We start from the raw sequence: 56,866 nt of genomic DNA, 5'->3' as shown, positions 1-56,866 counted from the left end.
GCCGCCGATCCTCAAGCGGCCACTTCCCCAACACCCGCGTCACCGTCCAGAACTCCGGATGCGACGCGCTCGCCGCCGGCACGACGAGCGACCACCACTGCAAGAACGACTCCTCATCGTTCGCGATCGCGTCGAACGACGCGAGGATCGGCGCGACCGCGCGCAGTGCGTGGTCGTACGCCTCGTCGCTCTCAGCGCCAGGGCGAAGCTGTCCGGCGCTTATCGTGTGGAGCAGGTCGACTTGCGCGTCGATGATGTCGGCAGGTACTGGCGCCGGGATCCCTTCGGGCGCCGCCCCCGACACCATCGGCCGATCGTATACAGCAGCCTTCCGCGGATCCGCCAGGCTGCGCAGCATTGCCACGAGGTCGGGGATCAGCTCGATCCGACTGCGAAGCCTGCCGAAGCACCGATCGCACACCATCGCGCCGTCGCGGGCCGACACGGGCGCGCACCCCGCGCACTCTCCCGTGCCGCTGTAGGGACTGTCTGAATAATGGTGTGTGAGGGTCCGGCCTGATCCGAAAGGAGATGGCCGTGGCTGACACGACCACTGTCGTTGTTGACGACGAGATGATTGATCCCGTGACCGGGGAGATCATCGATCAGAAAGAACTCGCAGAACGCTTGCTCGCGCAGGCGAAGGAGCAGGGCGTGAGCCTGACGGGGCCGGGCGGCCTGCTCAGCCAGCTCACGAAGAACGTCCTCGAGACCGCGCTGAATGCCGAGTTGACCGAGCACCTCGGCCACGAGCACGGCGGGACCCCAATCGGCGAGAACATGCGTAACGGGACGCGGGTCAAGACGGTGCTGACAGAGATCGGCCCCGTCGAGATCGAAGTCCCGCGAGATCGAGACGGGTCGTTCGAGCCGGTGATCGTCCCCAAGCGGAAACGCCGACTGGACGGCATCGATCAGATCGTTCTGTCCCTTTCCGCTCGGGGGTTGACGACCGGTGAGATCGCTGCGCATTTCGACGAGGTCTATGGGGCGAAGGTCTCCAAGGACACGATCAGCCGGATCACCGAGAAGGTCGCCGGGGAACTCGCCGAATGGTCGAGCAGGCCGTTGGATGCGCTCTACCCGGTGATCTTCGTCGACGCGATCGTGGTGAAGGTCCGTGACGGGCAGGTGAGGAACACCCCGTTCTATGTCGTGATGGGCGTCACCGTGAACGGGGAACGCGACATCCTCGGCATCTGGGCCGGTGACGGTCAGGAGGGTGCGAGGTTCTGGCTGCAGGTGTTCACCGAGCTGAAGAACCGGGGTGTCGAGGACGTGCTCATCGCGGTCTGCGACGGGCTGAAGGGTCTCCCGGAGGCGATCAACACCACTTGGGAGCAAACGGTCGTCCAGCAGTGCATCGTCCATCTGATCCGCAACAGCTTCCGCTACGCCGGGCGGCAACACCGCGACGCGATCGTCCGTTCCCTCAAACCCGTCTACACGGCCCCGTCGGAGCAGGCGGCGAAGGATCGGTTCGAGGAGTTCGCCGCCGAGTGGGGTGGACGGTATCCGGCGATCGTGCAGCTCTGGAAGAACAGCTGGGCGGAGTTCGTGCCGTTCCTTGAGTATGACGTCGAGATCCGGCGGGTGATCTGCACGACCAACGCGATCGAGTCAATCAACGCTCGCTATCGGCGCGCCGTGAGAGCTCGGGGGCACTTTCCCAACGAGGCCGCCGCGCTGAAATGTCTCTACCTCGTGACGCGGTCGCTTGACCCGACTGGCGGCGGAAGGGCACGCTGGGTGATGAGGTGGAAGCCCGCGCTGAACGCGTTCGCGATCACCTTCGCCGGACGGTTCGAGAAAACCACTCACGAATGAAAACCGCCGGATCCCACACACCGTTTATCGGACAGACCCCAAGGCGAGTGCGCTCGAGGAGGATTCGCGAGAGCTCGGGTGGCGCGATCCGCGCGCCGCCGAGCGCACCTGGGGCGACTGGTGCGAGGAATGGCTGCGCGGGCACTACGTCGAGCGCTCCACCCACACGCGCACGATGAGCATGATCCGCAGCCGGATCATGCCGAAGTGGGGCAACACGCCTCTCATCGAGATCGACCGGCACCAGCTGCGCATCTGGGCGCTCGAGATGCAGGACGACGGGCTCGCCGCGACTTCCGCGAAGCGCGTCATCGCGGCGTTCTCCACCTCGCTCTCCGCAGCGGTCGACGCCGGCGTGATCGCGGCGAACCCGGCCTTTCGCCTGAACCTCCGCATCCCCGACAATCTCTCGGAGCGGACGCTCAGCGGCGAGGAGCAGCACCGCCTGTTCGCGGCGTTCGAACCACAGCACGAGGATGCGACGGACGAGGAGTGGGCGATCGTGCGCAGGGATCAGGCGCTCGTCGCCGTGCTGCTCGGTGCTGGGCCGCGCTGGGGTGAGGCCGTAGCGCTCGGACCGGAGCACATCCACCGGGCCGAGGAGTCGATCAGGTGGCGGCGCGCGTGGGATGCGCAGAACCGGATCTTGAAGCCGTACACCAAGGGCAAGAAGCGGCGCACGACGCCGATCGCCGAATGGCTGCTCGGCATCATCGACCCCGTGCTGAGCACGACTGCGCAGGGTGAGTTCCTCTTCACCTCGAGTAGCGGTCAGCCGCTCGACTACTCGAACTGGCGACGCCGCAGCTGGGAACCCGCAGTCGAGAGGGCACGGCTGAACGACGGCTACTCCGAAGACGACAAGGCCACCATCCACACGCTGCGCCACACCTACGCGACCGCGCTGCTCGACGCGGGGTTCACGATCGCCGAGGTCGCGACCCTGCTGGGGCACGCCTCGCTGAGCACCGCCGAACGCTATGCGCACCGCCGCTCGAAGGTGCGGCAGGAGGCTGCCAACGCGGTCTCCGACCCGCGGATCAGGCCGGCGATACCGACGCCGCCGAGCCCCGAGGTGCCCGACAATGTGATCCGGTTTCCGGGCGTCAGCTAGTTGGTCTGCCCCACGTCTGCCCCACGTGACCTTCTCATCGGAGAACTCAGGTCAGCCGAACACGCCCACCCCAGAAACACAAAAAGCGGGGCCGATCAGTGATTTCTCACTGATCGGCCCCGCTTGCGTCGTGGTGGATCTGAGGGGAATCGAACCCCTGACCTTCTCATTGCGAAGGAGCCGCATGCAGACCTCCACCACCGCAGCAGACCTCGCCATCGTCGGGGCGCGCCTGCGCACCAACACCGGCGCCCACTCGGACGCCACCGCGATCCTCGTCCGAGACGGCCGCATCGCCGCTCTCGGCGGCGACGACTCGATCCGTGACGCCGCCGCCGAGGCCGGCATCGAGGTGCGCGACGTCGCGGGCGCCACCGTCACCCCCGGTCTCTTCGACGGGCACACCCACCCCCACTGGGCCGCAGACCTCACCGCAGGCATCGACCTCGGCGGGCTCGGCACGGTCGACGAACTGCGCGCCGCGATCGCGGCCGAGCACGAGCGGCTGCCCGAGGGCGCCTGGCTGCGCGGCTGGAACCTCGAGTACGAGCCGTTCGAGCACGGCGCCGGCGAACCGGGCGGCATGCGCGGCGAACTGCTCGAGGACGCCGCCCCCGGCCGCCCCGTCGCGCTCATCTGCTACGACCTGCACACCGCCCTCGCCACCGCCCCCGCGCTCGCCGCCGCCGGCATCACCGGCGCCCGCGACTTCGACGACGCCAGCGAGATCGTGGTCGACGCCGACGGCACGCCCACCGGCGAGCTGCGCGAGCCCACCGCCTACAACCTGCTCTTCGACGCCGCGCCCAAGCCGTCGCACGACGACGAGCGCGATGCGCTGCGCGACATGTTCCGGCGGCTCGCCACGGCCGGCCTCACCGGCGGAGCCATCATGGACGGCAAGGATCGCACCGTCGAACTGCTCGCCGAGCTCGAGGCGCGGGGCGAGCTCGACCACCGCGTCACCGTGCACCACTGGCACGCCGTCGGCGACACCGACGACGACGTGGCCCGCGTCATCGCCGCGAAGGACCGCCGCGGCCGTCTCTGGCAGACCGGCGCCATCAAGCTCTTCAGCGACGGCGTGATCGACACCGGCACCGCCTGGCTGCACGCCCCCGACACCTGCGGCGACGGGCGCGCGCCGTTCTGGCCCTCGTGGGAGCGCTACGCCGAAGTGGTGCGGGCCTATCACGACGCCGGCATGCTGATCGCCACGCACGCCGTCGGCGACTACGCCGTGAGCCGCGTGCTCGACGTCTACGCCTCGCTGCCTCCGCGCGAGGGACTGCCCTTCCACTCCGTCGAGCACCTCGAAGTGCTCGCCGACACCGACATCGAGCAGCTGCGCGAGCTCGCGAACGGCGACGGCCCCGCCTCGGGCGTGACCGCCTCGATGCAGCCGCTGCACATGCAGTGGCGCGCCGCCGACCACAGCGACGGGTGGGCCGCCCGGCTCGGCGAGGGCCGGGACGAGACCGGATACCGGGTGCGCGACGTGCTCGACGCGGGCGTCACCCTCGTGCTCGGCTCGGACTGGCCCGTCGCGCAGTACGACCCGCGGCTCGGCATGGCGTGGGCGCGCGGCCGGCACACGCCCGGCGACGCCTCGGCGCACGTCTTCGAGCCCGCGCAGCGGCTGAGCGGCGAGGAGGCGCTGCTCGCCTACACCCTGTGGCCCGCCCGGGCGCGCGGGCACGAGGATCGCGGCGTGCTCGCCCCGGGGGCGGTCGCCGACCTGACGGTCTGGGGCGCCGACCCGGTCGCGGCGACCCCCGACGAGCTGCCCGAGGTGCCGATCCGCCTCACCGTCGTCGAGGGGCGCGTCGTCTTCGAGGGGTGACCGCTTCCGGCTGACCCGGTGCCGCGGAGTCACCGGAGCTTCGGACCTCACCCGTGTTTCGGATCGATTCCCACGTCTCGGTCCGAAACACGGGTGAGCCCCGAGACACGGGAGCGGCCGCGACGGCGCCGGGCGCTGCCCTCGCGCTCGACGTCCTCGCGCTCAGCTGCGCTCGAGGGCTTCGGCGACGCGTCGGGCTTCGCGCAGGCCGCTCTCGATCGCACCGTCGATGAAGCCGCCCCAGAGATTCGCATTGTCGGTCGTGGCGAAGTGCACGACGCCGGCGGGCTGCTGCAGCTCCTCGAGGTCGCGGGTGAGCTGACCGGGGCGGTGGGTCATCCAGGTGTTGCGGGCGAGCGGGTCGGTCATCCAGTCGTGAGCGGTGGCCTCGGTGACCTCGATGCTGGGCCGGAAGGCGTCGACGGCCGCCTGCACACCCGCGAGGTCGTCGACGTCGATGCGGCCGTGCTCGGGGCCGAACCCGACGAGGATCGTGTAGTCGCCGCGCTCGTCGCTGCAGTAGAACTCGGCCTTGAGCACCGACAGCGGGTGGTGCTGGCTGGCGTAGGCGAAGAATCTCGGCAGGTGCCCCTCGGCGCGGATCCACACCTTCGTGCCCTGCGAGGCGACGGTCTCGGCGCTCTGGCGCTGCCAGGCGTCGGGCAGGGGCGGATCGAAGCGGATACCCGTGACGGCGTTGACCGGCAGGGTGCTCACGACGCGGCGTGCGCGGATCCGCGTGCCGTCCCCGGTCTCGACGACCGCGTGCGCGTCGGATCCCGCATCCTCCTGCGTCACCGACACGACCGTCGTGTTCAGTCGGATCTCGCCCGGCACGTCGGCCGCGATGCGGTCCGTGAAGCCGCGCATCCCGTCGACCACCCGGAAGGTGGCCGACGCCTCGTGCATGAGCTGCCAGTGGCCGCCGGTGGCGGACACCCAGCGCAGCGCGCTCGACAGGCCGACCTGGTCGAGGGGCGCGTTCACGTGCCCCACCCACACCGACTCGTTCGCGGCGCGCGCCTCGGGGTCGAGGTCGAGCGCGTCGAAGCGGTCCTGGATGCTCAGCGCGTCGAGCTCCTGGATGCGCCCCGTCGTGGGCTCGGTGCCGCGAGGCATCGCCTCGCGCACGTCGTCGATCACCAGCTGCTGGCCCTCGTCGATGAGCGCCATGAACTCGGCGAGGTCGCCCTTGCGCGGCGTGCCGTCGGCGCCGTGCCAGTACGCCTCCTCGGCGGCCGGGCTGCGCACGATCTCGCGGCCGTAGCGGGTGGCCTCGGCCCACACGTGCGGCTGCACCCAGTGGATCCAGTTCGCACCCATCTCGAGGTCGTGGCCGAGGCGGTGGTCGGTCCAGGTGCGGCCGCCGATGCGGTCCCGCGCCTCGAGCGTCACCACCTCGAACCCTGCCCGGCCGAGTTCGCGCGAGGCCACGAGGCCCGCGAACCCGGCGCCGATGACCACGACGTCGACCGACTGCATATTCTCTCCTTCGAGTGGCGGCTCTGCCTGCAACGCTGTTCAGCCTATCCGGCGGGCGGGGGCGCCGGCGGCAGACGTTCCCAACGAAAACGGGGCGCGGATCGTACGAACGTATGCGATCCGGGCCCCGCCTCTCGTGCGGCGAGTCCGACCCCGCTCGGGCGAAGCGGCCGAGAACCATCTGAACGGGCCGGGACCCGTTGCACGACGTGCGCGCCCTCGAAGCCAAGCCGAGCCCCTCGAGCCGGGAGGCGACGAGCGCGGCCTACAGTCGCGCGACGACGCGGGAGAGCAGCTCGGCGAGACGCGGCTCGGCGGCCCTGCCCTCGGCGAGCACCTCCTCGTGGCTCAGCGGATCGCCCATGCCCGCGGCCGGGTTGGTGATGAGCGAGAGCCCGAGCACCTCCATGCCGGCCTGCCGCGCCGCGATCGCCTCGAGCGCGGTCGACATGCCCACGATCTGCCCGCCGATCATCCGCAGGTAGTGGATCTCGGCCGGGGTCTCGTAGTGCGGCCCGGGCAGCTGCACGTAGACGCCCTGTTGCAGCGCCGGCTCGACCTCGCGGGCGAGATCGCGCAGCCGAGACGCGTAGAGGTCGGTGAGATCGATGAAGTCGGCGCCCTCGACGGGCGACGCGGCGGTGAGGTTGAGGTGATCCGAGATGAGCACCGGCTCGCCCGCCCCGAATGCGGGATCGATGCCGCCCGCCCCGTTCGTGAGGATCATGGTCGCCGCACCGGCCGCCGCCGCGGTGCGCACGCCGTGCACGACGGCGCGCACGCCGCGACCCTCGTAGAAGTGGGTGCGCGCCCCGATCACGAGCGCGTGCTTGCCGCTCGCGAGGCGGATCGAGCGCAGCGTGCCCGAGTGCCCGGGCACCCCCGAGACGTGGAAGCCGGGCACCTGCTCGGCCGGGATCACGGCGACGGTCTCGCCGATCACATCGGCGGCCTTGCCCCAGCCGCTGCCGAGGGTGAGGCCGATGTCGTGCCGATCGACGCCGGTCAGCCGGGTGATGGCGGCGGCGGCCTCGGCCGCGAGCGCCGCGGGGCCGTCGATGGATGCTGCGTGATCCTGCGCGTGGTTCATGCCCACCAGCCTATTCGGCGCGCAGCACTCGGTAACCGCGTCGCGGGTCGTAGCCGTGGATCTCGCGGGTGTCGAGCACGGCCATGAAGTCGAGCACCTCCGCGGTGATGATCTGGCCGGGCACGAGCACGGGGAAGCCGGGCGGGTAGGGCGTGACGAATCCCGCCGACACGGGCTGCTCGCCGCGGTCGACGCGCTCGCGCAGCTCGCCGGGCGGCACGTGCTCGATGTGCCGTCGCTGCTGCCCGCGGAAGAACGCGGTGCGCACGTCGCCGTCGGGCAGCCCCGGGGCGTCGTAACCCGGGGCGAAGGCGCTGAAGTCGGGCAGCGGCGGCATCGGGGCCTCGGCGGCGAGAGCGGCCTGGGCGAGCTCGGGATCGAGCTGCGCCCGATCCTCTTCGAAACGCTCCGCGAGCTTCACGAGCACCTCGATGAGGTAGGCGATCGCGCTGCGGGTGGTGCCGATGTTCGTCATGAAGAGCACCGTGTTGCGGCTGGTCTTGTTGACCTGGATGCCGTAGCGGTTCATGAGGTGCTCGTGCTTGAAGGTGTCGCCGTCGACGCCCGTGCGGGTGATCTCGACGGTCACGCGCGACGGGTCGATCACGAACTCGTCGGCCGCCCACGCCTGCCACATCGAGGCGAGGCCGTCGCGCAGCGGCATGGGACGCCGAGTCTCCCGGTGCCCCGCGGGGATCAGCTCGTTCGCGGTGAGCACGCGGTAGGTGCGGCGCAGCAGCGGGTGCCTCGCGATCGACTGCGACAGGCTGGTGGCGAGATCGAGCTGGCGCTGCACCAGGTTGAAGCCCTCGAGCTCGACCTGCCGGCGCCCCAGGTCGAGGGAGGCGAGGATCTGGTAGTTGGGCGAGGTCGACGTGTGCGTCATGAACGCCTCGTGGAAGGGCTCCTCGGCCTCGCGCACCCAGTCCTGATCGTAGACGTGGATCATCGATCCCTGCCGCAGCGCGGTGAGCGTCTTGTGGGTGGAGTGGGTGGCGTAGACGCGGATGCGGGCGTCGGGGCTCGGGATCAGGCGTTCCTCGAGCCACACCTCGTCGGCGGCCGGCGTGCCGTCGGCGTCGTAGAGCCGCTGCTGCTGAGCGCGGTGGGCGGCCGCGTGCGCGGAGGTCCTGAGCCGCTCCTCGAGGTTCTTCGCCGACGCCATCGCGGTGCGCCGCCGGGTCACGGGGTGGAAGGCGGCGAACGCGAACCAGGCCTCGTCCCACAGGAACACGAGGTCGGGTTTGATCGCCAGGCACTCGGCCATGACCCGCTCGGGGTCGTAGACGATGCCGTCGAAGGTGCAGTTGGTGAGCGTCACCATGCGCACCTCGTCGAGTCGGCCGGCGGCGCGGTAGTCGAGCAGCAGCTGCTTGATGCGGTCGAGCGGCACGGCGCCGTAGAAGGCGAAGTCGTTGAGCGGGTACGCCTCGAGGTAGGCGGCGCGGCCGCCGGTCAGCATCATGGCGTGGTGGTGCGACTTGTGGCAGTTGCGGTCGACGAGCACGACGTCGCCGGGGCCGACGAGCGCCTGGTGCACGATCTTGTTGGCGGTGGAGGTGCCGTTCGTGACGAAGAAGGAGTGCTTCGCGCCGAAGGCGCGCGCGGCGAGATCCTGCGCCTTCTTGATCGCACCCGTGGGAGCGAGCAGCGAGTCGAGCCCGCCCGAGGTGGCGCTCGTCTCGGCGAGCAGCAGGTTGAGGCCGTAGAAGTCGACGAGGTCGCGGATCCACTTCGAGTTGACCACGGAGCCGCCGCGGGCGATCGGCAGGGCGTGGAAGACGCCGACGGGGCGGCGGGCGTGATCCTGGATGGCCGAGAAGAAGGGGGTGTCGTAGAGGTGGGAGACGCGGCGCAGCAGCGAGAGGTGCAGCTCGAGCTGATCCTCGCGTCGGAACACCCGCCGGAAGCGGCGCGTGAGCGCTCCCGCGAGATCCTCGATGTGCGCGCCCGCCATGAGGTACAGGTCGAGTTCGGGGCGGATCGCGGCGAGGGTGTCGGCGAGGCCGAGCACGCGCTGCACCGACGCGAGCGAGGAGCGTTCGGAGGTGTGACCGGTGCTCACCTGGGAGCGGGCCAGGCGGATCGTCTCGACCAGGTCGCGGCTCAGTCGCTGCCGGGTGCGGTCGCTGAAGCCGGGGCGCACCACGCAGGCGAGGATGTTGGGGTTCGTGAGCACCGCCGCGACGGCGTCGTCGGCCGAAGGCACCACGACGAACTCGTAGACGAACGCGTCGGCGGCGCCGCGCAGGCGCAGCGCCTCGGAGCGCATCGCGTCGCGGTCGGCGGGGGTGGTCTCGTCGACCACGAGCACCTCGAAGTGCGGGCGGGGGTCGGCGTCGGCGGCCAGCTCGGCCCGCTCCTGCTCGTCGAGGTGCTCGTCGCGCGGCTCGTCGGGCACGGTGTCGCCCCGCAGCCGGTTGACGACGCGGCCGATGCGATCCAGGGCGATCCGGTAGTCGCCGGCCTCGAGCAGCTCGCCGATGCCGCGCACGTAGCGCTGCCCGAAGCCCGCCCAGTACATCTCCATCGTCTCGAGCGCCCGGAGGTTGCGGTGGATCTCGCTGTCGCTCGCGAGCGCCTCGGCGTCCTCGCCGTCCAGCGCGAGCCGCTTCACCGCGAAGCGCAGGGACTCCCACGCATCGCTGCGCAGCCGCCAGGTGCTCGACGGCATGCCGGGGTCGCGTTCGAGGGCGGAGGATCCGGCGCTGCGCGGCAGCCGCGAGACGCCCGAGGGAGCGCGACCGGACGACTCATCGAGGGGGATCCCGTGCTCGAACCTCGTCATGTGCAGTCGTCCTTCCCAAACCTCGTCGTTCCAGCGGTGCCCAGTCGCCGCGCTTCAACGATCCTAGAGCGTTGCGAATGCCCGAGAACGTACTCGGCGGCGAACAGCAGAGGAAGCGTGCGTTCGCAACGGTTTCCCCGGTTTTCCGACTGATTCCGTCACTATTCCGCAGGTGGTGGGAGAGGCCGTCGCGGTGGATGCCGAAGCCCCGCGGAGGCGGCCCTGACGGCTCCGACGGCGACGCGGGCGCCGGCTGCAGAGCCTAGGATGGAGGCATGGCGAAAGCGTATGAACGGAAGCATCGGATCGCCGTGCTCGGCGGCGGCCCCGGCGGATACGAGGCGGCGCTCGCGGGCGCCCAGCTCGGCGCCGAGGTCACCCTGATCGAGCGCGCCGGCGTGGGCGGGGCGGCGGTGCTCACCGACGTCGTGCCCTCGAAGAGCCTCATCGCGACCGCCGGCGGCGTGCAGGCCGTGCGCGACTCCGGCCGACTGGGCGTGCAGGCCTTCGTGCCCGGCGGCGACGGCAAGCCCGTGCGCCCCGAGATCGCCGTCAATCTCGCCGCTGTCAACAAGCGCCTGCTCGCCATGGCCGGGGCGCAGTCCGTCGACATGCTGCACAGCCTCGAGAGCGCCGGCGTGCGCGTCGTGCAGGGCGAGGGCCGCCTCGACGGCCCGGGGGCCGTGCTCGTCTCGACCGCCGCGGGCGACGGCGGCACCGACTTCGACCGCGTCGAGGCCGACACCATCGTCGTCGCCGTCGGATCCAGCCCCCGCGAACTCGACTCCGCGAAACCCGACGGCGAGCGCATCCTCACCTGGAAGCAGCTCTACGACCTGCCCGCCATCCCCGAGCACCTCGTGGTGGTGGGGTCGGGCGTCACCGGCGCCGAGTTCGCCAACGCCTACCGCACGCTCGGCGCAGAGGTCACCCTCGTCTCGAGCCGCGAGCAGGTGCTGCCCGGCGAGGACCCCGACGCCGCCGCGGTGATCGAGCGCGAGTTCAAGCGCCTCGGCATGAACGTCATGTCGAAGTCGCGCGCCGACTCGGTCGTGCGCACCGACGCCGGCGTGCTCGTCACCCTCTCGGACGGGCGCACCATCGAGGGCTCGCACTGCCTCATGGCGGTCGGCTCGATCCCGAACACTCGCGGCCTCGGCCTCGAAGAGGCGGGCGTGCAGCTCACCGAGAGCGGGCACATCCGGGTCAACAAGGTGGCGCGCACGGGCGTGCCCTCGGTCTACGCCGCTGGCGACTGCACCGACTTCTTCCCGCTGGCGTCGGTCGCGTCCATGCAGGGCCGCACCGCGATCATGCACGCCCTCGGCGACTTCGTGCGGCCGATCGATCTGCGCAACGTCGCCGCCAACGTGTTCACCTACCCCGAGATCGCGACGGTGGGCTGGAACGAGCGCACCCTCGCCGAGTCCGAGGGGCTCGCCCAGCACGTCACCCACACCGTGCCGCTCAACGTGAACCCCCGAGCGAAGATGATCGGCTTCACCGACGGCTTCGTGAAACTCTTCGCGTGGAAGGCCTCCGGCACCGTGATCGGCGGGGTCATCGTCGCCCACCGCGCCAGCGAGCTCATCTTCTCCCTCGCGCTCGCCGTCGAGCATCGCCTCACCGTTGATCAGGTCGCCTCGGCGTTCGCCGTCTACCCGTCGATGACCGGCGCCATCACCGACGCCGCCCGGGCCCTGCACCGCCACTGAGCCCGGCCCGCCCCTCCCGCCGGCGACGGCCGCGTCCGTCGCCGCGTACTCCCCTCGCCTCGACCCCCAGGAGCTCACCGTGTCCCGCGAAATCCCAGAGATCACCCGCCGCGGAGCGATCGGCGGCGTGCTCGGAGCCGTCGGGGTCGGGGCGCTCGCCTCCCTGACGGGGTGCTCGCCGTCGAAGCCCGATCCCGTGCCCTCCGACGACGCCGAACCCGACGTGACCGTGCACGCCGTCGACAACCGCTTCGAGCCCGCCGAGGTCGAGATCGCTCCGGGTTCGGCCGTGCGCTGGGTGTTCGAGGGCACCGCCGAGCACGACGTGGTCGCCGCCGACGGCAGTTTCGTGAGCGAGCTCATGCACGAGGGCAGCTACACTCACGTCTTCGACGAGGCGGGCGACTTCGAATACGACTGCTCCGTGCACCCCGAGATGACCGGCGTGGTGCGGGTGCGATAACCCACGCCCGGGCTGCGAAGCCAGCCGCGCAGCGGGCGAGGGTCGGGATCGAGCCCGACCGGCCCCGCCGCTACGCCCGCTGGAACGTCGCCAGCGTCTCGAAGTGGTGCGTGTGCGGGAAGATGTCGAACGCGCGCAGACCCGTGAGCTCGTACCCCGACTCGCGCAGCGTCTTCGTGTCGCGGGCGAGCGCGACCGGGTCGCAGGCCACGTACACGATGTTCGCCGGGGCGAGTTCGGCGATCTGACCCGTCACACCGCCGCCCGCGCCCGAGCGGGGCGGATCCAGCACCACCGTGCCGCGGCGCAGTCGATCCCGCACCGGCGCCGAGGCCTGCAGCAGCTCGGCCAGGTGCCGGTCCACGCGAGCCGTGAGGGCGAGCGCGCCCACCAGCTCCGAAAGGTTCTCGGCCGCGTCGTCGGTCGCGCCGGCGTCAGCCTCGACCGTGGTCACCTTGAGCGCGGGCCCGGCGGCCTCCGCCATCGCGGCGGCCAGCAGGCCGGCGCCGCCGTAGAGATCGAGGTTGCCCGCCGCAGGATCGAAGCGGCCGTCGTCGATCAGATCGAGGATCGCGTCGCGCACCGCGGTGAACAGCACTGCCGGCGCCTGGCGATGCACCTGCCAGAAGCCGCCGGCGCGCACCAGGAAGCCGCGATCCTCGACCAGCTCCCGGATCGTGTCGTTCTCACCTGCCCGCGTCTTCTCTTCGGTGAGTCCGAGCAGCATGCGGGGGTCGTCGGCGGCCGGGTCGATGAGGTCGACCGTCGCGGCACCCGGCATCGACTCGCCGAGAGGCGCGATCTGCGCGATACCCTCGGTGGCGAGCGGCAGCGACTCGACCGGGATCACACGACGGCTGCGCGCCGCGTAGGGCCCGACGGCGCCGGTCTCGGCGTCGACGTGCAGCCGCACGCGCGTACGGTAGCCGAGGCCGCCCGTCTGCTCGTCGCCGGGCGCCGGCTCGACCAGTTCGGCCAGCGCCTCGGCGAGATCCGCGCCCTCCTCGGCGGCGAGCTCGACGTCGCCGAAGCGCCGCATCGCGTCGGTCAGCACCTCGGCCTTGAGCGCGCGCTGGCGCTCCGGCGAGATGTGGCCGAACTCGGCACCGCCCGCACGATCCTCGGGGTCGCGATCGAGCGCGGCCTCGGCCCAGACGTGGTCGCGGCGATCCTCTGACGCGTCGAGCACCTCGACCGTCGTCGCGCGGGCGAACGACTTCTTCTTCGCGTCGGTCACCCGGGCGCGCACCCGCTCGCCCGGGATCGCGTCGGCGACGAACACCACGCGCCCCTCGTGCCGGGCGACGCTCACCCCGCCGTGGGCGATGCCGGTGACGTCGAGCTCGATCGTCTCGCCGATCTCGAGCGGCGTGTGTGCGGAGTGTGCGCGTGAAGACATGAGCACCATTCTCCCATCTCGGGGAGGGGCTGTCTGCGCGGTCCGCGCGTCGAAGCGGCCGCCTCGGCCGCGGTTCCGGGTTCTCGGGGATTGCCGGAGGTCCTGGAATGGGGGAAGGCCCGCCGGGGGCGGGCCTTCAGGAGTGGAGGGACCGACGGGAATCGAACCCCGGCCGCGCGCTCAATGCAAAGCGAAGCTTTGCGCGCGCACGCCGCTGCGGCCGCCTCGGCCGCGGTTCCGGGTTCTCGGGGATTGCCGGAGGTCCTGGAATGGGGGAAGGCCCGCCGGGGGCGGGCCTTCAGGAGTGGAGGGACCGACGGGAATCGAACCCGCGTTCTCAGCTTGGGAAGCTGATGTCTTACCATTAGACGACGATCCCAGGGCGATGGCGCCGCACCAACTATAGCAGGGCGCGGGGCGCTCGCCGGGCGCCCTATTCGGCGGCCTCGGCCTCGGGTGCGGCCTGGCAGATGGCGGCCTGCGCGAGCAGGCCGGCCTGGTCGGCGGCGGTCCACGGAAGCTCCGGTCCGGCGCCCGCCTCGGACGAGAGCGCGGCGAGTTCGAACGCGAGCGTCTTCACGAAACCGGCGCCTGCCGACGAGTTGTTGAGGGCGACGACCACGGAGAACCCGGACTCGGGATCGTGGTAAGCGGCGGTCAGCGTGCCGGTGATGGCCCCGCTGCGGCCGTAGAGCGGGCCCACCTTGTCCATGCCGAACGCCCACTGGGGGCCGGCCTCGTCGGGCTCGCCGGTCGGGGTGCCCTCGGCGTCGCGCTCGGGGTTCTGCAGTGGAGCGGTCTGCGTGACCTGCTGCGCGGCCTCGCCCCCGAAGGCGCCGTCGAGGTAGTGCTCGTAGAAGTTCTTGAGGTCGGTCACGGTGGTGACCGTGCCGCCGGCCCCGCCGAGCATGGAGGGCGACACCTCGGGCTTCTCGACGGCTCCGGCCTCGCAGACGGGTGCGCCCCCGTTGGAGGGGTAGGCGAGTCCCGCCAGCGTGTCGCCGCCGATGGTGGTGCTCGTGAGCGCGGGGTAGTAGCTGGAGCCCATGCCCGCCGGCTCGAAGACGCGGCTCTTCAGCAGTTCGGAGATGTCGTCTCCGGTCTTGACGTGCAGCGCGCGGGAGAGGATGAGCGCGTTGGTGTCGGAGACGTTCACGTCGAGCCCGGGCCACGGGAGCGGCGAGTCCGTGAGGCCCTGGGCGATGAGCTCCTGCTCGGGCCAGGGGCGGGTGGGGTTATTGACGAAGATGTCGGCGAGGCCGGCCTTGTAGTCGGCGATCCCGGAGGTCATCTCGCAGAGCTGGCCGTAGGTGACCTCGTCGAGGCCCGACTGGCGGGTCAGATCTTTCTCGACGAGGCGGCCGAGCTTCACCGTGCCGTCTTCGACGAGGTCGAGCAGCAGCGCGCACATGACCGGCTGCGTGGCCTGGGCGCCGCGGATCAGGGTCTTGCCGTCGACGCCGTCGCCGTAGCCCCGCACGTACGCGTTCTCACCGGACCACACCCCCACGACGGCTTCGGTCGATCCGCTCTGCTGCATCGCGGTCGCGATCGCCTCGTCGATGCCGGCCGAGAGGCCCTGATCGAGGGTGGCGACGTCTCCCGAGGGGGAGGCGGCGGATCCGCCGGTGCACGCGGTGAGGCCGAGGGCGGCTGTCGCGATGAGCGCGATGGCCGCGAAGCGGGAGCGCTGTGCAAGTCTCGGGATCAAACTCGACCGCCAATCTCGGCTGAAACACGATAAAGAACAAATGAGATTCTAGTGCGGGAGTCTGGGAGTGCGGTTCCCGGGGCTCCCCAGGTAAGGCTTACCTGAGTAAGATGGGACGGTGATGAGCTTTGCAGATGACGTGATCGCCGCAGTGACCGGTCACATGAATGGCGACCACCCGGAAGACAATCTGCTGATCGCCCGCGCGTTCGGCTACCCCGACGCGGTGTCGAGCCGCATGGTCGGGGTGACGGGCGAGGCCGGCGTGTGGCTCGTGGCCGACGCGTCGGGCGAGCGCGAGGTGTCGGTCCCGTGGCCGGGAGGCGCGATCTCGGAGCGCCCCGAGATCCGCCGCGAGGTCGTCGCGCTCTACCGGTCGGCCTGCGAGAAGCTCGGGGTGCCCGCCCGCGAGGAGCACGGCAGCGCCTCGCCGCACGGGGCCCACCATCACGGGGGCGCGCAGCGCGGGCGCCACGCGGCGGGCGACGCCGAGTCGGGCGAGAAGCCGTTCTCGACGGTGGTGCGCGAGAGCTCGTGGTCGGATCACTCCGACAGCGAGGGCGCCACCTTCATGGAGGACATCATGCGCGGCAAGGGCTCGCTGCAGGACTACATCGATCTCGTGGCGCAGCACTTCTACATGTACGAGGCGCTCGAGGAGAGCTCCGATCGGTTCGCGGCGGATCCCGCCTTCGCCCCCTTCCACTCGCGGGGGCTCGTGCGCATGCCGGCGATCGAGGCCGATCTCGCGCACCTGATCGGCGACGATTGGCGCGAGCGCATCGAGGCGGTGCCCGCCACCGCGGCGTACGCCGCGCGCATCCGCGAGATCGCCGAGGAGGGCTGGGTCGCCGGCCTCGTCGCCCATCACTACACGCGCTACCTCGGCGACCTGTCCGGCGGCCAGATGATCGCGAAGCGGGTCGCGAAGCAGCACGGCCTGGATCGTGAGGGGATCGCCTTCTACGACTTCTCGGAGCTGGGCTCGCTCGTCGATTTCAAGAACGAGTACCGGGTCGCGCTCGACGCGCTCGGGGCCGGCCTCGATGACGAGGAGCGCGCGCGCATGCTCGACGAGGTGCGGGCCGCATACGCGTTCAACACGGCCGTGTTCATCGACCTCGGCAAGGCGCGCGACGCCGTCGCGGCGTAGCCGGGAGCGGAGGCCGCGGCCGGGCTGCGCGAGCCGACCGCGGCGAGCACGGGCCCGTCGAACGGGGTCAGGCCTTCTCGAGGCTGCGGCGCTCGGCGAAGAACCTGACGACGTTGGGGTCGACGATCACGTCGCGCGGCTGCAGCGGGCGCCGCAGGAAGAGCCCGTCGAGCGAGCGCACGCGGCTGAGCGCCACATAGGTCTGGCCGGCGCTGAAGGCGCGGGGGCCGAGGTCGATCACGGCGGCGTCGTAGGTGTGGCCCTGCGATTTGTGCACCGTCACGGCCCAGGCGAGGCGCAGCGGGAACTGCTCGAACTCGGCCACGACCTCTTTCTCGAGCTTCTTGGTCTCGGCGTCGTAGCGGTAGCGGTAGCGCTCCCAGACGGTGGGCTCGACCTCGAACTCCTCGCGGTCGACCTCGACCCACACGGTGCCGTCGATGCGGGAGACCGTGCCGATGGTGCCGTTCACCCAGCGACCGTCGGAGTCGTTGCGCAGGAACATCACCTGGGCGCCCGGTTTGAGTTCGAGCACCTCGTCGGCGGGGTAGGTGTTCTCCCTGAACTCGCCGTTGACCTCGGCGACGGCGCGCAGCGATGAGCCGCGGATCTCGGCGAGCCGCTCGGCGTTGATGCGGTTGACGGTGGCGTTGGTCGTGGCGAGCGTGATGACGTCGCGGGGCGCGGGGCGCGCGCCCGCCGCGTTGAGCTCGGCCGCCTGATCCTCTTCGACGACGCCGTGGCGCACCGCTCCGAGGATCTGCTTGAAGCGGTCGTCGCGCTGCCGGTGCACCTCGTTGAGCTCGATCACCGACATGGGCGTGGTGGCCCAGACCTTCGCGTCGAAGAACCACAGCGAGCGGTAGGTGTCGGCGAAGTAGGCGCGCTCGTGGGGGTCTCGGGGCGGCACGGGCGGCAGCTGGAAGGGGTCGCCGAACATGATGATCTGGGCTCCGCCGAACGGGTCGTGGCGCTTGCCCCTGGCGAGACGCAGCGAGCGGTCGATCGCGTCCATGAGGTCGGCCGAGACCATCGAGATCTCGTCGATGACGAGCGTGTCGATGGAGGCGAGCATCTTCTTGAGCTCGGCGGGCTGGTCGAGGTCGTGATCGGCGATGATGCCGGTGGGGAGGCGCAGCAGCGAGTGGATGGTCTGGCCGCCCACATTGAGGGCGGCGACGCCGGTGGGGGCGCAGACCGCGATGATCTTGCTGGTGTTCCACGACAGGTGGCCCAGGATCGTCGACTTGCCGGTACCCGCCCGCCCGGTCACGAAGACGTGCTCGCGGGTGTGCTCGATGCGCTCGTATACGGCGAGCTGCTCGGGGGAGAGGTCGGGGCGTGCCACCGATCCAGGCTACCCCGGCGCCGGCCCGTCGGGGTGCGCCGGAAGGCGTGGCGCTGCAGGGGGTGTCGCGAGGGTGCGGGCGGGAGGCGCCGTTTCGGTAACGATCAGAAAAGTTACATTTGCTTACACCGTGAGCATGTGTCAAGATCATCTGGTCAGAGGGTGAGCGCATGCTCACCTCGTGAATTATCGCTCACAGTGCTGTGGAGGTGACAGTGTCGGACACGCTGACCCAACGTCCCGTAGTCGTCGAGGTCGACGACCTGTGGAAGTCGTTCGGTGGGAACCCCGTGCTGCGCGGCGTCAACATCGACGTGCACCAGGGCGAGATCCACGCCCTCGTCGGCGGCAACGGCGCGGGCAAGTCGACGTTGATGAAGGCCATCACCGGCCTCATCGAGCCCGACGCCGGTCGCATCGCCATCGGCGGCAACGAGGTGAAGAACCTCTCGCCGAAGGCGGCCCACGCCAACTCGGTCTACATGGTGCCGCAGGAGCCGAAGCTCTTCCCGAACCTCTCCGTCTACGAGAACGTCGTGCTCGCCCTCGGCTCGCGCAAGGTGAGCCGCGACGAGGTCTCCGAGGTGATCGGATCGCTCGGCCATCCCATCGACCTCGAGCAGCCCGCGAGCGAGCTGTCGATCTCCGACCAGCAGCTCATCGAGCTGGTGCGCGGCATCCTGCGCGAGGCCCGGCTGCTCATCGTCGACGAGCCGACGGCGGCGCTCACCGCCCGCGAGGTCGACCGCCTCTTCGCCCAGCTGCGGCAGCTCGCCGCGAGCGGCGTCGGCATCTTCTACGTGAGCCACCGCATGTCCGAGATCTTCGAGCTCTGCGACCGTGTGACCGTGCTGCGCGACGGCAACATGGTGCTGCAGTCGCACACCTCCGAGGTCGACGTCGACGCGCTCGTGCAGGCCATGGTCCCCGATGCGCAGCTGCAGCAGCGCCGCAACAGCGGCGCCGCCTTCGATCGCGGCGACACACCGGTGATGACGGTCGAGTCGATGAGCGGGCAGGGCTTCGTCGATGTCTCGTTCGAGGTGTACCCCGGCGAGGTGCTCGGGATCGCGGGCGTGGTCGGCAGCGGGCGCACCGAGCTGGCCGAGACCCTGTACGGACTGCGCCCGGGTGCCGGCGCGGTGCACCTGAACGGCGCGGCCTTCGAGCGCCCGACGCCGCGCAAAGCGCTCGAGCGGGGTCTCGCCTACGTGCCCGAGGATCGCCACGCGCACGGCATCTTCCTCATCGCCTCGGTGGTCGAGAACACGACCGCCTCGGTGCTGAAGCGCGTGAGCACCGCCGGCATCCTCAGCACCCGCAAGGAGAACGAGCTCACCGACCGCTTCGCGAACGACCTCTCGCTGCAGGCCGGCAGCCGCAGGCGGCGGCTCGCCAACCTGTCCGGCGGCAACCAGCAGAAGGTGTCGCTCGCGAAGGCGCTCGCCTCGAACCCATCGGTCATCATCCTCGACGAGCCCTCTCGCGGCGTCGACGTCGCGGCCCGCGAGGACCTCTACCGCCTCATCGATCGCATGGCGCTCGAGGGCCTCGCGGTCGTGCTCATCTCCTCGGACTTCGAGGAGGTCGTCGACCTGAGCCACCGCGTGCTCGTGATGCGCGACGGCCGCATCCGCGGCGAGCTCGCCGGCGACGACATCTCGCTGAGGTCGGTGCGCGACGCCTCGTTCGGTTCGGTCAGAGAGGGCAACCAGTCATGAAGTCCCTGTTGAAGCATCGCGAGATCATCACGATCGGGGGAGTGGTGCTGCTCGTCGCGATCGTCGGCGCGTTCCACTCCAGCTTCCTCGATCCCGCCAACCTCGTCCGGGTGCTGAACTCGACCGTGATCCTCGCCCTGCTCGGGGCCGGCAGCGCGATCGTCATCATCACCCGCAACATCGACGTCTCGGTCGGGTCGACGCTCGCGCTCTCGGGCATCGTCGGCGCGATGCTCATGCGCGACGGCGCCCCCATCTGGGTCGCGGTGCTCGCGGTGCTCGGCCTCGGCGCGGTGCTCGGTGCGATCAACGGCATCGGCGTCACCTACGGCCACGCGCCCTCCATCGTGATGACGCTCGGCACCCTCGCGGCCTACCGGGGCATCTCCTTCCTGATCACCGGAGGCCACTCGATCGAGAGCCTGCCCGCGGCCTACCGGCGGGTGGGGCGCATCGAGATACTGGGCGTGCCGATCCTCATCTGGATCGCGGTCGCGGTGATCGCCGCGCTCGCCCTGCTCATGGCCCGCACCAAGTTCGGACGCAGCTTCTACGCGACCGGCGACAACGCCGAGGGCGCGTACCTCGTCGGCATCTCCACCAACACCATCGTGATCCTCGCCTACACGATCTCGGGCCTGCTGGCCGGCGCCGCGGCCCTCGTGTTCCTGGCCCAGGTGGGCTCGATCGGCAACCAGGCCGGTCAGGGCATCGAGATGCGGGCCATCGCGGCCGCCGTGATCGGCGGCGTCTCGCTCACGGGCGGCGTGGGCACCGTGGTCGGCGCCGTCTTCGGTGCGATCTTCATCAGCACGGCCACGAGCTCGCTGAGCTTCCTCGGGATCCCCGGCTCCTGGTCCGACACGGTCATCGGTGCGATCCTGCTGGCCGCGCTCTTCGCGGACTCCCGCGTGCGCGCCCTCGTCTCGAAGCGGCGGCTCGCCGCCCGCTACAGCGCCCTCGCCGATGAGACGGCCGAGGGGCATCCGAAGCTCGAAAGTGAGGTGCGCTCATGAACGCGCTGCAGTCGCGACTGAAGATCTTCGCACGCTGGGAGGTCGGCCTCATCGGGGTGCTGGTGCTCGAGCTCGTGATCTTCAGCTCGCTCAACTCGAAGTTCCTCGACCCGAACCGACTGCTGTTCTCGATGTCCGACTTCATCTACCTCGGGATCATCGCGCTGCCCCTCGCGATCGTGATGATCACGGGCGGCATCGACATCAGCTTCGCCTCGGTGGCCTCGCTCAGCGCGATCGTGATGGGTGTGAGCTTCAAGAGCGGCGTCGGCATCTGGGGCGCGCTCGTGATCGGTCTGCTCGCCGCGGTCGCCGCGGGGCTCGTCAACGGCCTGCTCATCATCCTCACCCGCGCCAACCCGATGGTCATCACCCTCGGCACCCAGTTCCTCTTCGCCGGACTCGCGCTCGCGGCGTCGGGCTTGGGCGGCATCTCCTCGTTCGAGGGCGTCTCCGGCCTGCCCAACGAGTTCACCGGAATCGCGGGCGGCCGCACCTTCGGGCTGCCGAACATGCTGCTCGTCTTCGCCGTGGTCACCGTGCTGTTCGCGATGCTGCTCGGGCGCTCGACCTTCGGCCGTCAGGCCCGCCTCATCGGAGCGAACCCGGTCGCCGCGCGCTACGCGGGCTTCCGCTCCGACGCCGTCATCGTGGGCGCCTACGTGCTCACGTCGCTCTCCGCCGGCATCGTCGGGATCCTGCTGACCTCGTACGTGGGATCGGCGCGCGCCGACATCGGGGCCTCGCTGCTCATGCCGGTGCTGACCCTCGTGGTGATCGGCGGCGTGTCGATGTACGGGGGCGAGGGATCGATCTTCGGCGTGGTGGTCGCGACCTTCGTGATCGGCTTCCTGCAGCAGGGCCTGCGGTTCGCGCGGCTCTCGGAGAACGAGGTCGCCGTGTTCACCGGGGTGATCCTCGTGGCCGTCGCGAGCCTGCGCTGGTGGAGCGCCAACTGGTCGGAGCGCGTGCGGAACAACCGCGTGCGCCGGGAGAACCTGCGCAGGCAGGCGGGGGCGGCCGACGGCCCGCGCACCCCGGTCGCTGCCGCGTCGGAAGTGTGAAGTAGAGAAACGGCGAGCGATCGCCACAGATTGATTGGAGAGATTCGATGCGGAATCGTTTGAAGGCGGCCATCGCGGTCGCAGCAGTGGGCGTCGTGGCCCTCACCGGGTGCAGCTCGAACGGCGGCTCGGGCGGCGGCGAGGGCGGCGAGGGCGGCGGCAGCGGCGCCCAGATCGCGTTCATCCCGAAGCTCACCGGCGTCGGCTTCTTCGAGGCCGGCGGCGCCGGTGCCGTCGAGGCCGGCGAGGAGCTGGGGCTCGACGTGCAGTACCTCGGCTCGCCCGAGGCCTCGGCCGCGAAGCAGGTCGAGCTCATCAACACCTACGTCGGCCAGGGCTTCGACGCGGTCATCGTGTCGTCGACCACCCCCGACGGCCTGTGCCAATCGCTCGACAAGGCCCGCGAGCAGGGCGTGGTGACGCTCACCTGGGATTCCGACGTGAACCCCGAGTGCCGCCAGTTCTACATCAGCCAGGGCACCCCCGACCAGCTGGGCGAGCTGCTCGTCGACATGACGCTCGAGGACATCGCGGCCGACGACGCCGCGAAGGTGGCCTTCCACTACTCGAGCCCCACCGTGACCGACCAGAACCAGTGGGCCGAGGTGGCGAAGTCGATCATCGCGGACGAGACCGAGTGGGACGTCGTCGACACGATCTTCTCGGAGAACCAGACCGAGCAGGCGGTGCAGCAGGCCGAGGCGCTCATCAACGCCAACCCCGATCTCAAGGCGATCATCGCCCCCGACGCGAACGCCCTGCCGGGCACCGCTCAGGCGCTCGAGAACCTGGGCCGCACCGACATCACCCTCGTCGGCTTCTCCACCCCGAACGCCATGAAGGAGTACATCCACAACGGCACGCTCAAGCGCTTCGCGCTGTGGGACGCGCAGGCGCAGGGCGCGCTGTCGGTGCACGTGGCGTCGATGCTGCTCGACGGCACCGAGCTGAACGTCGGCGACAAGTTCGAGGTCGAGGGCTTCGGCGAGCTCGAGGTGCAGCCCAACTCGGTGCAGGGCTACGACTACGAGGCGGACGGCAACGGCATCATCGTGATGCCTGAGCGTACGGTGTTCACTGCGGAGAACATCGACGACTTCGACTTCTAGCAGCACCGCGCGGTGAGGGGCGGGCCCCGCCCCTCACCGCATCACCGCCATTCGAGACATCAGAGCAATCTGGGGGAGGGGACGAGACCATGGGCAGCCTCGAAGAGGAGAACTGGGAGACCCGGGAGCAGATCCTGCGCGCCGCCTGGTACTACTACGTGGATCAGCTGACTCAGGACGAGGTGGCCAAGAAGCTCTCGATCTCCCGGGCGACGGCGGGCCGCCTGCTCGAGCGCAGCCGGCAGAACGGGATCGTGACCTTCACCATCGGCTCGAGCCACTTCGAGGCCTTCCAGATCGGGCGCAAGCTGCGCGAGACCTTCGGTCTCACCGAGGCGCTGGTGCCCCCCCCCGCACTGGGCGACGAGACGCAGGACGCCTTCTCGGTCTCGCGCCGCCTCGCGCGCGGCGGAGCCCAGTACCTGCAGAACCTGCTCGAGTCGGACCAGACGCTCGCGATCGGCTGGGGGGAGACCGTGCAGGCCACCATGGAGCGCCTGCCGGTCGAGCAGACCGCCAAGATCAGCACGGTCACACTGACGGGCGGCGTGAACGCCTACGTGCCGACCCTGCGCCGGGTGCGCGGCAAGTCCGCGCGCCACACCGACGCCGTGATCCCGGCTCCCATCGTGGTGTCGTCGGCGAGTCTCGCCGCCGAGCTGCAGAAGGAGGGGGTGGTGCAGCGCGTGCTCGAGCGCTCGCGCGCCGCGGACCACGCGCTCATCGGCATCGGCGCCGTGGCCGAGCAGGCCACCCTCGCCCAGAAGGGCTACGTGACCGACGATGAGCTCGTCGAGTTCCAGAAGCTCGGCGCCGTCGGGGACATCCTCGGCCTGTTCTACGACGAGAACGGCGAGGTGCTCGACCTGCCGCTCCACACCCGGCGAATCGGGGTCGGCGTCGACGACCTCCGCCGCATCCCCAACGTCGTGGGCATCGCCGGCGGCCTGCACAAGGTGCCCGCGATTCTCGGCGCGCTGCGCGGCGGCTACCTCGACGTGCTCGTCACCACCGAAGACGTCGCCCGAGCGCTGCTCGCAGCCGAGGGCGTCGAGGCATGAACCCAGGAGTACACGCATGAGCCACGTCATGGCCATCGACGCGGGCACCGGATCGGTGCGCGCCTGCATCTTCGATCTGCACGGATCCCCCGTCGCGATCTCCCAGCGCAGCTGGGAGCACGACCCCGAACCGGGGGTTCCGGGCTCGATGGGCTTCGCGACCGAGCGAAACTGGGCGCTCATCGTCGAGATCGTGCGCGAGGCGCTCGCGAAGTCCGGCCTCCGCGGGGACGACATCCTCGCGGTGAGCTCCACCTCGATGCGTGAAGGCATCGTGCTGCTCGACGCCGAGGGGCGCGAGATCTGGGCGTGCGCCAACGTCGACGCCCGCGCCGAGGCCGAGGTGCGCGCGCTCGCCGCCGATCCCCGACTCGAGGAGCGGATCTACGCCGCGACCGGGCAGACCTTCGCGCTCGCCGCCGGGCCCCGGCTGCGCTGGCTGAAGTCGCACCGTCCCGACCTCTACGAGCGCGCGGACACGGTGCTCATGCTCAGCGAGTGGGTGCTGTACCGGCTGAGCGGGGAGCGCGCCATCGAGCCGTCGAACGGCTCCACGTCGGGCTTCGTCTCGCTGGCCTCGCGCCGGGGCGATCCCGAGCTGCTGCGCATGTGCGGCCTGCGCGACGACCTGCTGCCCCGCACCGAGGAGCCCGGCACCACGATCGGCACAGTCACCGCCGCTGCGGCGGCCGAGACCGGCCTCGGCACGGGCACCCGCGTGGTGCTCGGCGGAGGCGATGCGCAGCTCGCGGCCCTCGGGCTCGGCCTCACCGAGCCGGGCGAGGCCGCGATCATCGCCGGCACCTTCTGGCAGCAGTTCGTGAACCTGCCCACCGCGTCCGCCGACCCCGAGATGCGGGTGCGGGTCAACGCCGCCGCCGTCCCGGGCCTCTGGCAGGCCGAGGCCATCGCCTTCCACACCGGCACCGCGGTGCGCTGGTTCCGAGACACCTTCGCCCACGAGGAGCAGCAGCGCGCCCGGGCGACCGGTAGTGACCCGCTCGACATCCTCACCGAGGCCGCAGCCGGGATCCCGATCGGCTCCGACGGCGTCATCCCGATCTTCTCCGACGTCATGAACTACCGGAGGTGGAAGCACGCCGCGCCCTCATTCCTCAACCTCTCGCTCGAGGGAGGCGCGCGGGTGCGGGCGGCCATGTTCCGCTCCCTGCTCGAGAACGCGGCGATCGTCGCCGCCCTCAACCTCGAGATGGTCGAGGGATTCAGCGGCACCCACGCCGACGAGGTGATCTTCGCGGGCGGCTCGGCGAAGAGCGGCGTGTGGGCCCAGATCGTCGCCGACGTGCTCGGCCGCCCGATCCGCATCCCTGCCGTCACCGAGGCGACGGCCCAGGGCGCCGCGGCCTGCGCGGCCGCCGGAGCCGGCGAGTTCGAGACCCCCTCGGCGGCGGCGCGCTCGTGGCTCGCCTGGGACGGCGCCGTCGAGCCGGACGCGGAGGCGCACCAGACCTACGAGGGCGTGAGGGAGCGATGGGCCGAGGCCTACGCCCCGCAGCGGGACCTCATGAATGCCGGGATCACGACGTCGCTCTGGCGTGCACCGGGAAGCTAACAGCGGAAAGAGAGACGAGCAAGCATGGAACTGACGCAGACGAGCAAGGCGGAGTACCGGTTCGGCGAGTACGGCCCCGGGTACCTGCTCCGAGGCCCCCGCACCGACTTCGGCGTGGTGCAGCTTCGTCCCGGCGATGACGCTTCGAACCACTACCACGCACAGATCGAGGAGAGCTTCGTCGTGCTCGAGGGCACGTGCACGCTCTGGATCGACTGCGAGCGCAGCTACCGGTTGTGCGCGGGCGACGTGGTGCGCTGCGACCCCGGCGAGATGCACTACTTCGTGAACGAGTCGGACGAGCTGTTCCGCGCCCTGTTCGTGAAGGCGCCCTACGATCCGGCCGACGGCGTGCAGGTGCCCTGGGTGCCGGGCGACCCCGTACCGACGGAGGCCATCGCCCGCGCCAAGGGCGACGCCTAGGCCAGACCCTCAGTGTCGCGCGTCGCCGCGCGCGACACTCCAGCGAATCATCGAGAAAGGATCCACCATGGCAGATCTTGAAGGCAACATCGACTCGAAGGACTTCGGCCTCGGCACCCCGCAGGTGACCGCGGGGTCGCCCGTGAAGGGCGCCGGTCAGCTCGACTTCGGCATGCGCCACCGCCTCTCCCGCATCTTCAAGGACGACGGCCGCACCGTGATGCTCGCGTTCGACCACGGCTACTTCCAGGGCCCCACGAGCGGCCTCGAGCGCGTCGACCTCAACATCGTGCCCCTCGCGCCCCAGGCCGACGCCCTCATGGCGACCCGCGGCGTGCTGCGCTCCGTCGTGCCGGCCTCGCTCGACACCGCGCTCGTGGTGCGGGCGTCGGGCGGTCCGTCGATCCTCAAGGATCTCTCGGACGAGCGCATCGCGATGGACATGGAGGACGCCGCGCGGATCGACGCGGCGGCCGTCGCGGTGCAGGTGTTCATCGGCGGCGAGCAGGAGACGCAGTCGGTGCACAACCTCACCCAGCAGATCGATGCCGGCCTGCGCCTCGGCATCCCGGTGCTCGGGGTCACCGCCGTCGGCAAGGAGCTCACCCGCGACTCGCGCTACCTCGGCCTCGCGACCCGCATCATCGCCGAGCTCGGCGCGCAGATGGTGAAGACCTACTACTGCCCCGAGGGCTTCGAGCAGGTCACCGCCGGCTGCCCCGTGCCGGTCATCATGGCGGGCGGCAAGAAGCTGCCGTCGCTCGAGGCGCTCACCATGGCGCACCGGGCCATCTCGGAGGGCGCAGCCGGCGTCGACATGGGCCGCAACATCTTCCAGCGGAAGGCTCCGGCAGCCATGATCCAGGCTGTGCGCTCGGTCGTGCACGGCGGGGCGAGCGCCGAGGAGGCGCACGCCGAGTACCGCGAGCTCTCGGGCGGCGCGGAAGACTAGGGTGCGGCGGTCGGCGCTCCGGCGCCGACCGCGCGCTCATCGGGGAGCCGCCGGGGGCGGCGGAGAAGGAGGAACAGGATGGCGACGGACCAGCGCGGAGCTCCCGCCGAAGCGCTGAGGCGCCGGACGGTCGAGGCCTCCCGCCGTCTGGGAGGAGACCCCTTCCTCGTGCTCCACGGCGGCGGCAACACCTCTGCCAAGGATCACGACTTCCTCTGGGCGAAGGCCTCCGGTTTCGACCTCGGCGCGCTCACCCCCGAGGGCCTCGTGCAGCTGCGACGCGCCGACCTCGAACGCATGCTCGAGGGCGCCTCGCTGAGCGACACCGAGATGATGGACGGCTATGCGGCGGCCACGGTCGAGCCCGGCAGGCCCGCCCCCACCATCGAGGCGCTGCTGCATCACGCCCTCCCCTTCGCCTCCGTGCTGCACACCCACGCCGACGCGATCGTGGCGATCACCGACACCGAGCGAGGGCTCGATCTCGTGACCGAGCTGCTCGGCGACGAGGTGGTCCCCGTGCCGTACGTGATGCCCGGCTTCGACCTCGCCAAGGTCGTGCCCGAACTGTGGCGGGGGGCCGGCTCGAGCGCCCGCGCCATCGTGCTGCAGCACCACGGTCTCTTCACCATGGGGGACACCGTCGACGAGGCGCTCGCACTGCACCTCGAACTGGTCGAGCGCGCCGAGGCGCGCATCGCCGCGCTCGGCCGGCCGATCCGCGCCCCCTTCGCCGATACCGTGAGCGAGCTGCGCCCCGGCGATTCCGAGCAGGCGCGCACCCTGCTCACCGAGCTGCGGCGCTACTCGGCCGGTCACGTGCACGCGCTGCGCTGCGACGACGACGAAGTGCGCGCCTTCCTGGCGCGCCCCGACCTCGAGCGGCTCACGGACCTCGGCCCGACGACGCTCGAGCACGTCATCCGAACCAAGCGGGTGCCGTTGCTCGGCGACGACGTGGCGGGTTACGTCGCCGAGTACCGCCGGTACTTCGAACGCAACCGCGGCGCCGACGAGGCGCTCGTGATGCTCGATCCGATCCCGCGCGTGGTGCTGCACCCCGATCTCGGGCTCGTCGCCGTCGGCGCCGATGCGAAGGCCGCGGGGGCCGTCATGGACATCTACCGGCACACCATCCGGGTGATCGAGGCGGCCGAACGGCTCGGCGGCTACCGCACGGTCACCGAGGCGCAGGCGTTCGGCCTCGAGTACTGGGAGCTCGAGCAGCGACGCCTCAGGTAGGGCCCGCGATCCCGAAACGAAAGGCGGCGCGCCCCGTGCCCGAGATCACCCGGCTCCGACGCAACCTGGCCCTCTTCGCGCTCGCGCTCGGCGGCTTCGCGATCGGCATCACCGAGTTCGCGACGATGGGCCTGCTGCCCGACATCGCGCGAGACCTGCTGCCGGGCTACGAGCAGAATCCGCCCCAGGTGATCGCGCACGCCGGCGTGCTCATCACGGGGTATGCGCTGGGCGTCGTGGTGGGGGCTCCGGCTTTCGCGGTGTTCGGGGCGCGCATGTCGCAGACCACGCTCACCTACTGGCTGCTGGCGCTGCTCACCCTCGGCACGCTCGCCTCGGCGCTCATGCCGACGTTCGGCTCGGTCGCGGTCTTCCGCTTCGTCGCCGGGCTGCCGCACGGCGCCTACTTCGGCGTGGTGTCGCTGCTCGCGGGGCGCCTCATGGGGCCGGGCAGCCAGGGGCGGGGGATCGCGCTCGCCATGTCGGGCCTGACGCTCGCCAACGTGATCGGGGTGCCGCTCTCGACGATGGTCGGACAGCAGCTGGGCTGGCGGTGGGTCTACGGGCTCGTCGCGCTGCTCTTCGCGGCGACCCTGCTGCTCGTGTTCGTGCTGCTGCCGCGCTACCCCGGCGACCCGACGAGGAGCCCGCTGCGGGAGCTCTCGGCGCTGCGCAATCCGCGCGTGTGGATCATGGTGGGGGTGAGCTCGATCGGCTTCGGCGGCTTCTTCGCCGTGTACTCGTACATCGCCGAGGTGACGACGCGCGAGGTCGGGCTCGGGGTCGCGGCGGTGCCGTGGGTGCTCGCCGCGATGGGGCTCGGCATGACGATCGGCAACCTGGTCGGCGGTGTGCTCACCGACCGCAGCTCCGGCGGGGCCGCCGCGCTCGGACTCGCGCTCTCACTCGGCGCGCTCGTGCTCTACACCGTCTTCGCGCACACCCCGGTCGGCCTCTTCGTGTTCGCCTTCCTCGCGAGCGGCACGTCGGCGCTGCTCATGCCGTCGCTCCAGTCACGGCTCATCAGGGTGTCGAACGAGGCGAGGCTGCTGGGCGCCGCGCTCAATCACGCCGCCTTCAACATCGCCAACAGCCTGGGCGCCTGGCTCGGCGGTGTCGTGATCGCGGCGGGCTTCGGCTACCTGGCGCCCGGCTGGGTGGGGGCGATCCTCACCGGCGCGGGACTCGCGCTCATGCTGGTGAGCCTCGCCGTCGAGCGGCGCGACAAGCGTCGCAGCATCGACACGGGCGGGATTCCCGCCGCCGGTCGATCCGCGCGAGGCGGCTCGGGTTCGGCGGGGGAAGTCTAGGCGTCTGCGGGAACCCGCACCAGCAGCAGCAGCACGAGACCCACGAGCAGCACCAGCCCGATGCCGAGGATGCCGAAGATCGTCGCGCCCCCGATCGCGACGGCGAGGGTGAACATCGCCGGTGCGAGGAACGAGACGGCGCGACCGGTGGTGGCGTAGAGCCCGAACATCTCGCCCTCCTTGCCGGGCGGCGTGAGGCGGGCGAGGAAGCTGCGGCTCGAGGCCTGCACGGGGCCCACGAAGATCGTCGCGAACAGGCCCACGGTCCAGAACGCGGGCGCGCCCAGCGGGGCGAGCGCGAACATGAGGATCAGCCCGATCACGAGCAGCACGAGCGAGACGGTCATGACGTTCTTGGCGCCGAAGCGATCCTCGACCACGCCCCCGAAGATGGTGGCGACACCCGAGATGACGTTCGCCGCGATCGCGAACATGATGACCGTCGCGGGGTCGAAGCCGAACGAGAGCGAGGCGACGATGCCGGTGAAGGTGAAGATGCCCGCGAGCCCGTCGCGGAAGATGGCGCTCGCGATGAGGAAGAACAGCGTGTGGCGGGAGGTGCGCCAGAGCTGCGCGATGCTGCGGAAGATCGCGCGGTAGCCGGCGACGACGCCGACGACGCGGCGATCGCGGTCGGCCGAGACCTCGGGCACCGCGAAGAAGGTGGGGATCGCGAAGACCGCGAACCAGAGCGCGCACACGACCATGGCGACGCGCACGTTCCAGCCGCCCTCGCTCGTGACGCCGAACCACCCGGTGTCGGGCAGGATGAAGCCCACGAGCACGATGGTGAGCAGTACGATGCCGCCGAGGTAGCCCATGCCCCAGCCGAAGCCGGAGACGCGGCCCACGTTGCGGGTCGTCGACAGCTGGGTGAGCATCGAGTAGTAGTTGACGCTCGCGAACTCGAAGGCGATGTTGCCGATCGCGAGCAGCACCAGCCCGAGCATGAAGTAGTCGGGGGAGGGGGCGACGAGCACCATGAGCGCGGTGCAGGCGATGACGATGCCCGTCGTCACCGCGAGCGAGTGCTTGCGGTGGCCGGTGGCGTCGGTGAGGCGCCCGAAGAGCGGCGCGAAGAGCGCGACGGCGACGCCCGCGATCGAGAGCGTGGTGCCGAGGGCGACCGAGGTCTGCTCCTCGGGGCCGAAGGCGGACGAGGTGATGTAGACGGTGAAGACGAAGGTGGTGACGACCGCCTGGAATGCGGCGGATCCCCAGTCCCACAGCGACCAGGCGAATATCGTGCGCTTCTTGACGCCCGGAGCCTGCGGATCGTGCAGGTGGTTCTCGTGCAGCGCGGGATCTGAGGCGATGTCGCTCATGTGGTCACTGTACTCGATCGAGGGAAACACGAGGGAGGCGCCGGGTGAACCCTGAGAGTTGAGTGTGTTCGGCTCAAGTTTACCCGGACGGGCTTGACGGCGAGGTGGCCTCGAGTAAACTTGAGTGCATCAGGCTCAAGGTCTGGCCCGACTGGTCGGCCCTGAGCGCAAGGCCGCGGATGCCACCTCCGGATCGGGGGAGCGGATCCGGAACAGCAACCGTAAGGAGAACACATGTCACGTGCAGTAGGCATCGATCTCGGCACCACCAACTCGGTGGTCGCCGTGCTCGAGGGCGGCGAGCCCACCGTCATCGCGAACGCCGAGGGGTTCCGCACGACCCCGTCGATCGTCGCATTCACCAAGGACGGAGAGGTGCTCGTCGGCGAGACCGCGAAGCGCCAGGCCGTCACCAACGTCGACCGCACCATCGCCTCGGTCAAGCGCCACATGGGCACCGACTGGAAGAGCGATGAGATCGACGGCAAGCGCTACACGGCGCAGGAGATCAGCGCCCGCACGCTCATGAAGCTGAAGCGCGACGCCGAGACCTACCTCGGCGACAAGGTGACCGACGCGGTCATCACCGTGCCCGCCTACTTCAACGACGCCGAGCGCCAGGCCACCAAGGAGGCCGGTGAGATCGCGGGCCTCAACGTGCTCCGCATCATCAACGAGCCCACCGCCGCGGCCCTCGCCTACGGCCTCGACAAGGGCAAGGAAGACGAGCTCATCCTCGTCTTCGACCTCGGCGGCGGCACCTTCGACGTCTCGCTGCTCGAGGTGGGCAAGGACGACGACTTCTCGACCATCCAGGTGCGCGCCACCGCCGGCGACAACCGCCTCGGCGGCGACGACTGGGATCAGCGCATCGTCAACTGGCTCGCCGAGCAGTTCAAGGCCTCGACCGGCGTCGACGTCTCGAATGACAAGATCGCGCTGCAGCGCCTCAAGGAGGCCGCGGAGCAGGCCAAGAAGGAGCTCTCGAACTCGACGAGCACCCAGATCCAGCTCCCCTACCTCTCGCTCACCGAGAACGGCCCCGCCAACCTCGACGAGACGCTCACCCGCGCCAAGTTCGAGGACCTGACCAAGGATCTGCTCGAGCGCACCCGCAAGCCCTTCGAAGACGTGATCAAGGAAGCCGGCGTCAAGGTCTCCGACATCGCCCACGTGGTGCTCGTCGGCGGCTCGACCCGCATGCCCGCCGTCACCGAGCTGGTGAAGAAGCTCACCGGCGGCAAGGAGCCCAACAAGGGCGTCAACCCCGATGAGGTCGTCGCCGTGGGCGCGGCCCTGCAGGCCGGCGTGCTGAAGGGCGAGCGCAAGGACGTGCTGCTCATCGACGTGACCCCTCTGAGCCTCGGCATCGAGACCAAGGGCGGCATCATGACGAAGCTGATCGAGCGCAACACCGCCATCCCCACGAAGCGCAGCGAGACCTTCACCACGGCCGAGGACAACCAGCCCTCGGTGGCGATCCAGGTCTTCCAGGGCGAGCGCGAGTTCACTCGCGACAACAAGAACCTGGGCACGTTCGAGCTCACCGGCATCGCTCCCGCGCCCCGCGGCATCCCCCAGATCGAGGTGACCTTCGACATCGACGCCAACGGCATCGTGCAGGTCTCCGCGAAGGACAAGGGCACGGGCAAGGAGCAGACGATCACCATCTCCGGCGGCTCGACGCTCTCCAAGGAGGACATCGAGCGCATGGTGCGCGAGGCCGAGGAGCACGCGTCCGAGGACAAGAAGCGCCGCGAGTCCGCCGAGCAGCGCAACAACGCCGAGCAGCTGGCCTACTCGGTCGAGAAGCTCATCTCCGAGAACGAGGACAAGCTTCCCGACGACGTCAAGACCGAGGTGCAGGGCGACCTCGACGCGCTGAAGCAGGCACTGGCCGGCGATGACGACGATGCCGTGAAGACGGCCGCCGACAAGCTGGGCCAGAGCCAGACCAAGCTCGGCGAGGCGATCTACGCGGCCGCCCAGGCCGAGCAGCCCACGACCGACGCCGGCTCCGGGGAGTCGAACGACGACGACGTGGTGGACGCCGAGGTCGTCGAGGACGAGGAGCAGAAGTAACCATGGCGGATCAGGAACAGCGCACGCCGGGCGAAGACCCCAACAGCGACGATGTTCCTGCGACGACGGGGCCGGAGGCGAACGCCTCCGGCCCCGTGCCGCAGGAAGACGGGTTCACCGTCGACGACATCCTGAACGCTGAGCAGAGCTCCGACGCGAAGACGGCCGACGAGGCCGAGGGCGCCCCTGCGGAGGAGCACCCCTACCTCGAGGATCTGCGCCGTCTCAGCGCGGAGTACGCGAACTACCGCAAGCGCACCGAGGCCAACGCCCAGCTCGAGAAGCAGCGCGCCGTCGCGGCGGCGGTCACCCCGCTGCTCACCGTGCTCGACGACCTCGATCGCGCCGAGCAGCACGGCGACCTCGTGGAGGGCTCCGCGTTCGCCACGATCGCCCAGAAGATCCGCGGCACCATGGAGCGCCTCGGCGTCGAGAGCCACGGCGAGAAGGGCGAGCCCTTCGACCCGCAGCTGCACGAGGCCATCGCCCAGGTGCCGGTTCCCGGCACGGAGCAGCAGACGGTACTGGACGTGATCGAGCGGGGGTACCGCGTCGGCGACGTCGAGCTGCGCCCCGCCAAGGTAGCGGTGGCGGTGAGGGCAGATGGCTAGTCAGGATTGGCTCGAGAAAGACTTCTACGCCGTCCTCGGCGTCTCGAAGGACGCGAGCGATGCCGAGCTGAAGAAGACCTACCGCAAGCTCGCCCGCAAGTACCATCCGGACTCCAACCCGGGTGACACGGTCGCCGAGGCGAAGTTCAAGGAGATCAGCGAGGCCTACTCGGTGCTCTCCGACAAGGAGCAGCGAGCCGAGTACGACCAGATCCGCGCCATGGGCGCCGGCGGCGCCCGCTTCACCGCGGGCGGTGGCGGCGCGCAGGGCTTCGAGGACATCTTCGGAGGCATGTTCGGCGGCGGTCGCGGCGGCGCGAACTTCAGCTACCAGGGCGGCTTCCCGCAGGGCGGGCAGAACTACGAGGACATCTTCAACCTGTTCGGCGGCGGCCCCAGCGGGCCGCAGCCGGGGCGCGACATCCAGGCCACGACCACACTCGACTTCGAGACCGCGGTGCAGGGCAAGACCGTCACGCTGCAGACCCCGAACGGGGCCGTCAAGGTCAAGATCCCGGCCGGCGTCTCGGACGGGCAGAAGATCAAGGTGCGCGGAAAGGGCGATCCCAGCCCCAACGGCGGGCCGTCGGGCGACATCATCCTCACGGTGAGCGTGCGCAAGCACCCGGTCTTCGAGCGCGACGGGCAGAACCTCCGCCTCAAGCTGCCGATCACCTTCTCGGAGGCCGCGCTCGGAGGCACCGTCGAGGTGCCCACGCTCGGCGGCGATCCCGTGCGCCTCAAGGTGCAGCCGGGCACGCCCAGCGGCCGGGTGCTGCGGGTCAAGGGCCGCGGAGTGAAGAGCTCCAAGGGCACCGGCGACCTGCTCGCCGAGGTGCAGGTGGTCGTGCCGTCGCACCTCTCGGAGCAGGCCCGCGAAGCCCTCGAGGCGTTCCGACAGGTGGAGCCCCAGGAGAATCCGCGCGAGGATCTCCTGTCGCGCGCCCGGGGCTGACCCGAGGAAGGTGAGTCGCATGGCAGAACCGCAGATGGATCGCTACACCCCCGTGTTCGCGATCGCCGCCGCGGCCGAACTCGCCGAGATGCACCCGCAGACCCTGCGCCAATACGACCGCATCGGGCTCGTGTCGCCGCAGCGCACCCGCGGCAACACCCGCCGGTACTCCCTGCACGACGTGGCGCGGCTGCGCGAGGTCTCGCGGCTCTCGGCCGAGGGGCTCAGTCTCGAGGGGATCCGGCGGGTGCTGCACCTCGAGGATCGCGTGCGCGAGCTCGAGGATCGCGTGCGAGACCTCGAGCACGCCCTCGCCGAGGAGCGGCTGCAGCGACCCGAGCGGCGCGTGTTCGCCGCGGGCGCCGCGGGCGGCGAGGTGATCACGCTGCGTCGCGGCACCCGCGTGCGCCGCAACGCCGAGGTCGTCGTGTGGAAGCCGTAGCCGAGCTCTTCGCGCGCCTCTCGCGACATCCCGACTTCGACGCCCCCGAGTTGCAGGCGTACGACGCCGCCGACGAGCTGATCCTCGATACCGCAGCCGCCGAGCTGCGGGAGGCGGGCGACGGCGACGTCGTCGTGATCGGCGACCGCCACGGGGCGCTGACCCTGGGCGCCGCGGTGCTCGGAGCGCGGGCGATCCGCGTGCACCAGGACCCGCTGCTCGGCGAGCTCGCGCTGCAGGCGAACGCGGAGCGCCTCGGGTTCGCGGGCCTGCACGCCTCGCACCCGCTCGACGAGTCGCTGCTGCGGGGTGCACGGCTCGTGCTGCTGCAGCTGCCTCGGGGACTCGACGCGCTCGACGAGATCGCCTGGTCGATCGCGCGCTGGGCGCACCCCGGCGTGCGCGTGTACGCGGGCGGCCGGGTGAAGCACATGACCGTCGCGCAGAACGGCGTGCTCGGCCGATACTTCGGAGAGGTCTCTGCAGGGCTGGGGCGGCGCAAGGCCCGAGTGCTGACCGCGAGCGGGCCGCGGGACGCGGGGCCGGCGCCGTTTCCGCGCTGGGGCTCCGACCCGGCGCTCGCGTTCCGCGTCGCGGCGTTCGGGACCACCTTCGGCGGCGCGACGCTCGACCACGGCAGCCGGCTGCTGCTCGAGGGTCTCGGCGACGCGCAGGCCGGCGGCGGCTCGCCGGACGGCGGGGCTGGACCCGCGCGGGTGGTCGATCTCGGCTGCGGCAACGGGGTGCTCGCCGTCTCGGCCGCGCTGCGGTGGTCGGCGGCACGGGTGGCCGCCACCGATCAGTCGACCGCGGCCGTCGCGGCGACGCGGCTCACCGCGATGGAGGCCGGGGTGGCGGATCGCGTCGCGATCCACCGCGCCGACGCGCTCGACGCCGTGCCCGACGGGTGGGCCGAGCTGATCCTGCTCAATCCGCCCTTCCACACGGGATCGACGGTGCACGCCGGCGTGGCCCACCGCCTGATCCGCGCGTGCCGTCGTGCGCTGGCGCCGGGCGGCGAGCTGCGACTCGTCTTCAACTCGCACCTGCGCTATCGATCGCTCGTGGAGCGCGAGGTCGGGCCCGTGCGCGAGGTCGCCCGCGATCGCACCTTCACGGTGCTGTCGGCGACGCTGCGCTGAGACGGCCGGCCTGACGGCTCCGGTCGGGCCGGTTGCGGGCCCCCTTCAGGCTTTGCGCCGGCGCCGTCCGCGGCCCTGCTCGGCCCGCGCCCTGATGAGATCCCGGGCCGAGAGCTGGTGCAGGCGGGCGCCGTAGTCGTCGGCGGTCAGGCCCGAGAGGAAGCTGCCCGGGTCGACTTCGAGTGCGGTCGCGAGGCGCACGAGGGTCTCGGCCGTGGGGCTGGAGACGCCGCGCTCGATCTTGCCGATGCTCGTCCAGCTGATCTCGGAGAGCTCGCCGAGATCCTCGAGCGAGATGCCGAGTCGATGCCGCACCTCGCGTACGCGACGGCCGATCTTCAGCGCGGCTTCCGAGTGGATGTTGGGCACCGATCCAGCGTGCTCGCCTCATGCGTCGATCACCAGAGCGCAGACGCACTGGCTGAAAAGAGCTAGTATTCCGCCTCCGTCTCGGCCGGGAGCCGGCCGCCCCCCCCGGCCGACCTCCGCCCGGCACCCGGCGCCCGGCGCGATCCGACCGCCCGCGGGCGTACGCTGGAGGTGACATGTCGAACTCCACACGGGATCTGCTGCTGCGCCTCGCCCCGAGCATCTACGGGCCCACGATCCTGTTCACCCTCGGCGCCTACGCGATGCTGCCGATCGTGCCCGTCATCGCCGTGTCGCAGGGCGCCGGGCTCGGCCTCTCCGGCGTCATCGCCTCGGCCGTGGTCGTGGGCCGCCTGCTCGGCAACCTGCCCGCGAGCTGGCTCGTGTCTCGGTCGGGGGAGCGGATCGCGATGCTCATCGCGTCCGCGGTCGCGTTCGCGGGCGCGCTGGGCGTGGCGCTCGCCCCGAGCCTCGCCGTGCTCGGAGCGTCGGTGTTCGTGATCGGCTTCGCCGAGGCGACGTTCGGCCTCGCGCGCCACTCGCTCATGACGACCCGGGTGCCGGTCTCGTTCCGAGCCCGGGCCCTGTCGCTGATCGGAGGGTCGCACCGCTTCGGCAGGTTCGCGGGGCCCTTCCTGGCGGCCGGTCTGCTGGGCCTCACCGGCGCGCAGGAGGCGCCCGTCTGGGCGTTCGTCGTCTGCCTCGCGCTCACCGCGCTGCTCGTGGGATTCGCTCCGGATCCCGAGCGGCTGCTGTCCGACCGCCCCCCGGGTGGCCCAGCCAGCACCGGGCCCGTGCCCGCCCCGGGATCGAGCGGGGTGATCGGCGCGATCCGCGTCGGCCGCGAACCGCTGCTGCGCATCGGCGGCTCGGCGGCGATCCTCTCGGGGCTGCGCTCCGTGAAGGACGTGCTGCTGCCGCTCTGGGGCGTCTCGATCGGCCTCGACGCGACGGGCGTCGCGCTCGTGGTCGGCATCGCCGGCACGATCGACTTCGCGCTGTTCTACGTGAGCGGCCAGGTGATGGACCGATTCGGCCGCCTGTGGGCGGCGCTGCCGGCGACCGTGGCGATGGCGCTCAGCTTCCTGCTGCTCGCCACCACCCACGACCTGCCCGGGGCGGTCTGGTGGCTGGTGGGCTGCTCGGTGGTGATCGGCATCGGCAACGGACTGTCGAGCGGCATCCTGCTCACCCTCGGCGCCGACCTCGCCCCCCGCGGCAACCCCGCCCCCTACCTCGCGGCGTGGCGCACGCTCACCGACTTCGGCGGCGCTGCGGCGCCCCTCGCGGTCTCCGCCATCGCTGCGGTGTCGCTGCCCCTCGCGAGCACCGTCACGGGGGTGCTCGCGGTGCTCGGCGCCGCGGGCTTCGCGCGCTGGATCCCGCGCTACGTGCCCCGCATGCGGAGCGACCCGGGACGCGGCCCCGATCCGGATCCTGATCCCGAGCCGCCCGCGCCCCGCACCCCCTCGGGCGCCTGATCGGCCCCTCGGAGCGGCCTGCGCGCTGCGCCGACTCGGCGCAGCGCTGCGATGATTCCGAGGCGTCGCTGCATACACTTGAGTGCGTTCGCCCACCGGCAACACCCCATCGACCGAAGGACTCCCGCACACCGTGAGCACCACCGATCGCCAGCCCCCTCTTCGCGTCCTCATCGGATGCGACACCTTCTCACCCGACGTCAACGGAGCGGCCCGCTTCGCGGAGCGCCTGGCGGCGGGGCTCGTGCAGCGCGGGCACGACGTGCACGTGGTCGCCCCCTCGAAGCGGATGAACCGCACCGGCAGCTTCTCCGAGACCATCGAGGGCGAGCGCATGACGGTGCACCGGTGGACCAGTTGGCGCTGGTACCCGCACGACTGGCTGCGCTTCGTGCTGCCCTGGCGCGCCCGCTCCTACGCCCGCAAGCTGCTCGACGCCGTGCGGCCCGACGTCATCCACATCCAGTCGCACATCGTCGTGGGGCGCGCCCTCGCGAAGGAGGGCGCCAAGCGGGGCATCCGCATTGTCGCCACCAACCACGTCATGCCCGAGAACGTGCTCGACTTCACCCTGCTGCCCGAGCGCGCCAAACGCGTCTTCGTGCGCTGGGGGTGGAACGACGCCGACCGCGTGCTCACCCGCGCCGCCGCCGTCACCACGCCCACGCGCCGCGCCGCCGACTTCCTCGAGCGCAACACCCACCGCCGCGGGGTGCTGCCCGTCAGCTGCGGGCTGCGCGCCTCCGACTACACCGCCGACCTCGAACCGCGCACCGCGAACCGGCTCGTGTTCGTCGGACGGGTCACGCTCGAGAAGGAGATCGACGTGATCCTGCGCGCGATCCCGCGCATCGATCCCGAACTCGATGTGAGCCTCACCGTCGTCGGCGACGGCGACCAGCGCAAGAGCCTCGAGAAGCTCGCCCAGGATCTCGGCATCGCGGATCGCGTGCACTTCACCGGCCGCGTGAGCGACCAGCAGCTGCGCGCCCACCTCACCGAGGCGAGCGTGTTCGTGATCGCCTCGATCGCCGAGCTGCAGTCGATCGCGACGATGGAGGCGATGGCATCGGGGCTGCCGATCGTCGCCGCCAACGCCATGGCGCTGCCGCACCTCGTTCAGGAGGGCGAGAACGGGCATCTCTTCCAGGCCGGCAACGACCGAGAGCTCGCCGAGCACGTCGAAGCCGTGCTGGGGCTCGCGCCCGAGCAGTACCGGCGCATGCAGCAGGCGTCGCTCGAGGCCGTCAAGGTGCATGACATCGACCGCACCCTCGACACCTTCGAGTCGCTGTACCGGGGCGACGCCTGACATGCACGTGCTCATCGTCACCGACCAGCACCCCGAGTCGCTCGGGGGCGTGCAGGTGGCGATCCGGCTGCAGCGCCAGCACCTCGAACGCCGCGGGCACCGGGTCACCATCGCCGCCCCCGCGCTGCACCGCCCCGGCTACGCGCCCGCCGAGGCCGACCGCGAGGCCTACGTCGACCTGCCGTCGCGGCCCATCACCCGCGACCGCGAGTACGGCATCACGTGGCCCGGGCGGCGCTCCGACCGCGCGCTCGCCGAGGCGCTCGCGCAGCGACCGCCCGTCGACCTCGTGCACGTGCAGGGCGACTTCTGGGGCGCCATGATCGGGCTGCGCGCCGCGCGCGGGATCGGAGCGGCGCGCGGGCGGGGCGGGGCGGCGCGCGGGTTCGCGACCGCGCGCGAGCGGGGCGCGGCGCTGCCGATCGTGCACACGATGCACAACCACGTCGACGAGGGCACCCGCGCCGTCACACCGCTCGCCCCGATCGTGTTCCTCGGGCTGCGCGCGTGGCGGGGGCTCGTGCTCGGCCGCCCGCGGGGCGTCGTCGCCCGGGCGGCGCACGGCGCCTGGCGCTACCTCGCCGAACTCGCCGCCGAGGCGACCGCGGTGACCGCCCCGTCGCAGCACTTCGCCCACGAACTCGAACGCCACGGCGTCGCCGACGAGGTGCTCGTCACGCGGGGCGGCGTCGACGACGCCGCGATCGACGAGGTGCGGGCGACGCCCCGCTCGCCGCGCGACCGGCCGAGGTTCGTGTGGCTCGGGCGCATGAGCCACGAGAAACGGGTGCTCGAGTTCATCGACGCCGTCGCGGAGTCGGGGATCGACGCCGACGTCGTGCTGCACGGGGCCGGCCTGCTGCTGCCCCGCGTGCGCGAGCGCATCGCCCGCCACGGCCTCACCGACCGGGTCGCCGTCGCCGGCCCGGTGCCCTACCGCGACGCGCTCGCCGCGATGCGCGACGCCGACGCCCTCGTGCAGACCTCGATGGGCTTCGAGACGCAGGGCCTCACCCCCTTCGAGGCGGCCGCGCTCGGCACGCCGACCGTCTTCTGCGACCACGACATCGCCGACGACGTCGCCGCCTCGGTCGAGTGGCGCGTGGCCGACGAGAGCGTCGCTGCGCTCGCGCGCACCCTGCGGGTCGCCGCCGAGCAGTTGGCGGCGGGGCTCGTCGAGTCCGGGGAGCGGGGCGAGGGCCTGCGCGTGCCCGAGCCGGAGGGGAGGCGCTTCCTGCAGTCGGCGCAGACCGCGCGCATGATCGACGTCTACGAGCGGGCGCTGCGCGGGGTGCCCCGGCGCTGAGCCGGATCCGGCGCCGCTCGCTCTCTCGCTCTCTCGCTCTCTCGCTCTCTCGCTCTCTCGCTCTCTCGCTCTCTCGCTCTCTCGCTCTCTCTACTCTCTTTCTTTCTCTGCGTCCGGCTCGCGCTGCCCCTGCTGATCCCCTCCCTTCGCGGTTGGGCGCGCGGAAACCGGGCGATTTCCCGTGGGCCGCATCGTCCGGTTAGAATGGATGACGTTGTTCGCGTATGGAGACGTGCCGGAGCGGCCGAACGGACTTCACTGCTAATGAAGGGTCGGGCTAAAACCTGACCGGGGGTTCAAATCCCCCCGTCTCCGCCAAATGAACAACAGATAGAAGCCCCCGACTCCCCTAGGAAACACTGGGAAGTCGGGGGCTCATCTGTTTCTGGGAGGCCTGCGTTTTTGGGCCTTTGCCCACATTTTGCCCACACTCCGTGAGGCCGGCGATCGCGATAGCCTGGTTTTCATGCTGACTGCCTCTATTCGCCGTGTCGAGACCCTTTCTGTCGATGTGGCAGGTGAGGGTCTCGAAGCGGTACAGGCCGAGCTTGAGAAGGCGCGGCCGGCAGGGTTCGATCTGGTGTCGGCACCGGTCGCGATGCAGAAGGGCAAGACCGCGATCACTGCGACCGGCACCTATGCGCGGCGCGACGAGGTGCAGGAGATCGAGGCACCCAGCTATGCCGAGTTGCGGGCCGCGGTGCCCGAGGGGTGGCAGATGCTCAGCGTGCGGCGGGTCTGATGTCGGGGGTCGCGGCTACTCTCGCCCGCATGGGTGGGATGCCGTGGAGTCCGATGATGACGCTGACGCGCGTCAGCGATGAAGAGGCGTGGATGTACGACGGCTCGATCCGGGTCGCGATCATCCGCCGGGTGCGAATCGGGCGCCCGTCCGCGCTGCTCTGGCGCTCGGTGACCGGCGACGAGGATCCCGACGTACGCGCCCTCGTCGGGTACTTCCCGAGCGTGCAGATGGCTGCCGCGGTGACGTGGCGATCCTGGGATCAGCGACACAAACCCGTCGAGGGGCGCAGCCTGTCGTGATCGGATCGGCCCCCGCCGCGTAACATCATGTTGCACAATTGTGCCACATGATGTTACACTAGAGACGTCGGGGAGATACCCCGACAGAGAGGGGGGGGGAAACATGGAGATCATCGGGTTCTTCACCGCACTGGTCAACCTCATCACCGCCCTCATCCTCTGGCAGACCGCGAAGCGCAACCGGCGCAACCGCGACTGACAGAGAAGGGCCCCGAGTAGCCGTTAGATACTCGGGGCCCTACCCCTCCATCCTACGTCCACCAGGAGCCCCTCATGCAGACCCTCACCCTCACCCTCATCATCTCCATCGCCGCCGCGGTGATTGCTGTGGCCGCGCTCATCTACGCGATCCGAGGCCGACGATGACCAACCACGCCCGCGCCCTCACAGCCGCCGCCGACCGCCTCGAGCAGGCCCACGCCGCCCGCGACGCCGCGATCCTCGACGCCCACGCCGCCAAGATCCCCCAGACAGCGATCGCCGCGGCCGTGCGCCTCTCCCGCATGCAGGTGAGCCGCATCATCGCGGCGGCGAGCGCTGCCGCGGATCAGGAGTCGCGCTCGGAGTAGCCCATCGCCCTCGTGGGGCGCGAGGGGGTGTCCGCGGGCGGCGCGGCGGCGTAGCCTGTGCGCATGTGCAACAGCTACGGACTTGGCGGCTACCTCCACGACGGGGAGGAACCGCGCAATCCGCTCCGCCCACTGGACCAGCGCGAGTCCGAGCGCGCGATCGCGGAGTGGGCACAGGGCCGCGACGGCAGGGCCGCGATCACCGGATCGAAGGCCCGCAACCTGAACCCCATCATCCGCGCGGCCGAGGACGGTGATCGTGAGCTCGTGTTCGGGTGGTGGTGGCTCTGGCTTGACGGCAGCGGGCCGGTGAAGTTCTCCGCGTTCAACTCTCGCGACGACCGGCTGTTGCGCTCGTGGAAGAAGCCGTTCCAGCGCCGCGCGCTGCTGCCGGCGAGCTGGTACGTCGAGAAGAAAGGGCGCTTCGCGCTGCCAGACGGCGAGCAGTTCGGGATCGCCGCGGTCACCTCCACCGTCACCACCGACGACGGTGAACTCACAACGTACTCGATGGTCACCCGCGACGCCCCCACCGGCAGCGAAGCGGCCGAGTACTGGCCGCGGATGCCGCTCGTTCTCCCACGCGACGAGCACGGCGACTGGCTTGATCCCGAGCAGCCCGGCGACGCTGCGCTGGTAGCGAAGGTGCAGCGCGCGTCAGAGGGGATCTCGCACGAGCTCACAACGGCCCCATTGGCAAGATGCCATCGCTCTTTTGGATAGTGGCGGATGTAGGCGCAGATCCGCGCTGACTGAGACTGGGCTAATGTGCCTGGAGTTGTGACATTGGGTTGGACAATTTGAACTAGCATTAGTAGTGTGACCCAATGGAGACAACGCATCGCGCATACGCTGATAGTCACCCTTGGTTAACATTTAAGTTCGACAATCGCGATCTTCCGCCGCTAATTTGGGCCCAACTTGGCGAGTGCTACTCCAAGTCAATGCACCTCATCGGCACGCCTCTCATGCCAGGCACAGCAGATCATCTATCAGTAATTTATCTGCGCCGTGGGGCCCTTGCCTCGGCACAGATCGAGGGAAACACTCTTACCCAAGAAGAAGTCGACAAGCTGCTCGAACGAGGCAAGACGCAGCCGCCGTCGCGCGAGTACTTGGAGCAGGAAGTTCTCAATGTCATGGCAGCTCTAGAATCAGTGAGAGAGACTGCTGCTTCGGTCGACGGCGATTTCCGCTTAACTCCAGAGTGGATCAAGAGTATCCACGCCATGCTCATGGCCGACATGGAACTTGAAGACCATGTAGTCCCGGGTGAATTTCGCGACGTGAACGTAGGGGTAGGGCTCTATAGAGGTGCGCCCACAGAAGATGTCGAGTTCCTTATGCAGAAGCTCTGTGACTGGCTTAACGCCATTCTCGATGACGCCGCTAAGCAGGAGCAGCCAGAGAACCGATTCTATTTTGTGTTCCTTGCCGCAGTTCTTGCGCATCTCTATGTCGCTTGGATCCACCCGTTCGGAGACGGCAATGGTAGGACCTCGCGGCTTATTGAGTGCGCTATTCTCGCTACCTCCGGATTGGTGCCGTGGGTGAGCGCAAACGTGCTTTCAGACTTCTACAACCGAACCAAGTCTCGTTACTACACCAGGCTCAGTGAAGCCTCAATCCATGGAGATGTGGTGGGATTCGTCGCATATAGCGCTCAGGGCTTTCGTGATGAACTCCGTGCGCAGGTAGAAGCCGTCCAGCATCAACAGCGCCTGGTGGCATGGGTCAACTATGTTCACGAACGCTTCCGGAACGAACCTCAGAACCGAATTGCTAAGCGGCGACGTGACTTGCTGCTTTCGATGGATGAGGATGTCGAGTACACGCGCGATCAGTTGGAGATCATTACAGCTTGGCACGCGCGCGAGTACGCCAAACAGCATCAGCGAACGCTTTCCCGCGACCTGGGCAAACTCAAAGAACTGGGGCTCGTCGAAGAAGTTCGAAAAGGAGTGTTCGAAGCGAAGGTTTGGCTGATGAGTGCCTTCATGCCAGTACCTCAGCTTGGCACCGTCATGCCTGTTCGAGCAGATGCTGGTTCACTAGTGGCTGAGGGGGGAACAACGGAGTAACGCTGAACATCGAAAGCGCCCCCGCACTCGAGCTCGTGAGAGCAAGGGTGCGGGGGCGCAGTGCGTAGAGTCAGCGTCGGCGGGCAACCGTACTCAGTAAGAGCTAGCCGTGACCCGCCCAGGGGAGTTGGGCGACTGGGCGTGGCGTGCTCGAGGAAGGCTTACGCGTCGATGGAGACGGTGCGAGCGAACGAAGCATCATCACAGGGAGTGCCATCTCATTTTCGATCTCGGGCGCACTGTAAGGTGATGGGCCATAGCGCTCCTGCAAAAGCCTGAAGAGCAAGCGGGGTGACTCCGCGCCCACCTCGACCGGCTCGTTCTTTCGCCAACCCCTCGCAGAAAGCTGTTTCCACAGTGTCTGCGACCGGGCTGCGTCAATTTGCTCGACCGCCTGGGCTCGCATCAAGATCGCCTGAATCGAAAGCCCCCAAGTGGCCTTCACCCGGCGCAAATCTACTAACGTCGCATCGTGGGCGACATGCTCTCGAACCTGCGGGGCAGGGATCAGGAACGCGCCAGCGAACAGGTTAGCTTCACGCTCCGGGTCTGAGGAACGCCGGAAGCTGTGCAACACGAGATGCCCGAGTTCATGCGCAAGCGTGAATCGATCGCGGTCTCCTCGAACCTGCATCACACCGATCAGGGCGGCCTCGCCGCGACCTGCGGACCAAGAGACCCCAGAGTGCTTGACGAAGCCGTCATCATGGCCATTCATAGTCGCCACCGCCACCCCTGCACGCTCAAGCGCACGTGTGACATTGGAGATCGGAGCGTCTGCAGCGATTCCCAGAATCTCACGAGTCTGCTGCGCAAGTTCATCGATGCGGGCTACATCGAGCAGTTCAGCATCATCCTGAACTGCCAGTAGCTGCTGGCGGGGATAACCAGAGCCATCAAGCAGCGATTCTGTGACTCGGAACGCCTCCGAGAAGAGCTCATGGACGCGCGCCGTATCAGACACCCGCGCGCCCGACTGCTTGCGATAATGCAAGCTATCGCGGGGAATTGAACGCGGAGTTACCGTGAAGTACTCGAGCGGAAGTGCCAACGCCGAAGAGAATGCCACCGCGAGCTGCTCCGTGAAATCTCGCTGATGCTTCTCCACCATCGAGACCATCGATTGCGCTACGCCAGCCGTCTCCGCGAGCGCAGTCTGAGTCACCCCGGTGAGTGCGCGAGCGGAAATGAGGCGCTCAGGCAGAAACACTGCCGGCCCCTTCCTGCGTTTCCTCAGCCGCTTCACGCTTACTGGGCATAACCAGATCCTCCTCGTCGTCGCGCGTATCGAACCCGCCATCCTCAAAGAACTCGAGATCATTGAGCGGAATCGAGAGGTCCGTCTGGGCCTTTTCGCCGTACTTCCAGGTCCCGACTGGATGCACAACACGCATGAAAGCCGTACCGGCCGCGAAGTCCGCGGTCCAGAGCAGGAGAAGCATCTCAACACTGCGAGCCACCAGTGCCTCATCATCGAACAGGCCTTGATTCGAATACCAGTACTGCCGCGCAAGGTTCGTACCCGGGGCCGGTACGACTCCCGAAGTGTGCAGGAATCGAAGCGCGAGGCCTTCGGTGCGCAGGTGGATCGGCGTATTGTTGCGCTGCCCTAGATCCAGCGCCCATGGCCCCAGATCCACACCGCACAGGCGCTTGTGCATGCGGGCACGAGCCATATGCACGCGAGTCGGCTGATAATGGTCGGTGTGAGGGATCTCAAGCACTGAGGCGGCAGATTCGGCGGTCGTTACAGCATCTTCGCTGATCTTGGCCAGGGTTCCGGCGATGGGTGCGAGTGCCAGTCGCACCCGCTCATGCAAGGGTGTGTCCATGCGAGTGATAATATCACAATGTATTACACACCTCCTGGAATCCTCCAACTCCAAGGCTGTGGCACAGCCTTGCGTGAAACGCAGAAACGCGACCCCGCCGCTCCGAAGAGCAGCGGGGTCGCGTTTCAATTGCTGTCATATTCTGACAGAACTGGTGCGGTTGGCAGAATATGACAGCCAACGTAACCAGCGTCAGTCGACGGCGTAGCGGGGCACGTAGTGCGGGCGCGCATCGGATCCGAGCATGATGCGTTCAACGGCCGGCCAGCGATCGCCGAGCCACTGCGCGAGCCTCTGGTAAGCGAGGATCACGAGCGCGATCACGAGCGCCTGCAGCAGCGCGAGTGCCGGCACCGACACGATGCCGGCCTCCGCGATCACGCCGTCGACCCACGCGAGCGCGGCGGCCAGCGCGGGGATCTGTGCGACGAGGCGGGCGACGAGCACGGCGATCAGGGCGGCCATGATCGTGCGCCGGTCCTGGTTCTTGCGATCGGTCTTGGTCTGGGTGGTCATGGGGTTACTCCTTCATGAAGGGGGGCAGGGTGTCTTGGGTCCAGGTGCCGGTCTTGAGCATCTCGACGCGGTGCGCGTGCAGGCTCTCCTTGAGTTTGCGGTTCTCAGTGAGCGCCGCGGCGTGCGCGTCGACTTGCTGGCGGCGCTGCTCGGTGGACTGTTGGATGCGGTTGGCGAGGATGCGGCCGAGCCACACGAGGAGGGCGCCCGCGAGGGTGTACCAGAGCTTGTCGGGGCTGTCGATGATTCCCACCGGCTACCCCCTCGGCTTGAACGGGTACCGCCAGATCATCCCGAGACGGAGCGCGAGCACGCAGGAGGCGATGAGGATCACACCGGCCTGGGTGAGTCGCGACCCGGTGGACTGGAAGTGGAGCACGATCACGATGTACGCGTACGCGGCGAGACCGGCGACCATCGCGACGATCGCCCACCGCTCGAGCTCCCACCATTCCCGCCAGCCCGCGAGCATGCCGAGCGCACCACCGACGAGGAACATCAGGCCAACGACGGTCATGCCGCCGGCCCCGAACACGCCCTCGAGCGATTGCGGCGGCCACGCGAGCGTCACCACCCCCGTCGCGACGAACAGGGCGTAAGCGCAGGCGTACACCGTGGACGCGTAGCGAGGTTCGGGGACGAGGCGCAGCCAGCGCGCCCGCACCCACCCCGCCACGGCGCGGGCAGGCTGTGCGCCGTGCTCGCGCGCCCACACGATCGCAGTGAGCGCCGCGAGCACGAGCAGCGCGAACCCAGCTGCGGCGAGCGCGGTCGCGATCGGGCTCACGCGTACTTCTCCTTGAGCTCGAGCCAGCGCTCCACGGTGACTTCCATCGGCTGTCCGAACTGGCTCGCGAGTGCGTTCGCGTACTGCTTGCGGGCGCCGTTCTTGTCGTACTCCTCCCAGGAGCCCTTCACGCCGGGGCGGTAGATCGCGTATGCGGGAGAGCCGTCCTGCCGGGCGCCAGTGGTCAGAACAATGAGATGCATGGGGTCGTCCTTTCGTCGTCGCGCACGCGCGAGCGCCGCGGCCTTCTGAGACGCGGCGAGCGCCGGCGTCTTGGAGGTGTGGAAGGCGCCCACGGTGAGCGCCTTCGGGCGGAGCGCGCCGAGCACACCCCGCGGGATGAGGTCTGCGATCTGCACCGCGCCCGGGTTCTGGGTGAGGCAGCGCAGCATCCCGTTCGCGAGCACCTCGAGCAGGGTCGCGATGTGCGAGAGCGGGTACCAGACCGACCCGAGCTCCCAGATCACGACGTCGCCCGGGCGGAAGGGTTGGCCGGCGGGGATCTTCTCGAACCACTGCCCGAGGCCGGAGCGGTCGAAGTGGTGCCAGACGTTGCAGGCCCAGCCCGCGTGCGGGCCGGTGCCGCCGGCGTTCGTGTATGTCGGCCACGACGGAACGCCGAGGAAGTTCGTCGCGTAGTGCGACCACTGGTCCCAGCACTGCGCGCCGAACACCCGGTCGACGTCGATCCACTGGTAGCGGACGCGCTGCACGTAGGCCGCCAGATCTGTTGCGGTTGCCATACGGTTCCTTCCTCGAATGCGAAGAGCCCCGCTACTCAGCGGGGCTCTCGATGGGATCGGGTAGTGCCGCGTGAAGTTCACCTACCGGTTGAGGGGCACTACGCGCCACAGGATCGTGACCGCCCGTTCAACGGCTGACCCGATCTGCATGTAGCGGCCGTTGACCCGAGTCGTTCCGCCTGACGAAGCTGCGATCGAGGCCACGCTGAAGAACCCATATCCATTGCCCGTGTTGAGGGGTGTGACCTGCAGTTTTTCGCGGGTGGGGTCGATCTCAACCGGCACGTCGTAGTTCACGACGCGCAGCCTGATCTCACCGAAGGTCGCATTCCACGCTGCCGCCGGATTCGTCATGATGCCAGCGCGAGAGAGCGGCCCCTGTTCGGCTGCGTCCCAGAAGGCCCAGGGGCCGGGGATCACGCCAGCGGGCTTCGCGCTCATCTGCCAGAGTTGCAGCTCGGTCGTCCCGGATCGGGCGTACACCCAGGCCACCGGCTCGTCATCGACGACACCGACCGAGCGATTCCGGCCGGCGGGCAATGTCGAGGGCGGGGCGGTCTGCGCTGAGTTCGGGCCGGTCGCGCCCGGGATCAGCAGGTACTGCGCCGACCGTGCTGCGCCCCAGGTGCGGCGCAGCACCAGCAGATGCCACTGCCCCGTCGTAGGTGCCGGGACCGCGACCGAGGTGATGGTGTCGGTCGCGACCAGTACCCCGGCCCCGACCGATGCTCGGGGGTCGATGAGCAGGGTCCGCCCGGACGAGCGCACCGGATCCCCGGAGGTGAGCACGTACTTCTGGGCCACGGCGGTCATGATCTGCGCCCACTGCGTCTCCGAGACGGTGCCTTGGAAGCCCGCGATTGTCATAGCCATCTGGCTCTCCTATCTGCTTGAGTTGTCTCTGCGCTGGCGATCGGCGACCGCCCGCAGTGCGCGCGCCTGCACTTCATCCGAGGACGCCACCTCGGACCCGACCTGCGGGGTGACCGTGAGACCCGAATCGCGGGAGAGAGCAATGGTGACCTTCTCGACGCGCTTGCGCAGCACCATCCACCCCAAGTCGATCGAGACGATCTGACCCAGGACATAGCCGGACTCGCCGCCGTAGTAGATCTCGCTCGTCTCCTGCAGCTCGACCGACACCTCGGTCTCCGGCGCCGCCTCAGCGAGATACCGGGCACCCTGCTGATCGAAGTACGCCCTGGCGCGGTTCTTGTACCCCTGCGGGACGGCAGGGTCCACGAAGTAGAACCGAGGGAAATCCTCGTAGCCTTCCTGGTTGAGGGCCAGAAGCTTGGCTCCGGTGGCGTCCTTGAAGACCTCGATGACGCGGCCGTGCTGCTCTCTGTCGAGCTGCTGGCGCTCTTGGAAGAGCCGCGCTTCCTGCTCGCCAGGACCACCGAGGATGACTCGCGACGCAGTGTGCTCGGCCATCGACCAGGCGCCGTCGATGACGGTTCCAGCTGCGACGGACAGCGGCACCGGGTACGGGTCGGGGCAAGCTTCGTAGCCGACGCGCACGTTGTAGGCGCCGCCCCCGATCTCCCCGGATGCGACCACGTTGAAACTATTGTTGTGCTGGTCCGCCCACGTCTGAAAAGCCGCCATCACCTCGCGCAGCGTCTGGAAACGTGGCGAGAACCCATCGAACCCGAACGCCCACGGTACGGCCTCTGTTGGGGAGCCCCACCGTGCGGCGTCGACGACCTGATACGGCGCTCCGAAGGCGCTCGGCAGGTAGATGCCCGCACCTTCGATCAGGCCATCCCCTGCCGGGGTCGAGGGATGCACGCTCCACAACGTGCCGCGCCGGTAGCCGACCCGCTTCAGATTCGACACGAGCATCGGGGCGATCAGCTCACCCACGACCGCCGGCTTGCGGCGGAACGTCCAAGTCGTCGAGTCCGTGTAGGGCCACACCCACATGTAGTGACCGGGGTCCATGAACGGATCCGGGAACGACTGGGCCGTGTCCTTCTCGGCCTCCGCCTCGATCTTCGACGAGGAGTACAGGCCGGCCCAGGATCCCGAGAAGACCGCCGGCGTCGGCATCACCCACGCGAGCGTCTGATCGAATACCTCGTCCTCGCTGCGCGCGTACACCGTGATCGGGGCGTCGGGCCGGACCCCTCCGGCACGCCGGTACACGTGCCCGATGAACTCGCACCGGCCACGGAACCGCACGACGACGCCGCACATCTCCCGCATCAGCAGCTCGCGCTGCGGCGAGTCCGCATCCACCCCGATCTCCAGCACGTCAGCCGACGAGCGGATCTTCGTGAGCACCACATGCATCGGGTCACCGAGCACACCCCAGTCCTCCTGATAGTCGGGAGAGCACAGCCGGATCTCCAAGCTGTCGTTGAGCAGTGCCATCAGATCGCCCTCCAGTACTTCGGCCGGTACGTCAGTCGCGCCTCGCCCGCGCCTGCCAGTGTGAGCAGCACCACCTGCACGTCAGGCTCGAACGTCGGCGCGATCGGGAAGAACGCGCGCCCGGTCAGCTGCGCGGTCACGTTGGTGCCGCCGCTCGTCGCACCCTTCGCGCGCAGCATCGCCGCCTGCGCGGTCGGATCGAAGTCGATCACGAGCTGCTCCGACCCCGACACCGGGATCTCGGCCGACACAGCCGACTCCACGAACAGCGGCTGCGTGCTGAAAGCGCTCGCGGGACCCAGGATCGTGAGCGTCGGCCACGCCTCCACATCACCGGCCACCGTCAGCCCGGTAGAACCGTCCTGAGCACCCGGCACGATGTAGAACGGGGGTGCGGCATTCGACGTGCCGAAGAACGGTTCGACGGACGGCTGCACGGCCATCACCGCGAGTTGCTCCGGGCCCAACCAGAATGGGTTGTCGGCGGTGAGCGCTACGCCGACAACCTGTCGGATCTGCGTCGGATCGTGAGCGTAGACCGTAGCGTTCTCGTCTAGGAAGACGAGCAGCTCACGCCACGAACCATCGGGCGCGTACACCCGCCACGCCGACTCCCGGTCCGGGGAAAGGCAGGACCAGAACAGGCGCTGCACGGCAACCCAGTCCTGGCCCGCTTGGCTGAACGCGACGGGAAGGAACGCCGAACGGGCGGTGGGACGGGTGCCGGTACGCACCCGCCCAGCCCCGCGAGGCGTCTCACGCGCGAAAACGTCGATCCCTGGCCCGCCCATGCCTTCGATGCCGGTGGCAACGCGAGGCCCGACACCGGAGGAGACGACGGCACCAGCCGCGGTCTCGATCCGATATCGGGCCTCTGTGAGATCCCACACGACGAACCGTGCCGCCTGGGTGGGGTGTGGCATTCTCAGCTCGTGACGGATCATCGGATACCTCCCACCCCATAGACAGCGTCCGCCCGGCGACGCTTCTTATCGATCTCCTCGGCCACGTGCTCGGGGTTGCCGTACACGGGGCCGGTGATCTGCACTACCGTGGACGCACCACCGGCACCCCCGGCCGCCGGGACCCCTCCCGCTGCCGCGAGGCGGGTGCCGCCGAGCGCAAGATCCATCACGGCCGACACTCTCGTCTGCAGTGAGCTCCCGCTTCCGCCGGAGAAGGCGTCAGCAAGCGTGGACGCGAGCCCCTCGCTCGACGCTTCAACCTTCGATCGCTGGCTGTCGAGCCCGATTGCGAGGCCTTCGCCAGTCCACACGCCGAGCTGCTTGAACACCTTCGACGGGGAGGCGATACCGAGGAACGACTTCACCTTGCTCACCATGGAGCTGCCGAGATTGGTGACAGCGCGCACGGCGTTTGAGACCATGTCGTTCACGCCGTTGATCAAGCCTTGCACCATATCCCGACCCACCGAGACGAGCCACGATCCAGCACCGCTCAGAGCGGAGACGATCCGGCCGGGGAGACCGGTCACGAAGCTCACCGCCGACTCGACCCCGGACCGGAAGGCGCCAGAGACGTTCTGCCAGATGCTCCGGGCTGCGCCGAGGAATTGGTCGAGCCCCTGCTTGGCTAGATCCATGTTGCCGGTGATCAGGCCGACGATGAACTTGAGAGCGCCGCCGAGGGCGAGGCCGATCTGTTGCCAGATATCAGCGAAGAACTGCCGGACTGATTCGAGTCCGGACTTCACTTCGGTCCACTTCTCCGACAGCCACGCGATCACGGGGCCGACGGTCTCCGCCACGACGACCGAGAAATCGTTGAACCAGATGATCAGATCGGAGATCGCATCGAGCACCGATTCCGATGAGCCCGCGATCCCGCCGAGCTTCTCAGCAGTCTCAGACAGGCTCGAGTCGCCCGACAGCCAGCCCAGCAGAGCACTGATCTGCTCACCCCAGACGCCCCACGCGTTCGCGACATCCACGAGGATCGGAGTGATTGTTTCGAGGGCATCGACGATGACCGGTAGCGCATCGGTTCCGAGCTCGATCCACTTCGGGAGGTTCTCGGCGACCGCGTTCGCAAGCTCGATCAGGGAAGGCGCCGCCTCCTTGACTGCGGCTCCGAGCTCGGGGCCTACCTGATCGATGACATCGTTCAGGACGGGCACGAGCTCGTCGTTCGCGATCTTCGCGAGTTCCGTCAGCGTCGGCATGAGCGATGTGCCGAGCTTCGCCTGCGCGTTCTCCCACTCAGCGGTGAGACGCTGCTGCTGGCCGGCGAGCGTGTCTGATTCGCGGGCGAAAGTGCCCGAGGCATCCGCGGTCTGCTCATAGATCATCGCGAGCGTCTCGTTGGCCTCTGCAGCCTTGAGAGCGTCGCCTTCGAGTTCGTTCAGGCCTTTCGCGGCGAGGCGAGCGTTGATGTCGGCCTGCTTGATCGCAACGCCATAGCGCTCGATTGGATCTCGCTCTCCACGAAGCGCGGACGACAGAGCATCCACAGCATCCGAAGTCGGTCCGCCGAATTGGGCGGAGAGATCGGCGCCGAGGGAGATGAGGTTGCCGGTCTGCGATATCACGTCGCCCATGGGGAGACCCATGTTCTTGAGCTGCGCGCCAACGACGGTCGCGAACTCCTGATACTTGACCTGCGAGAGGCCGACAGATTGGGCAGACTCTGCAGACCACGTCTTGATGGTCTCCGCGTTCTCCTTGAAGATCGCGTCGACTGCGCCCATCGACTGCTCGAGGCTCGACGCGGCGCTGACCGAATCCTTCACATAGGTGATGACCGACGACACTGCGGTGTCGATCGCGTTGCTCACCATCGACCCGATGCCGAGCGCCGCGACGGCTGCGAGGATGACGGGAGCGGCCTTACCGATTCCGGCCGCGATACCGCCCGAGAACTTCTTGCCGCCAGAATCGCCCACAGAGCCGAGTTCGGTGCCGGCTCGATCCGCGGAGCGGGAGAGGTCTCCGAAGCCGTCCTGAGCACCGTCTGCGGCGTCCTCGACCTGCTTCAACTCCCGTTCGGCCTTATCGGTCGCATCCGCGAGCCGAGTCTGTGCCGTGCTGAGCTTGTCGGTTGCCGACTTCGTATCGTCTTGCCTGGCGGCGAGGGTGCGCTGCGCAGCCTGCAGCCGCTCCTCCGCGCGGACCACCTGAGAGGAATCCGCGGCGTACTTCTTGCCGGTCTCCGCAAGCTGAGCCTCCGCAACACGGACCTTGCCCGCGGCGTCCTGCTCCTTGAGCCGTGCCTGCGACACTTCGCGTGCGGCCTTCGCGACATCGGCGCGCATGCTCTTCGTGAGCTGCTCGACGGTCTTCTTCGTCTCCCCACCGAATGCAGAGTGGAAGCCCTTGCCCGAGTCAGTGCCCGCCTTGGTGCCGGCCGAGGCGAATCCCTTCTCGAAGGCGCCCTTGGCTTCCTTCGTGGTGGCATCCACCTCGGCGCCCACCGCGCGGCGGAACCCCTTGATCGTCGGGACGATCGCAACCTCGCCGACACCTACCTGAGTCGCCACAGTCGGCCTCCTCTCAGTCGTCGAGCGAGAACGGTGCAGTGGCGCGTGCGTACTCCACGAGTTCGTCGCGCTCCTCCGGGGTGACGTCAGCCTCAGGCGAGGCACGCTCAGGGAACGGGCCCGGCAACTGCACCGGCTCCGCCCCGTCCGGTCGGTAGAGGTTGATCATTCGCGTCGCGTGGAGGATCGATGCGATCTCGCCGTACGTCGTCGGCGATGCCATGCCGTTCAGGGCCGACCAGTAGTGCGAGCCCGGGTGGTTTCCGAGCTCATCGATCAGGTCGATCGCTTCCGGCCACGGGATGCCCTCACCGATATCAGAGAGGGGCACCCCGAACTCGTGCCGGAAGTCGAAGGCAAGCTCGGCGCGATAGGTCTTTACCGTCGCGGCGAGCGCCGCAATTTTCCCAGCGACACCTGCGTCCGCTGCTTCCACGCGCGGAAGAACAGCAGCGAGACCGCAATCGCGTCGGCCATGTCGATGCCCTTCAACGTCTCGACCATCTCCTCGTCGCCGATGATCTCGAGCAGCACGAGGAGCTGGTCAAGCTCATCGGCATCGGACTGCGTTCGCGACTTCAGGTCCTGGATCTGGTTGTACGAGAGCTTGAGGGGGAGCCGGAGCTCGCCGGGATCGTCGAGGCGCACGATCAGCGTCGACCCGGCGATGAAGCAGGGGAAGCGATCGTCGCTGTCGTCCTCGACGACGGGGATCTCGTACTCGTCGACGTTGAGCAGTTCTTCCTCGAGTGCCTCGGGAGTCTCGTCGATGGCCTCGGGGGTGGAGTTCTCGGTCATGATGGGTTCCTTCGTGTGGTGGGTGGATGGTGGGTAGGGGAGTAGCCGGGGCAGCGCACCCACCGAGCGCTGCCCCGGGGCCTGTTACGGGGTGACCGGCGCCGGCGGGATGATCCACTGCCGGTAGTGGCGGTTACCCACCACCCCCGATCGGTCGACCTTGAACGTGACAGCCTGGCCCTGCACGCTGCCGCGCTCGGACTTGTCGAGCTTCACAAGCTGCACGCCGACGTTCGGCATCGCCCGGCGACGGATCCAGCCGCTCTTGAACACCTCATGCGAGAACAGAACGACTCGCTTGTCGTTCGACGCCTCTTCGATGTCGGCGGCACCGTCGGCGTCCGGAGCCTCGCCATAGAGGAGTTCCTGGTTCTTCGCCTTGTGCTCGGCGAGAGTCGCGGCGATGGTGACGTTCGCGAGGCCGGTGGGGACCGAGTAGCCCTCCTGCCAGAACTCGATCGCGTCGCCGGACGCCTCACCGGTCCAGTCGAAGCCGCCGTCCTGCTTGATCAGGCCGACCTTCGCGAACGCGGCGGCGAGCTCGAGGTCGAGCTCCGCACCCTCCGACTTCGCCGGGATTGCGGTACCGATCGGCGCCCATGCGAGAAACCCCGTGATGGGGATCCCGACGAGACCGATGTCGTTGCCTTCGGCATCTGCTGCCATGGTTCTTCTCCTTCAATGAGAAAGCCCCCGGCAGCGCCAGGGGCAAATGGATGTTGATCGGTGGGTCTAGAGCGGTGTCGATACCACCGCGAGCGAGCACGTCATGTAGCGCTGCTCGTACTGCGAGTCCTCCGGCACCGGGTAGGGGCCATGGAACTCGAGGACCGCGGCTACAGGGGACGACGGTCCAGGACGCGGCGAGGCCTTGACGATCGCTTTCACGAGCTTCGCGAGCCGGATCGCCGGGCCCGGGTTGTCCTGAGAGCCTGCGAGGCACACGATTCCCACGCCCGCGTCACCGAGCGAAATGTCGACGTCGTTGATGCCGTCGTCACGGACGATCACCTGCCACGCCGGTGGCGGTGTGGCAGGTGCGGCAGCGGGTGGCGTCCAGCGCCGATTCGACACGTGCCCTTTCGCTGCGGGGAACTCGGCGCCAGCAAGTGCCGCAAGGCGGGTGCGGATCTCTCCCGTGAGGAAGCGTTCGATGTCTGGGTCGAGGAGTTCACCGGCCACGGCCTGAGCTCCTCACCGCGCGCGCCAGATTCCCGGTGCGGGCCTCGACCTTCATGGAATGCCGTGCGCTCGCCGTCACAACGCCGACGTAACGCTTCTGCATCTTGCCGCCGGTCGCGATCTTGCGCTTGTAGTCGCCGCCGTCCTCAGGAGCGGTCGACCGTGCTTTCGCGGCGACTCTCTCGGTAGCCTCGTCGACGACCGCGCGGACTGGCGCCGATCGCAGCAGGGACTCGAAGTAGCCGTTCTGGAACTCCATCACCCCACCACCCTCGTCAATGGGATCTCCCGGATCGGCTGCCAGCCCGTCCACGGATTCACATCAGCGGAGGGCATGCCGTCGATCGAATAGGTCACGCCCTGAGCGCGGACCCGATCCTGTGCTTGCACATCCGCGTCAGGGCTGCCCAGATACAGGCTCTTCTCTTCGAGCAGTTCGTTCCGGGCCGCATCTCGCCGAGCGGACGTCGACGACGATGCAACGTACGCGCCTTCGAGCGGCAACTCGTCGGGGGTGTCCCAGGCGCCGAGGGTCACCGTGCCGGAGTAGTCGTCTAGGAGTTCGCGGCGCCGGAGGCGCACGACCTGCTCACCAGTTGGGAAGCTCATCGGGCACCTCCGGGCGGTAGCGATTGCCGAAGCGTTGCTCGTCCGGCGCGGGCGTGCGGTGCGAACGGATCACACCCGCACCTGTGCCTACGAGGTCATCGAGCTGCGCGAGCTCCTCAGGCAGGAACCACGCTGCGAGCAGGAAGCGCGCATCACGGTCGATAGATGCGGGTCCGACACGCTCTCGCAGCGCCCCGAACGGGGACGTTCAAGGCGCCGAATGACCGCATCTGCTGCCGCCGACACGAACACCGGCTCCAGATCTGTCGTGATCGCTTCCCCGTACCTCTGGTTGAGCAGTGGCCCGAGAACGGTGATCCACGCGTTCACCTTCGTGGACTGGGCGGTGGAGAGCGTCGGGAGGAACGGGTCCAGCTTCGCTCTTGTGAGGTCCATGTCTCCGC

Annotated in this window: 54 protein-coding genes and 2 tRNA genes (1 of these 56 running past the window's edge); 30 read left to right on the top strand and 26 right to left on the bottom strand. The window is 69.2% G+C overall.

Annotated elements, in window-relative coordinates:
- Positions 1–445, bottom strand: partial view of a hypothetical protein gene (locus Leucomu_RS13440; RefSeq protein ID WP_128387520.1) — the beginning only. It extends 497 nt beyond the left edge of the window; 445 of the gene's 942 nt are visible here — the first part of the coding sequence; the start codon lies at positions 443–445; its stop codon lies off the left edge, out of view.
- Between the two features lie 128 nt (positions 446–573).
- Here Leucomu_RS13440 and Leucomu_RS13435 point away from each other — a divergent pair, with 128 nt between their 5' ends.
- The 3 genes from Leucomu_RS13435 to Leucomu_RS13420 all read left to right on the top strand — a co-directional run bounded on the left by Leucomu_RS13435 (position 574) and on the right by Leucomu_RS13420 (position 4,784).
- Positions 574–1,827 carry an IS256 family transposase gene (locus Leucomu_RS13435; protein ID WP_228407350.1) on the top strand — a complete coding sequence of 418 codons (1,254 nt, stop codon included), beginning with the start codon at positions 574–576 and terminating at the stop codon, positions 1,825–1,827.
- Positions 1,828–2,002: 175 nt separating this feature from the next.
- The gene (locus Leucomu_RS13430) at positions 2,003–2,941 is read left to right on the top strand and encodes a tyrosine-type recombinase/integrase (RefSeq protein WP_128387519.1); all 939 of its coding nucleotides are present in this window, start codon (positions 2,003–2,005) and stop codon (positions 2,939–2,941) included.
- A 184-nt stretch (positions 2,942–3,125) separates the two neighbouring features.
- A complete protein-coding gene (locus Leucomu_RS13420) occupies positions 3,126–4,784 on the top strand; it encodes an amidohydrolase (RefSeq protein ID WP_128387518.1) in 1,659 nt (552 codons plus the stop codon).
- A 162-nt stretch (positions 4,785–4,946) separates the two neighbouring features.
- On the opposite strand, the gene Leucomu_RS13415 is transcribed toward Leucomu_RS13420, so the two are convergent.
- The 3 genes from Leucomu_RS13415 to Leucomu_RS13405 form a co-directional block, all read right to left on the bottom strand.
- Positions 4,947–6,266, bottom strand: a complete 1,320-nt coding sequence (locus Leucomu_RS13415; protein ID WP_128387517.1) for a flavin monoamine oxidase family protein — start codon at positions 6,264–6,266, stop codon at positions 4,947–4,949.
- A 265-nt stretch (positions 6,267–6,531) separates the two neighbouring features.
- Positions 6,532–7,356 (bottom strand): purine-nucleoside phosphorylase, encoded by an 825-nt coding sequence (locus Leucomu_RS13410; protein ID WP_128387516.1) that lies wholly within the window; start codon positions 7,354–7,356, stop codon positions 6,532–6,534.
- A gap of 10 nt (positions 7,357–7,366) precedes the next feature.
- Positions 7,367–10,144: an aminotransferase class I/II-fold pyridoxal phosphate-dependent enzyme gene (locus Leucomu_RS13405; RefSeq protein WP_128387515.1), complete on the bottom strand. Its 2,778-nt coding sequence runs from the start codon at positions 10,142–10,144 to the stop codon at positions 7,367–7,369.
- Positions 10,145–10,419: 275 nt separating this feature from the next.
- On the opposite strand from Leucomu_RS13405, the gene Leucomu_RS13400 reads away from it, so the two are divergent.
- Together Leucomu_RS13400 and Leucomu_RS13395 are read left to right on the top strand one after the other, a co-directional pair.
- On the top strand, positions 10,420–11,859 hold the full coding sequence (locus Leucomu_RS13400) for an NAD(P)H-quinone dehydrogenase (RefSeq protein WP_128387514.1): 1,440 nt from the start codon (positions 10,420–10,422) through the stop codon (positions 11,857–11,859).
- A gap of 79 nt (positions 11,860–11,938) precedes the next feature.
- The gene (locus tag Leucomu_RS13395; RefSeq protein ID WP_017883833.1) at positions 11,939–12,322 is read left to right on the top strand and encodes a cupredoxin domain-containing protein; all 384 of its coding nucleotides are present in this window, start codon (positions 11,939–11,941) and stop codon (positions 12,320–12,322) included.
- A gap of 70 nt (positions 12,323–12,392) precedes the next feature.
- On the opposite strand, the gene Leucomu_RS13390 is transcribed toward Leucomu_RS13395, so the two are convergent.
- The 3 genes from Leucomu_RS13390 to Leucomu_RS13380 form a co-directional block, all read right to left on the bottom strand.
- Positions 12,393–13,730: a class I SAM-dependent RNA methyltransferase gene (locus Leucomu_RS13390; protein WP_128387513.1), complete on the bottom strand. Its 1,338-nt coding sequence runs from the start codon at positions 13,728–13,730 to the stop codon at positions 12,393–12,395.
- 296 nt (positions 13,731–14,026) lie between these two features.
- Positions 14,027–14,100 (bottom strand) — tRNA-Gly (locus Leucomu_RS13385).
- A gap of 54 nt (positions 14,101–14,154) precedes the next feature.
- Positions 14,155–15,432 (bottom strand): serine hydrolase domain-containing protein, encoded by a 1,278-nt coding sequence (locus tag Leucomu_RS13380; protein WP_017883831.1) that lies wholly within the window; start codon positions 15,430–15,432, stop codon positions 14,155–14,157.
- 121 nt (positions 15,433–15,553) lie between these two features.
- Here Leucomu_RS13380 and Leucomu_RS13375 point away from each other — a divergent pair, with 121 nt between their 5' ends.
- Positions 15,554–16,585, top strand: a complete 1,032-nt coding sequence (locus Leucomu_RS13375; RefSeq protein WP_228407115.1) for a biliverdin-producing heme oxygenase — start codon at positions 15,554–15,556, stop codon at positions 16,583–16,585.
- A 67-nt stretch (positions 16,586–16,652) separates the two neighbouring features.
- On the opposite strand, the gene Leucomu_RS13370 is transcribed toward Leucomu_RS13375, so the two are convergent.
- A complete protein-coding gene (locus Leucomu_RS13370) occupies positions 16,653–17,933 on the bottom strand; it encodes an ATP-dependent DNA helicase (RefSeq protein ID WP_128387512.1) in 1,281 nt (426 codons plus the stop codon).
- A 215-nt stretch (positions 17,934–18,148) separates the two neighbouring features.
- On the opposite strand from Leucomu_RS13370, the gene Leucomu_RS13365 reads away from it, so the two are divergent.
- From Leucomu_RS13365 to Leucomu_RS13320, 10 genes are all read left to right on the top strand, one after another.
- Positions 18,149–19,654: a sugar ABC transporter ATP-binding protein gene (locus Leucomu_RS13365; RefSeq protein ID WP_017883829.1), complete on the top strand. Its 1,506-nt coding sequence runs from the start codon at positions 18,149–18,151 to the stop codon at positions 19,652–19,654.
- Positions 19,651–20,670, top strand: coding sequence for an ABC transporter permease (locus Leucomu_RS13360; RefSeq protein WP_128387511.1), 1,020 nt, complete (start codon positions 19,651–19,653; stop codon positions 20,668–20,670). The genes Leucomu_RS13365 and Leucomu_RS13360 overlap by 4 nt, the downstream gene beginning before the upstream one ends.
- Positions 20,667–21,734 carry an ABC transporter permease subunit gene (locus tag Leucomu_RS13355; RefSeq protein ID WP_128387510.1) on the top strand — a complete coding sequence of 356 codons (1,068 nt, stop codon included), beginning with the start codon at positions 20,667–20,669 and terminating at the stop codon, positions 21,732–21,734. The genes Leucomu_RS13360 and Leucomu_RS13355 overlap by 4 nt, the downstream gene beginning before the upstream one ends.
- A 47-nt stretch (positions 21,735–21,781) precedes the next feature.
- Positions 21,782–22,843 carry an autoinducer 2 ABC transporter substrate-binding protein LsrB gene (gene lsrB, locus Leucomu_RS13350; RefSeq protein ID WP_164884572.1) on the top strand — a complete coding sequence of 354 codons (1,062 nt, stop codon included), beginning with the start codon at positions 21,782–21,784 and terminating at the stop codon, positions 22,841–22,843.
- Positions 22,844–22,932: 89 nt separating this feature from the next.
- A complete protein-coding gene (locus Leucomu_RS13345) occupies positions 22,933–23,904 on the top strand; it encodes a sugar-binding transcriptional regulator (RefSeq protein ID WP_128387509.1) in 972 nt (323 codons plus the stop codon).
- Between the two features lie 16 nt (positions 23,905–23,920).
- Positions 23,921–25,477 (top strand): autoinducer-2 kinase, encoded by a 1,557-nt coding sequence (lsrK, locus tag Leucomu_RS13340; RefSeq protein ID WP_128387508.1) that lies wholly within the window; start codon positions 23,921–23,923, stop codon positions 25,475–25,477.
- 24 nt (positions 25,478–25,501) lie between these two features.
- Positions 25,502–25,900: a cupin domain-containing protein gene (locus Leucomu_RS13335; RefSeq protein ID WP_128387507.1), complete on the top strand. Its 399-nt coding sequence runs from the start codon at positions 25,502–25,504 to the stop codon at positions 25,898–25,900.
- 67 nt (positions 25,901–25,967) lie between these two features.
- Positions 25,968–26,852: a 3-hydroxy-5-phosphonooxypentane-2,4-dione thiolase gene (lsrF, locus tag Leucomu_RS13330; protein ID WP_128387506.1), complete on the top strand. Its 885-nt coding sequence runs from the start codon at positions 25,968–25,970 to the stop codon at positions 26,850–26,852.
- Positions 26,853–26,930: 78 nt separating this feature from the next.
- A complete protein-coding gene (locus tag Leucomu_RS13325; RefSeq protein WP_128387505.1) occupies positions 26,931–28,094 on the top strand; it encodes a class II aldolase/adducin family protein in 1,164 nt (387 codons plus the stop codon).
- Positions 28,095–28,129: 35 nt separating this feature from the next.
- Positions 28,130–29,404 carry an MFS transporter gene (locus Leucomu_RS13320; protein WP_128387504.1) on the top strand — a complete coding sequence of 425 codons (1,275 nt, stop codon included), beginning with the start codon at positions 28,130–28,132 and terminating at the stop codon, positions 29,402–29,404.
- On the opposite strand, the gene Leucomu_RS13315 is transcribed toward Leucomu_RS13320, so the two are convergent.
- Positions 29,401–30,729 (bottom strand): MFS transporter, encoded by a 1,329-nt coding sequence (locus Leucomu_RS13315; protein ID WP_128387503.1) that lies wholly within the window; start codon positions 30,727–30,729, stop codon positions 29,401–29,403. The genes Leucomu_RS13320 and Leucomu_RS13315 overlap by 4 nt on opposite strands.
- Before the next feature lie 234 nt (positions 30,730–30,963).
- Here Leucomu_RS13315 and dnaK point away from each other — a divergent pair, with 234 nt between their 5' ends.
- The 5 genes from dnaK to Leucomu_RS13290 are packed head-to-tail and all read left to right on the top strand — an operon-like array spanning position 30,964 to position 35,961.
- Complete coding sequence (gene dnaK / locus Leucomu_RS13310) at positions 30,964–32,811, top strand: molecular chaperone DnaK (protein WP_017883818.1); 1,848 nt, start codon at positions 30,964–30,966, stop codon at positions 32,809–32,811.
- 2 nt (positions 32,812–32,813) lie between these two features.
- Positions 32,814–33,422, top strand: coding sequence for a nucleotide exchange factor GrpE (locus tag Leucomu_RS13305; RefSeq protein WP_128387502.1), 609 nt, complete (start codon positions 32,814–32,816; stop codon positions 33,420–33,422).
- Positions 33,415–34,377 (top strand): DnaJ C-terminal domain-containing protein, encoded by a 963-nt coding sequence (locus Leucomu_RS13300; protein ID WP_128387501.1) that lies wholly within the window; start codon positions 33,415–33,417, stop codon positions 34,375–34,377. The genes Leucomu_RS13305 and Leucomu_RS13300 overlap by 8 nt, the downstream gene beginning before the upstream one ends.
- Before the next feature lie 19 nt (positions 34,378–34,396).
- Positions 34,397–34,819, top strand: coding sequence for a heat shock protein transcriptional repressor HspR (locus Leucomu_RS13295; RefSeq protein ID WP_017883815.1), 423 nt, complete (start codon positions 34,397–34,399; stop codon positions 34,817–34,819).
- Positions 34,807–35,961 carry a class I SAM-dependent methyltransferase gene (locus Leucomu_RS13290; protein WP_128387500.1) on the top strand — a complete coding sequence of 385 codons (1,155 nt, stop codon included), beginning with the start codon at positions 34,807–34,809 and terminating at the stop codon, positions 35,959–35,961. The genes Leucomu_RS13295 and Leucomu_RS13290 overlap by 13 nt, the downstream gene beginning before the upstream one ends.
- Before the next feature lie 45 nt (positions 35,962–36,006).
- On the opposite strand, the gene Leucomu_RS13285 is transcribed toward Leucomu_RS13290, so the two are convergent.
- A complete protein-coding gene (locus Leucomu_RS13285) occupies positions 36,007–36,330 on the bottom strand; it encodes a helix-turn-helix domain-containing protein (RefSeq protein WP_017883813.1) in 324 nt (107 codons plus the stop codon).
- Positions 36,331–36,506: 176 nt separating this feature from the next.
- Here Leucomu_RS13285 and Leucomu_RS13280 point away from each other — a divergent pair, with 176 nt between their 5' ends.
- The 9 genes from Leucomu_RS13280 (at position 36,507) to Leucomu_RS13240 (ending at position 44,123) form a co-directional block, all read left to right on the top strand.
- Positions 36,507–37,811, top strand: coding sequence for an MFS transporter (locus Leucomu_RS13280; RefSeq protein ID WP_128387499.1), 1,305 nt, complete (start codon positions 36,507–36,509; stop codon positions 37,809–37,811).
- 133 nt (positions 37,812–37,944) lie between these two features.
- Entirely contained in the window at positions 37,945–39,123 is a 1,179-nt protein-coding gene (locus Leucomu_RS13275; RefSeq protein ID WP_128387498.1) for a glycosyltransferase, read from the top strand.
- Between the two features lies 1 nt (position 39,124).
- Positions 39,125–40,429 carry a glycosyltransferase gene (locus tag Leucomu_RS13270; RefSeq protein WP_017883810.1) on the top strand — a complete coding sequence of 435 codons (1,305 nt, stop codon included), beginning with the start codon at positions 39,125–39,127 and terminating at the stop codon, positions 40,427–40,429.
- 226 nt (positions 40,430–40,655) lie between these two features.
- Positions 40,656–40,747, top strand: a tRNA-Ser gene (locus Leucomu_RS13265).
- 148 nt (positions 40,748–40,895) lie between these two features.
- Entirely contained in the window at positions 40,896–41,171 is a 276-nt protein-coding gene (locus tag Leucomu_RS13260) for a hypothetical protein (RefSeq protein ID WP_128387497.1), read from the top strand.
- A 56-nt stretch (positions 41,172–41,227) separates the two neighbouring features.
- On the top strand, positions 41,228–41,473 hold the full coding sequence (locus Leucomu_RS13255; protein ID WP_128387233.1) for a hypothetical protein: 246 nt from the start codon (positions 41,228–41,230) through the stop codon (positions 41,471–41,473).
- A gap of 362 nt (positions 41,474–41,835) precedes the next feature.
- Positions 41,836–42,042, top strand: coding sequence for a hypothetical protein (locus Leucomu_RS13250; protein ID WP_128386390.1), 207 nt, complete (start codon positions 41,836–41,838; stop codon positions 42,040–42,042).
- 63 nt (positions 42,043–42,105) lie between these two features.
- The gene (locus Leucomu_RS13245) at positions 42,106–42,765 is read left to right on the top strand and encodes an SOS response-associated peptidase family protein (protein WP_128386389.1); all 660 of its coding nucleotides are present in this window, start codon (positions 42,106–42,108) and stop codon (positions 42,763–42,765) included.
- Between the two features lie 104 nt (positions 42,766–42,869).
- The gene (locus Leucomu_RS13240; protein ID WP_128387232.1) at positions 42,870–44,123 is read left to right on the top strand and encodes a Fic family protein; all 1,254 of its coding nucleotides are present in this window, start codon (positions 42,870–42,872) and stop codon (positions 44,121–44,123) included.
- 103 nt (positions 44,124–44,226) lie between these two features.
- On the opposite strand, the gene Leucomu_RS13235 is transcribed toward Leucomu_RS13240, so the two are convergent.
- The 16 genes from Leucomu_RS13235 to Leucomu_RS13165 form a co-directional block, all read right to left on the bottom strand.
- Positions 44,227–45,333 carry a helix-turn-helix domain-containing protein gene (locus Leucomu_RS13235; RefSeq protein ID WP_164884541.1) on the bottom strand — a complete coding sequence of 369 codons (1,107 nt, stop codon included), beginning with the start codon at positions 45,331–45,333 and terminating at the stop codon, positions 44,227–44,229.
- Entirely contained in the window at positions 45,320–45,955 is a 636-nt protein-coding gene (locus Leucomu_RS15230; RefSeq protein ID WP_164884540.1) for a hypothetical protein, read from the bottom strand. Before Leucomu_RS15230 ends, Leucomu_RS13235 begins: the two co-directional genes overlap by 14 nt.
- Before the next feature lie 192 nt (positions 45,956–46,147).
- Entirely contained in the window at positions 46,148–46,471 is a 324-nt protein-coding gene (locus Leucomu_RS13230; protein ID WP_128387230.1) for a hypothetical protein, read from the bottom strand.
- A gap of 4 nt (positions 46,472–46,475) precedes the next feature.
- On the bottom strand, positions 46,476–46,724 hold the full coding sequence (locus Leucomu_RS13225; protein ID WP_017883455.1) for a hypothetical protein: 249 nt from the start codon (positions 46,722–46,724) through the stop codon (positions 46,476–46,478).
- 3 nt (positions 46,725–46,727) lie between these two features.
- A complete protein-coding gene (locus Leucomu_RS13220; protein WP_128387229.1) occupies positions 46,728–47,258 on the bottom strand; it encodes a hypothetical protein in 531 nt (176 codons plus the stop codon).
- Positions 47,255–48,001: a hypothetical protein gene (locus Leucomu_RS13215; RefSeq protein WP_128387228.1), complete on the bottom strand. Its 747-nt coding sequence runs from the start codon at positions 47,999–48,001 to the stop codon at positions 47,255–47,257. Before Leucomu_RS13215 ends, Leucomu_RS13220 begins: the two co-directional genes overlap by 4 nt.
- Positions 48,002–48,082: 81 nt before the next feature.
- Entirely contained in the window at positions 48,083–48,874 is a 792-nt protein-coding gene (locus tag Leucomu_RS13210) for a hypothetical protein (RefSeq protein WP_128387227.1), read from the bottom strand.
- 9 nt (positions 48,875–48,883) lie between these two features.
- Positions 48,884–50,377: a Gp37-like protein gene (locus Leucomu_RS13205; protein WP_128387226.1), complete on the bottom strand. Its 1,494-nt coding sequence runs from the start codon at positions 50,375–50,377 to the stop codon at positions 48,884–48,886.
- The gene (locus Leucomu_RS13200; protein ID WP_128387225.1) at positions 50,377–51,321 is read right to left on the bottom strand and encodes a hypothetical protein; all 945 of its coding nucleotides are present in this window, start codon (positions 51,319–51,321) and stop codon (positions 50,377–50,379) included. Before Leucomu_RS13200 ends, Leucomu_RS13205 begins: the two co-directional genes overlap by 1 nt.
- A complete protein-coding gene (locus Leucomu_RS13195; protein WP_128387224.1) occupies positions 51,318–53,873 on the bottom strand; it encodes a phage tail protein in 2,556 nt (851 codons plus the stop codon). Before Leucomu_RS13195 ends, Leucomu_RS13200 begins: the two co-directional genes overlap by 4 nt.
- Before the next feature lie 13 nt (positions 53,874–53,886).
- Entirely contained in the window at positions 53,887–54,309 is a 423-nt protein-coding gene (locus Leucomu_RS13190; RefSeq protein WP_128387223.1) for a hypothetical protein, read from the bottom strand.
- Positions 54,252–54,671 carry a hypothetical protein gene (locus tag Leucomu_RS13185; protein WP_128387222.1) on the bottom strand — a complete coding sequence of 140 codons (420 nt, stop codon included), beginning with the start codon at positions 54,669–54,671 and terminating at the stop codon, positions 54,252–54,254. Before Leucomu_RS13185 ends, Leucomu_RS13190 begins: the two co-directional genes overlap by 58 nt.
- Positions 54,672–54,755: 84 nt before the next feature.
- Positions 54,756–55,337, bottom strand: a complete 582-nt coding sequence (locus tag Leucomu_RS13180; RefSeq protein ID WP_128387221.1) for a hypothetical protein — start codon at positions 55,335–55,337, stop codon at positions 54,756–54,758.
- A gap of 66 nt (positions 55,338–55,403) precedes the next feature.
- Complete coding sequence (locus tag Leucomu_RS13175; protein ID WP_128387220.1) at positions 55,404–55,853, bottom strand: hypothetical protein; 450 nt, start codon at positions 55,851–55,853, stop codon at positions 55,404–55,406.
- The gene (locus tag Leucomu_RS13170) at positions 55,843–56,112 is read right to left on the bottom strand and encodes an HK97 gp10 family phage protein (RefSeq protein ID WP_128387219.1); all 270 of its coding nucleotides are present in this window, start codon (positions 56,110–56,112) and stop codon (positions 55,843–55,845) included. The genes Leucomu_RS13175 and Leucomu_RS13170 overlap by 11 nt, the downstream gene beginning before the upstream one ends.
- Entirely contained in the window at positions 56,112–56,462 is a 351-nt protein-coding gene (locus Leucomu_RS13165; RefSeq protein WP_128387218.1) for a hypothetical protein, read from the bottom strand. Before Leucomu_RS13165 ends, Leucomu_RS13170 begins: the two co-directional genes overlap by 1 nt.
- Between the last annotated feature and the right edge of the window lie 404 nt (positions 56,463–56,866).

It is taken from the genome of Leucobacter muris, assembly GCF_004028235.1.
GTDB lineage: Bacteria > Actinomycetota > Actinomycetes > Actinomycetales > Microbacteriaceae > Leucobacter > Leucobacter muris.
The sequence above is the reverse complement of the archived record's forward strand: the minus strand, read 5'-3'. Positions and strand labels throughout refer to the sequence as shown.

Coding starts and splice junctions, on each gene's coding strand:
- Leucomu_RS13180 (WP_128387221.1), bottom strand. CDS start 55,337: ATGGCAGCAGATGCCGAAGGCAACGACATCGGTCTCGTCGGGATCCCC.
- Leucomu_RS13245 (WP_128386389.1), top strand. CDS start 42,106: ATGTGCAACAGCTACGGACTTGGCGGCTACCTCCACGACGGGGAGGAA.
- Leucomu_RS13200 (WP_128387225.1), bottom strand. CDS start 51,321: ATGATCCGTCACGAGCTGAGAATGCCACACCCCACCCAGGCGGCACGG.
- Leucomu_RS13400 (WP_128387514.1), top strand. CDS start 10,420: ATGGCGAAAGCGTATGAACGGAAGCATCGGATCGCCGTGCTCGGCGGC.
- Leucomu_RS13295 (WP_017883815.1), top strand. CDS start 34,397: ATGGCAGAACCGCAGATGGATCGCTACACCCCCGTGTTCGCGATCGCC.
- Leucomu_RS13335 (WP_128387507.1), top strand. CDS start 25,502: ATGGAACTGACGCAGACGAGCAAGGCGGAGTACCGGTTCGGCGAGTAC.
- dnaK (WP_017883818.1), top strand. CDS start 30,964: ATGTCACGTGCAGTAGGCATCGATCTCGGCACCACCAACTCGGTGGTC.
- Leucomu_RS13325 (WP_128387505.1), top strand. CDS start 26,931: ATGGCGACGGACCAGCGCGGAGCTCCCGCCGAAGCGCTGAGGCGCCGG.
- Leucomu_RS13240 (WP_128387232.1), top strand. CDS start 42,870: ATGGAGACAACGCATCGCGCATACGCTGATAGTCACCCTTGGTTAACA.
- Leucomu_RS13375 (WP_228407115.1), top strand. CDS start 15,554: ATGAGCTTTGCAGATGACGTGATCGCCGCAGTGACCGGTCACATGAAT.
- Leucomu_RS13390 (WP_128387513.1), bottom strand. CDS start 13,730: ATGGTGCTCATGTCTTCACGCGCACACTCCGCACACACGCCGCTCGAG.
- Leucomu_RS13165 (WP_128387218.1), bottom strand. CDS start 56,462: ATGAGCTTCCCAACTGGTGAGCAGGTCGTGCGCCTCCGGCGCCGCGAA.
- Leucomu_RS13315 (WP_128387503.1), bottom strand. CDS start 30,729: ATGAGCGACATCGCCTCAGATCCCGCGCTGCACGAGAACCACCTGCAC.
- Leucomu_RS13255 (WP_128387233.1), top strand. CDS start 41,228: ATGACGCTGACGCGCGTCAGCGATGAAGAGGCGTGGATGTACGACGGC.
- Leucomu_RS13185 (WP_128387222.1), bottom strand. CDS start 54,671: ATGACCGAGAACTCCACCCCCGAGGCCATCGACGAGACTCCCGAGGCA.
- lsrB (WP_164884572.1), top strand. CDS start 21,782: ATGCGGAATCGTTTGAAGGCGGCCATCGCGGTCGCAGCAGTGGGCGTC.
- Leucomu_RS13300 (WP_128387501.1), top strand. CDS start 33,415: ATGGCTAGTCAGGATTGGCTCGAGAAAGACTTCTACGCCGTCCTCGGC.
- Leucomu_RS15230 (WP_164884540.1), bottom strand. CDS start 45,955: ATGGACACACCCTTGCATGAGCGGGTGCGACTGGCACTCGCACCCATC.
- Leucomu_RS13435 (WP_228407350.1), top strand. CDS start 574: ATGATTGATCCCGTGACCGGGGAGATCATCGATCAGAAAGAACTCGCA.
- Leucomu_RS13260 (WP_128387497.1), top strand. CDS start 40,896: ATGCTGACTGCCTCTATTCGCCGTGTCGAGACCCTTTCTGTCGATGTG.
- Leucomu_RS13230 (WP_128387230.1), bottom strand. CDS start 46,471: ATGACCACCCAGACCAAGACCGATCGCAAGAACCAGGACCGGCGCACG.
- Leucomu_RS13210 (WP_128387227.1), bottom strand. CDS start 48,874: ATGGCTATGACAATCGCGGGCTTCCAAGGCACCGTCTCGGAGACGCAG.
- lsrF (WP_128387506.1), top strand. CDS start 25,968: ATGGCAGATCTTGAAGGCAACATCGACTCGAAGGACTTCGGCCTCGGC.
- lsrK (WP_128387508.1), top strand. CDS start 23,921: ATGAGCCACGTCATGGCCATCGACGCGGGCACCGGATCGGTGCGCGCC.
- Leucomu_RS13355 (WP_128387510.1), top strand. CDS start 20,667: ATGAACGCGCTGCAGTCGCGACTGAAGATCTTCGCACGCTGGGAGGTC.
- Leucomu_RS13250 (WP_128386390.1), top strand. CDS start 41,836: ATGACCAACCACGCCCGCGCCCTCACAGCCGCCGCCGACCGCCTCGAG.
- Leucomu_RS13305 (WP_128387502.1), top strand. CDS start 32,814: ATGGCGGATCAGGAACAGCGCACGCCGGGCGAAGACCCCAACAGCGAC.
- Leucomu_RS13280 (WP_128387499.1), top strand. CDS start 36,507: ATGTCGAACTCCACACGGGATCTGCTGCTGCGCCTCGCCCCGAGCATC.
- Leucomu_RS13205 (WP_128387226.1), bottom strand. CDS start 50,377: ATGGCACTGCTCAACGACAGCTTGGAGATCCGGCTGTGCTCTCCCGAC.
- Leucomu_RS13430 (WP_128387519.1), top strand. CDS start 2,003: ATGAGCATGATCCGCAGCCGGATCATGCCGAAGTGGGGCAACACGCCT.
- Leucomu_RS13410 (WP_128387516.1), bottom strand. CDS start 7,356: ATGAACCACGCGCAGGATCACGCAGCATCCATCGACGGCCCCGCGGCG.
- Leucomu_RS13215 (WP_128387228.1), bottom strand. CDS start 48,001: ATGGCAACCGCAACAGATCTGGCGGCCTACGTGCAGCGCGTCCGCTAC.
- Leucomu_RS13345 (WP_128387509.1), top strand. CDS start 22,933: ATGGGCAGCCTCGAAGAGGAGAACTGGGAGACCCGGGAGCAGATCCTG.
- Leucomu_RS13420 (WP_128387518.1), top strand. CDS start 3,126: ATGCAGACCTCCACCACCGCAGCAGACCTCGCCATCGTCGGGGCGCGC.
- Leucomu_RS13405 (WP_128387515.1), bottom strand. CDS start 10,144: ATGACGAGGTTCGAGCACGGGATCCCCCTCGATGAGTCGTCCGGTCGC.
- Leucomu_RS13415 (WP_128387517.1), bottom strand. CDS start 6,266: ATGCAGTCGGTCGACGTCGTGGTCATCGGCGCCGGGTTCGCGGGCCTC.
- Leucomu_RS13270 (WP_017883810.1), top strand. CDS start 39,125: ATGCACGTGCTCATCGTCACCGACCAGCACCCCGAGTCGCTCGGGGGC.
- Leucomu_RS13170 (WP_128387219.1), bottom strand. CDS start 56,112: ATGGAGTTCCAGAACGGCTACTTCGAGTCCCTGCTGCGATCGGCGCCA.
- Leucomu_RS13360 (WP_128387511.1), top strand. CDS start 19,651: ATGAAGTCCCTGTTGAAGCATCGCGAGATCATCACGATCGGGGGAGTG.